General features: G+C 66.2%; 34 protein-coding genes, 1 tRNA gene and 2 pseudogenes. 11 read left to right on the top strand and 26 right to left on the bottom strand.

Going from position 1 to position 55,479, the window contains the following annotated elements; all coding sequences use genetic code 11:
• Nucleotides 1-185: 185 nt before the first annotated feature.
• Nucleotides 186-1,436 (bottom strand): UDP-N-acetylglucosamine 1-carboxyvinyltransferase, encoded by a 1,251-nt coding sequence (gene murA, locus CG716_RS27375; protein ID WP_094484290.1) that lies wholly within the window; start codon nucleotides 1,434-1,436, stop codon nucleotides 186-188.
• 61 nt (nucleotides 1,437-1,497) lie between these two features.
• Here murA and CG716_RS27380 point away from each other — a divergent pair, with 61 nt between their 5' ends.
• Nucleotides 1,498-2,091 (top strand): cob(I)yrinic acid a,c-diamide adenosyltransferase, encoded by a 594-nt coding sequence (locus CG716_RS27380; RefSeq protein ID WP_094484291.1) that lies wholly within the window; start codon nucleotides 1,498-1,500, stop codon nucleotides 2,089-2,091.
• Between the two features lies 1 nt (nucleotide 2,092).
• Here CG716_RS27380 and CG716_RS27385 read toward each other — a convergent pair whose 3' ends face one another.
• From CG716_RS27385 to fadD1, 16 genes are all read right to left on the bottom strand, one after another.
• On the bottom strand, nucleotides 2,093-2,536 hold the full coding sequence (locus tag CG716_RS27385) for a DUF2550 domain-containing protein (RefSeq protein WP_094484292.1): 444 nt from the start codon (nucleotides 2,534-2,536) through the stop codon (nucleotides 2,093-2,095).
• 17 nt (nucleotides 2,537-2,553) lie between these two features.
• Nucleotides 2,554-2,919: a F0F1 ATP synthase subunit epsilon gene (locus CG716_RS27390; protein WP_094484293.1), complete on the bottom strand. Its 366-nt coding sequence runs from the start codon at nucleotides 2,917-2,919 to the stop codon at nucleotides 2,554-2,556.
• 68 nt (nucleotides 2,920-2,987) lie between these two features.
• Nucleotides 2,988-4,415 carry a F0F1 ATP synthase subunit beta gene (atpD, locus tag CG716_RS27395; RefSeq protein ID WP_094484294.1) on the bottom strand — a complete coding sequence of 476 codons (1,428 nt, stop codon included), beginning with the start codon at nucleotides 4,413-4,415 and terminating at the stop codon, nucleotides 2,988-2,990.
• A 49-nt stretch (nucleotides 4,416-4,464) separates the two neighbouring features.
• Complete coding sequence (locus CG716_RS27400; RefSeq protein ID WP_094484295.1) at nucleotides 4,465-5,388, bottom strand: F0F1 ATP synthase subunit gamma; 924 nt, start codon at nucleotides 5,386-5,388, stop codon at nucleotides 4,465-4,467.
• Nucleotides 5,389-5,395: 7 nt separating this feature from the next.
• Complete coding sequence (atpA, locus tag CG716_RS27405; protein WP_094484296.1) at nucleotides 5,396-7,045, bottom strand: F0F1 ATP synthase subunit alpha; 1,650 nt, start codon at nucleotides 7,043-7,045, stop codon at nucleotides 5,396-5,398.
• 58 nt (nucleotides 7,046-7,103) lie between these two features.
• The gene (locus CG716_RS27410) at nucleotides 7,104-8,435 is read right to left on the bottom strand and encodes a F0F1 ATP synthase subunit B/delta (protein ID WP_094484297.1); all 1,332 of its coding nucleotides are present in this window, start codon (nucleotides 8,433-8,435) and stop codon (nucleotides 7,104-7,106) included.
• Nucleotides 8,436-8,438: 3 nt separating this feature from the next.
• Entirely contained in the window at nucleotides 8,439-8,951 is a 513-nt protein-coding gene (locus CG716_RS27415; RefSeq protein ID WP_094484298.1) for a F0F1 ATP synthase subunit B, read from the bottom strand.
• 5 nt (nucleotides 8,952-8,956) lie between these two features.
• On the bottom strand, nucleotides 8,957-9,208 hold the full coding sequence (locus tag CG716_RS27420; protein WP_005148260.1) for a F0F1 ATP synthase subunit C: 252 nt from the start codon (nucleotides 9,206-9,208) through the stop codon (nucleotides 8,957-8,959).
• A gap of 70 nt (nucleotides 9,209-9,278) precedes the next feature.
• On the bottom strand, nucleotides 9,279-10,034 hold the full coding sequence (atpB, locus tag CG716_RS27425; protein ID WP_094484299.1) for a F0F1 ATP synthase subunit A: 756 nt from the start codon (nucleotides 10,032-10,034) through the stop codon (nucleotides 9,279-9,281).
• Nucleotides 10,035-10,041: 7 nt separating this feature from the next.
• Complete coding sequence (locus CG716_RS27430) at nucleotides 10,042-10,527, bottom strand: hypothetical protein (protein ID WP_094484300.1); 486 nt, start codon at nucleotides 10,525-10,527, stop codon at nucleotides 10,042-10,044.
• Between the two features lie 249 nt (nucleotides 10,528-10,776).
• Complete coding sequence (locus CG716_RS27435) at nucleotides 10,777-12,018, bottom strand: glycosyltransferase family 4 protein (RefSeq protein ID WP_234818068.1); 1,242 nt, start codon at nucleotides 12,016-12,018, stop codon at nucleotides 10,777-10,779.
• A 33-nt stretch (nucleotides 12,019-12,051) separates the two neighbouring features.
• Complete coding sequence (locus tag CG716_RS27440) at nucleotides 12,052-12,705, bottom strand: L-threonylcarbamoyladenylate synthase (protein ID WP_094484317.1); 654 nt, start codon at nucleotides 12,703-12,705, stop codon at nucleotides 12,052-12,054.
• Nucleotides 12,702-13,550, bottom strand: coding sequence for a peptide chain release factor N(5)-glutamine methyltransferase (gene prmC / locus CG716_RS27445; protein ID WP_094484301.1), 849 nt, complete (start codon nucleotides 13,548-13,550; stop codon nucleotides 12,702-12,704). Before prmC ends, CG716_RS27440 begins: the two co-directional genes overlap by 4 nt.
• A gap of 16 nt (nucleotides 13,551-13,566) precedes the next feature.
• Entirely contained in the window at nucleotides 13,567-14,634 is a 1,068-nt protein-coding gene (prfA, locus tag CG716_RS27450; protein ID WP_207760797.1) for a peptide chain release factor 1, read from the bottom strand.
• 86 nt (nucleotides 14,635-14,720) lie between these two features.
• Nucleotides 14,721-14,981: a 50S ribosomal protein L31 gene (gene rpmE, locus CG716_RS27455; protein WP_094484303.1), complete on the bottom strand. Its 261-nt coding sequence runs from the start codon at nucleotides 14,979-14,981 to the stop codon at nucleotides 14,721-14,723.
• 148 nt (nucleotides 14,982-15,129) lie between these two features.
• On the bottom strand, nucleotides 15,130-16,716 hold the full coding sequence (fadD1, locus tag CG716_RS27460; RefSeq protein ID WP_094484304.1) for a fatty-acid--CoA ligase FadD1: 1,587 nt from the start codon (nucleotides 16,714-16,716) through the stop codon (nucleotides 15,130-15,132).
• A 165-nt stretch (nucleotides 16,717-16,881) separates the two neighbouring features.
• Between fadD1 and CG716_RS27465 the strand changes: the two genes are divergently transcribed.
• Both CG716_RS27465 and CG716_RS27470 read left to right on the top strand, forming a co-directional pair.
• Nucleotides 16,882-17,526, top strand: a complete 645-nt coding sequence (locus CG716_RS27465) for a TetR/AcrR family transcriptional regulator (RefSeq protein ID WP_094484305.1) — start codon at nucleotides 16,882-16,884, stop codon at nucleotides 17,524-17,526.
• Nucleotides 17,527-17,609: 83 nt separating this feature from the next.
• Nucleotides 17,610-18,401 carry an RsiV family protein gene (locus CG716_RS27470; RefSeq protein WP_165774327.1) on the top strand — a complete coding sequence of 264 codons (792 nt, stop codon included), beginning with the start codon at nucleotides 17,610-17,612 and terminating at the stop codon, nucleotides 18,399-18,401.
• Here CG716_RS27470 and rho read toward each other — a convergent pair.
• From rho to argS, 7 genes and pseudogenes are all read right to left on the bottom strand, one after another.
• A pseudogene (gene rho / locus CG716_RS27475) lies at nucleotides 18,402-19,730 on the bottom strand (transcription termination factor Rho); the annotation flags it as partial.
• Between the two features lie 416 nt (nucleotides 19,731-20,146).
• Nucleotides 20,147-20,414 (bottom strand): annotated as a pseudogene (locus CG716_RS31405) (Rho termination factor N-terminal domain-containing protein); the annotation flags it as partial.
• 278 nt (nucleotides 20,415-20,692) lie between these two features.
• Nucleotides 20,693-21,637 (bottom strand): homoserine kinase, encoded by a 945-nt coding sequence (gene thrB / locus CG716_RS27480; protein WP_094484306.1) that lies wholly within the window; start codon nucleotides 21,635-21,637, stop codon nucleotides 20,693-20,695.
• Nucleotides 21,638-21,651: 14 nt separating this feature from the next.
• Nucleotides 21,652-22,737 carry a threonine synthase gene (gene thrC, locus CG716_RS27485; RefSeq protein WP_094484307.1) on the bottom strand — a complete coding sequence of 362 codons (1,086 nt, stop codon included), beginning with the start codon at nucleotides 22,735-22,737 and terminating at the stop codon, nucleotides 21,652-21,654.
• A complete protein-coding gene (locus tag CG716_RS27490) occupies nucleotides 22,734-24,047 on the bottom strand; it encodes a homoserine dehydrogenase (protein ID WP_094484308.1) in 1,314 nt (437 codons plus the stop codon). The genes thrC and CG716_RS27490 overlap by 4 nt, the downstream gene beginning before the upstream one ends.
• Nucleotides 24,048-24,054: 7 nt before the next feature.
• Nucleotides 24,055-25,473, bottom strand: a complete 1,419-nt coding sequence (lysA, locus tag CG716_RS27495; protein WP_094484309.1) for a diaminopimelate decarboxylase — start codon at nucleotides 25,471-25,473, stop codon at nucleotides 24,055-24,057.
• Nucleotides 25,470-27,122: an arginine--tRNA ligase gene (gene argS / locus CG716_RS27500; protein WP_094484310.1), complete on the bottom strand. Its 1,653-nt coding sequence runs from the start codon at nucleotides 27,120-27,122 to the stop codon at nucleotides 25,470-25,472. The genes lysA and argS overlap by 4 nt, the downstream gene beginning before the upstream one ends.
• A 172-nt stretch (nucleotides 27,123-27,294) precedes the next feature.
• Between argS and CG716_RS27505 the strand changes: the two genes are divergently transcribed.
• The 4 genes from CG716_RS27505 (at nucleotide 27,295) to CG716_RS31190 (ending at nucleotide 32,366) form a co-directional block, all read left to right on the top strand.
• Nucleotides 27,295-27,367 (top strand) — tRNA-Arg (locus CG716_RS27505).
• 438 nt (nucleotides 27,368-27,805) lie between these two features.
• A complete protein-coding gene (locus tag CG716_RS27510; protein ID WP_133067033.1) occupies nucleotides 27,806-29,239 on the top strand; it encodes a hypothetical protein in 1,434 nt (477 codons plus the stop codon).
• 404 nt (nucleotides 29,240-29,643) lie between these two features.
• Nucleotides 29,644-30,738, top strand: a complete 1,095-nt coding sequence (locus CG716_RS27515; RefSeq protein WP_133067034.1) for a hypothetical protein — start codon at nucleotides 29,644-29,646, stop codon at nucleotides 30,736-30,738.
• A 683-nt stretch (nucleotides 30,739-31,421) separates the two neighbouring features.
• Complete coding sequence (locus tag CG716_RS31190) at nucleotides 31,422-32,366, top strand: PGRS repeat-containing protein (RefSeq protein WP_165774328.1); 945 nt, start codon at nucleotides 31,422-31,424, stop codon at nucleotides 32,364-32,366.
• Between the two features lie 12 nt (nucleotides 32,367-32,378).
• Here the strand turns inward: CG716_RS31190 and CG716_RS27525 are convergent, their stop codons facing one another.
• Nucleotides 32,379-34,139 (bottom strand): AMP-binding protein, encoded by a 1,761-nt coding sequence (locus CG716_RS27525; RefSeq protein ID WP_094484319.1) that lies wholly within the window; start codon nucleotides 34,137-34,139, stop codon nucleotides 32,379-32,381.
• A 275-nt stretch (nucleotides 34,140-34,414) separates the two neighbouring features.
• On the opposite strand from CG716_RS27525, the gene pks2 reads away from it, so the two are divergent.
• The 4 genes from pks2 to CG716_RS27545 all read left to right on the top strand — a co-directional run bounded on the left by pks2 (nucleotide 34,415) and on the right by CG716_RS27545 (nucleotide 43,378).
• A complete protein-coding gene (pks2, locus tag CG716_RS27530; RefSeq protein ID WP_234818069.1) occupies nucleotides 34,415-40,702 on the top strand; it encodes a sulfolipid-1 biosynthesis phthioceranic/hydroxyphthioceranic acid synthase in 6,288 nt (2,095 codons plus the stop codon).
• 71 nt (nucleotides 40,703-40,773) lie between these two features.
• Nucleotides 40,774-41,448: a methyltransferase family protein gene (locus CG716_RS27535; RefSeq protein ID WP_094484314.1), complete on the top strand. Its 675-nt coding sequence runs from the start codon at nucleotides 40,774-40,776 to the stop codon at nucleotides 41,446-41,448.
• Between the two features lie 55 nt (nucleotides 41,449-41,503).
• On the top strand, nucleotides 41,504-42,454 hold the full coding sequence (locus tag CG716_RS27540) for a metal-dependent hydrolase (protein ID WP_165774329.1): 951 nt from the start codon (nucleotides 41,504-41,506) through the stop codon (nucleotides 42,452-42,454).
• Nucleotides 42,455-42,652: 198 nt separating this feature from the next.
• On the top strand, nucleotides 42,653-43,378 hold the full coding sequence (locus CG716_RS27545) for a dienelactone hydrolase family protein (RefSeq protein WP_094484315.1): 726 nt from the start codon (nucleotides 42,653-42,655) through the stop codon (nucleotides 43,376-43,378).
• Between the two features lie 3 nt (nucleotides 43,379-43,381).
• On the opposite strand, the gene CG716_RS27550 is transcribed toward CG716_RS27545, so the two are convergent.
• Nucleotides 43,382-55,479: non-ribosomal peptide synthetase (locus CG716_RS27550; RefSeq protein WP_094484321.1), on the bottom strand; the 12,098-nt coding region annotated here is incomplete at its 5' end.

Genomic DNA, 55,479 nt, shown 5'->3' on the forward strand with positions numbered 1-55,479 from the left:
TCAGAATGCAGCAAAAAACAACAACAAACTTAAAAACCACCAAACACACTATTGAGTTCTCAAACAACACACCCGGCTGACACCCGCCAGCAGGCAACCCTGCCAGCTTACTAGTCTTTCTTGGCGGCGTCAACTCCCGCTGCCTTCCCGTCTCCGGGTCCGGCGCGGTTGGCCGACCGCCTACATTACACGCGTTCTATCTCAGCTCCAAGTCGCACCAGATTCTCCACGAAAAGCGGGTAGCCCCGGTCGATGTGGAAGACGTCGTGCACTTCGGTCTCGCCGTCGGCAACCAGCCCTGCCAGCACCAACCCGGCACCGGCCCGGATATCCGAGCACCACACCGGCGCACTGGACAGCTGCGGCAGCCCGCGCACCACGGCGTGGTGACCGTCAGTCCTGGCGTCGGCCCCGAGTCGGATCATCTCCTCGACGAATCGAAATCTCGCCTCGAACACGTTCTCGGTGATCATCGACGTCCCGTCGGCGATGGACGCCAGCGCGATCGCCATCGGCTGCAAATCGGTCGGAAAACCCGGGAACGGCAGCGTCGCCACATTGCCGGCCTTCGGCCGCTCGTACTGAACTACCCGAAACCCGTTGTCGTGCTGGGTGACGGTGGCACCGGCGTCGTGCAGCTTGTGCAGTACCAGTTGCAGGTGAGACGGGTCAACGCCGGTGACCGAGATATCGCCGCGGGTCATCGCGGCCGCAATCCCCCACGTCGCCGCAACGATCCGGTCCCCGATCACCCGGTGCTCGGTCGGATGCAGCCGCGGAACGCCGGTGATCGTCAGCGTCGACGTGCCGGCACCCTCGATCTGGGCACCCATCTGGTTGAGCATCTCGCAGAGGTCGACGACGTCAGGCTCCCGCGCCGAGTTGTGGATCGTGGTGACGCCCTCGGCCAGGACGGCCGCCATCAGGATGTTCTCGGTCGCTCCCACCGACGGGAACTCCAGCTGGATCTCGGCACCGCGCAGTTTCTCGGCAGTGGCGACCACACAGCCATGCTCGATATTGCAGTCCGCGCCGAGCTGCCGCAGGCCGGCCTGATGCATGTCCAGCGGACGCGAACCGATCGCATCGCCGCCAGGTAGCGCCACCCGGGCGCGTTTACAGCGCCCGACCAGAGGGCCCAGCACGCAGACCGAAGCACGGAACTGACGCACTGCCGCGAAGTCGGCCTCGTATTTGGGCTCCTCGGGCGACGTGATCCGCACAGTCGGGCCATCGAGCTCGACGTTGGCGCCGAGACCGCGCAGGACCTCGGCCATCAGCGGCACATCGAGAATGTCGGGGCAGTTCGTGATCGTCGTGGTGCCCTCGGCCAGAAGGCTGGCAGCCATCAGCTTCAACACGCTGTTCTTGGCGCCGCCCACAGCGACTTCGCCTGACAAGCGATTGCCGCCGGTCACCACGAAACGCTCGCCCACGGCCGTTAGTTTAGTGGAGCCAGCGCCCGGTACCCGCACACTCGGCCGGTACCGTTCTTCCATGGCCGTGCATCTGACCCGCATATATACCCGTACCGGCGATGACGGCACCTCGGGACTGAGTGATTTCTCACGGGTCGAGAAGAACGACCCCCGCCTGATCGCCTATGCCGACTGCGACGAAGCCAACGCCGCCATCGGTGTGGCCGTGGCCCTCGGCGATCCCAGCGACGACCTGCGCAAAGTCCTACTGCAGATCCAAAACGACCTGTTCGACGCCGGTGCGGACCTCTCCACCCCGGTCGCCGAGAACCCGGAATATCCGCCGCTGCGGATCACCGCGCCCTACGTCGAACGGCTCGAGGCATGGTGCGACCACTACAACGACGGCCTGCCGGCCCTGAACTCGTTCATCCTGCCCGGCGGCACTGCCCTGTCTGCCCTGCTGCACGTTGCGCGAACCGTGACACGGCGCGCCGAGCGCTCGGCGTGGGTCGCGGTGAAGGCCTACCCCGATACCGTCAGCGCGCTGCCGGCCCGCTACCTCAACCGGCTGTCGGACCTGTTGTTCATCCTGTCCCGGGTGGCCAATCCGGAGGGTGATGTGCTGTGGCAGCCCGGCGGGGCGAAAGCCGACCGGCCCGAAAAGAAATAGCTCACGCCGTGCGACGGCGCGCCCGAGGCGACGGACTGGACTCGACCCAGGACAGGAACGCCGTCAGCGCCCCGCGGTCCAGCGCGATCTCGTAGCCACGCCACCGGTCGATCGTGGTGTCGTGCAACTCGAGCACGACGATCGCGTCGCTCATGATGTCGAATTCATCCCCGCGAGGACTCCGTCGGGAAATGATCTCCAGCCCACGCCGGCTCAGGCGGCGATCCGGCCACCACCGTAGGCTCGAAAGCCGGTAATACCTGGCTTCGTCACCGCGGTAACGGATCACCCCGTGCCGCCAGCCATGGCCACCGACCGCGGGGATGTCACGCAGGATCGCGGCGGTACCGCCCTGGCGCAGCTTCCACAGCCGGTACGTCAGGGCAACGACGACGAGCAACAGCACACCGACGAGCGCGGCCATGAAGATCATTGGCGCGCTCATCAGTCGCTGGCCCGCGGCTAGTCGAGCTGGCCTAGGGCGCGCAGACGCGCCCTACCGCGAGCGGCGGTCTGTGGATCGTCGGAAGCCGCGTCAGACTTGGCCGACTCCGCGTCGATCTCGGACTCGAACTCGGCAGACTCCGCGAGGATCGTCACGCTCTCCTCCGTCACCGACAGGTATCCGCCATCGACGGCGATGCGAAGGTCGTCCTCACCCTCGCGCTCAACGCGCACCATCGCGTCGTCCACCAGCTGTGCGACGAGCGGGATGTGACGCGGCAGAATGCCGATCTCGCCCGACGTGGTGCGAGTGAAGACGAAAGTCGCCTTGCCCGACCAGATCTTGCGCTCGACGGCGACGATATCGACGTCCAATTCGGCCATCTCACACCACCTTTCGCTTTAGTTGAATGCTCTTCCCGCACGCGCTCATCGCACGACGACCATGATGTCTACAGCTTGGCGCCGAGGCTTTCGGCTTTCTTCGCCAGGTCGTCCAGGCCGCCGATCAGGAAGAAAGCCTGCTCGGGCAGGTGGTCGAATTCGCCCTTGGCCAGCTTGTCGAAGGCCTCGACGGTCTCCTTGAGCGGCACGGTCGACCCCGGCTGGCCGGTGAACTGCTCGGCCGCCATCATGTTCTGGCTCAGGAAGCGCTCGATCTTACGAGCGCGGTACACCAGAACCTTGTCCTCTTCGGAGAGCTCGTCGATACCGAGGATCGCGATGATGTCTTGAAGGTCCTTGTAGCGCTGCAGGATCCGGATGACTTCCTGTGCGACGCGGTAGTGCTCGTCGCCAACCACGCTCGGGTGCAGGATCGTCGAGCTCGACGCCAGCGGATCCACCGCCGGGAAGATGCCCTTGGAGAACACCGCACGCGAGAGCTCGGTGGTGGCATCGAGGTGCGCGAACGTCGTGGCCGGCGCCGGGTCGGTGTAGTCGTCGGCGGGCACGTACACGGCCTGCATCGAGGTGATCGAGCGACCACGGGTCGAGGTGATGCGCTCCTGCAGCTCACCCATTTCGTCGGCCAGCGTCGGCTGGTAACCCACGGCCGAGGGCATACGACCCAGCAGGGTCGACACCTCGGAGCCGGCCTGAGTGAACCGGAAGATGTTGTCGATGAACAGCAGCACGTCCTGGCCCTGCTCGTCGCGGAAGAATTCCGCCATGGTCAGCGCCGAGAGCGCCACCCGCATACGCGTGCCCGGCGGTTCGTCCATCTGGCCGAACACCAGCGCGGTGTCCTTGAGCACGTTGGCGTCCGCGAGCTCGACCCACAGGTCGTTGCCCTCGCGGGTGCGCTCACCCACGCCTGCGAACACCGACGTACCACCGAAGTTGCGGGCGATGCGGTTGATCATCTCCTGGATGAGGACCGTCTTGCCCACGCCGGCACCGCCGAACAGGGCGATCTTGCCGCCACGCACGTAGGGGGTCAGCAGGTCGACGACCTTCAGACCCGTCTCGAGCATTTCCGTACGGGGCTCGAGATCGGCGAAGGCCGGCGGCTTGCGGTGGATCGACCAGTGCTCGAAGTCCTTGCCGTAGCCCGGCTCGTCGAGGCAGTCACCAAGGGCATTGAAGACGTGGCCCTTCACGCCGTCGCCGACCGGTACCGAGATCGAGGCGCCGGTGTCGCTGACCTCGACACCGCGGACCAGGCCGTCGGTGGGCTGCATGGAGATGCAGCGGACCAGGCTGTCACCCAGGTGCTGGGCAACCTCCAGGGTCAGGGTCTTGGCAAGCGGACCGTAGGCGATGTCGGCGTGCAGCGCGTTGAACAGTTCGGGGACCGAGCCACGCGGGAACTCGACGTCCACCACGGGTCCCGTGATGCGGACGACCCGGCCGGCGGTCTTCTCTGCGGTAGCAGTCATTTCCTCTTCGCTTCTCTAGCTCTCGATGGGGCCTATGTAATTGATTGGGCTAGCGCGCGTCGGCCAGCGCGTTGGCGCCACCGACGATTTCGCTGATTTCCTGGGTGATCTGCGCCTGACGTTCGCGGTTCGCCGCCAACGTGAGCGCCTTGATCAGATCGTCGGCGTTGTCGGTCGCCGACTTCATGGCACGACGACGAGACGCCGACTCCGAGGCCGCCGCCTCCAGCAGCGCCGCATACACGCGAGTCGCGATGTAGCGCGGCAGCAGTGAATCGAACAGCTCTTCGGCATTGGGCTCGAACGAGAACAGCGTGTGCGGGCCGGCTTCCGCTTCGCCGACGTACTCGACGACCATCGGTGCGATCCGCAGCGCGGCAGCTGTCTGCGAGAGCATCGACTTGAACTCCGTCGACACGATGTGCAATTCGTCGACGCCCAGGATGCCGTCAGCACCGGCGTCATCGCCCTCGTCGTCGACACCGGACATGAACGCCGTCACCAAGCTGTCGGCGATGGCCTTCGCGTGGTCGTAGGTGGGCCGCTCGGAGAAGCCGGTCCACGACTCGGTGACGTCGCGCTGGCGGAAGCTGTAGTAACCCAACGCCTTCCGCCCGACCACGTAGAGCACCGGATCCTTGCCCTCGTCCCGCAGCAACGAGAACAGCTCCTCGGCCCTGCGCAGCACGTTTGCGTTGTAGCCGCCGCACAGACCGCGATCCGACGACACCACCAGCACACCGGCTCGCCTGGGGTTCTCCCGCGCGACCAGCAGCGGGTGATCCAGCGCGCTGGCGCCGGCGAGTTCGGTGAGCATGCTGGTGATCTCGGCGGCATAGGGCCGGGCCGCGTTGACCCGGGCCTGCGCCTTGGCGATCCGCGACGTGGCGATCAGCTCCTGGGCCTTCGTGATCTTCTTGATCGACGAAGCGGATTTGATACGTCCGCGTAGCTCGCGAAGTGTGGCTGCCATTGGTTACCTAGCTCTTCTTCGGAGCCGGCTTACGGACCTTGACGGATTCCTTCTCCAGGTCCTCGGGGTCCAGTGCCTCGGTCTCCTCGTCGCCGACGACCACCGAGCTGCCGTCAGTGGCGGCAAAGCCCTTCTTGAAGTCGTTGATGACCGAAACCAGGTTCTCCTCGGCCTCCTCGGAGAGCTTCTTGGACTCCTTGATGCCGGTGAGGATGTCGCCGTGGCTGGCCTTCACGTGCTCCAGGAACTCCGACTCGAAGCGCGAAACATCCTCGGCGGGAACCGAATCCAGGTGACCCTGGGTACCGAGGAAGATCGCGACGACCTGATCCTCGACCGCCATCGGGCTGTACTGGGCCTGCTTGAGCAGCTCGACCAGCCGCACACCGCGGTCCAGCTGGGCCTTCGATGCGGCGTCCAGGTCCGAGGCGAAGGCTGCGAAGGCCTCCAACTCGCGGTACTGCGACAGGTCCAGACGCAGCGAACCCGCCACCTCTTTCATTGCCTTGATCTGTGCGGCGCCGCCGACGCGCGACACCGACACACCGACGTTCACGGCCGGGCGCACACCCTGGTTGAACAGGTCGGACTCCAGGAAGCACTGGCCGTCGGTGATCGAGATGACGTTGGTCGGGATGAACGCCGAGATGTCGTTGGCCTTGGTCTCGATGATCGGCAGCCCGGTCATCGAACCACCACCGAGCTCTTCGGAAAGCTTGCCGCAACGCTCCAGCAGACGGGAGTGCAGGTAGAACACGTCGCCGGGGAAGGCCTCGCGACCCGGCGGGCGGCGCAGCAACAGCGAGATCGCGCGGTAGGCGTCGGCCTGCTTGGACAGATCGTCGAACACGATCAGGACATGCTTGCCGTTGTACATCCAGTGCTGGCCGATGGCCGAACCGGTATAGGGCGCAAGCCATTTGAAGCCGGCGGCGTCGGAAGCCGGGGCGGCGACGATGGTGGTGTACTCCATCGCGCCACCCTCTTCGAGCGCCCGCTTCACCGAGGCGATCGTGGTGCCCTTCTGGCCGATCGCGACATAGACACAACGGACCTGCTGGTTGGGATCACCGGTCTCCCAGGCTTCCCGCTGGTTGAGGATGGTGTCGACGCAGACGGCGGTCTTGCCCGTCTTGCGGTCGCCGATGATCAGCTGGCGCTGGCCGCGACCGATCGGGGTCATCGCGTCGATGGCCTTGATACCCGTCTGCAGTGGCTCACTGACAGCTTGGCGCTGCACCACCGACGGTGCCTGCAGTTCGAGGACGCGGCGGGTCTCGGCCTCGATGTCGCCCTGACCGTCGATCGGCCGGCCCAGCGGGTTGACGACACGGCCCAGGAAGGCGTCGCCGACCGGCACCGAGAGCACCTCGTTGGTGCGCTTGACCTGCTGGCCCTCTTCGATCTTCTCGAACTCGCCCAAGATGACCGCGCCCACGCTGTGCTCGTCGAGGTTGAGCGCGACGCCGAGCACGCCACCGGGGAACTCCAGCAGTTCCTGGGTCATCACCGAGGGCAGACCCTCGACGTGGGCGATGCCGTCGCCGGCGTCGAGGACGGTGCCGATTTCCTCGCGCCCGGAATCCGCCTCGAAGCTCGAGACGTACTCCTGGACGGCGCCCTGGATGTCGTCAGCCGAGATTGTCAACTCTGCCATGGCTTTTCGTCTTCCTGCCTTTGTTTGGGTCTTGGGGTTCGTTAGGCGTTTCGGCCGGTTAGTCGGGTAGTTGAGTCACGGCTGCGTCCAGCCGTGAGGACAACGTCCCGTCGATCACCTCGTCGCCGACAGCGACCGAAAGGCCGCCCAGCACTGTGGGATCGATGTTCAGCTGCACCGAAACGGGGTGGTGGTAAATCCGGGTCAGCACCTCGGTCAGGCGGGTGCGCTGCGCAGTGCTGAGTTCGGCGGCCGCATCCACATGGGCGACGATCTCACCGCGGCGGGCGACCGCAAGCTGGGCCAGTGCCAGCACCGCCTCGTCGGCGCGCTCGCCGCGGAGCAGGCCGACCGTCTGCAACAGCAGGGCGGACGCGGTCGCGTTCGCGCCGCTGCCGTCGCTGATGAGCTTGCGCAGCAACGCGACCCGGCCGTCGGCGGGTGTGGTGTAGTCGCCCAGCAAGGTGCTCAGCCGGGGCTGCTCGTCGAGGATGCGGGTGAAGCGGAAGAGCTGCTCCTCGACTTCGTCGGCCTGATTGTCCAGCTCGGCGCGAACCAGCAGGGCCAGCCGGGCGACGTGCTCGATGACGTCGACCAAGTCTTCGGTGTGCGACCAGCGCACCGAAACCGCGGTCTCGAGCACCTCCAAAGCGCTGGCTCCGACCTTGTCGCTCAGCAGCCGGTGCACGAGTCGCTTCTTGGCCTCTGTCTCACCAGACGACTCGGCCAGATGGCGGGCCAGGATCGGTTCGCCGATCAACAGCCCGGCCACCGACGCAAGGTCATCGGACAGGGTGGACAGGGCGTCGCCGGACAACCCCGATGACACCGCGTCGAACTTCTCCACCACCGCGGCCTGCGCCTCACGGCTGGCCGAGCGCAGAACCGACCCCGTCTCGGGAGAGAAGGCCGCCGGCGCCATCGATTCCAGTTCGTCGAGGAACCGGTCGACGGTGGCCGACTGCGCCTGCGCGTCGGCGACGTGTGCACGCACCAACTCGCCGGCGCGCTGCACCGACTCGCTGCCGAGGTCCTGGCGCAGCTGGCGGATCAGCTGGGCGCGCAGCAACTGAACCTGTTGCGCACCTTGAACTTTGATCCGCTCCACCTCGACGTCGGCCTGCGCGCGGAGCTGCTCGACGATGCGCTCGGCATCGATACGGGCCTCTCCGACGATGTGCTTGGCCTCGGCCTTGGCTTCGTCGACCCGCGCTGCGTGGTGCTTGTCGGCGTCGGCCAGGCGCTTGGTGGCCTTGGCGCTGTCGGCGATCTGCGTGCGGATCGCGTCTTGCTGGCTGGTCATCATGCGCTTGACCGGCGGCACTACGTACCGCCAGATGATCGCCACGATCACCACGAAGCCGATGAGCTGTCCGATGAAGGTTGACATGTCCTACCGTCCCGGCGCCGTAGTCGCCGACTCGCTGGAGACCTCGACACCAAGAACACGACTGGCCAGCGTCGCAGACAGCGCGTCAACCGACGACCTCAGATCGGCCGCGATGGCATCACCCTGCAGCTTCAGCTCGTTGGCCGCCTGCTGCAGCGTCGCGGCTGCTTCCTCGCTGGCGCGACCCTTGTGCTCGTCGAGGATCTTGCGACCCTCCGCCCGGGCCTCGTCGCGGATACCGGAAGCCTCACCGCGGGCCGCGGCCATCTCCTTGCGATAATCGGAGTCGGCAGCGGCCTCGAACTCGTTGGCCTTGCGGTTGTCCTCGGTGGTCTTGGCGACCATCTTCTCGCGCTCACCAAGCACCTTCTGGATCGGCGGCACGACAAACTTGCCGATCACGCCCAGCACGATCAAGAAGATGGCCAGTACGAAGAAGAAAGTGCCGTTGGGGACGAGGAAGTTCTGAGTGCCACCTTCCTCGGCCGCCAACAGGGTGACGCTGTGCTCCCCCATGCGTACTAGGAGGCGCCAGGCGTGGCGAACACGAACAGGGCCATGAACGCCAGGTTGATGAAGTACGCCGCCTCCACCAGACCAACGGTGATGAAGAACGGAGTGAACAGCCGGCCCTGGGCTTCAGGCTGCCGGGCGATGCCGGAAATCAGGGCGTTACCGGCGATGCCGTCACCGATGCCGGCGCCGATGGCACCGCCGCCCAGGATGAGGCCGCCGCCGATCAGGGCGCCAGCGACGATGGTGGGGTCTGCCATTCCTTATCCTCCTTGATTGCTGGTAGGACTCCTACCAGGCTGTGGGTGGTTCGGGGGTCGAACACGTCTTTTAGTGGTGCTCCTCATCCAGTTCCATGGACTGGCTGAAGTAGAGAATCGTCAACAGCGAGAAGATGAACGCCTGGATCAGGCCGACGAACAAGTCGAATGTCTTCCAGATCGCGTTGGGCGCCCACATGATGTACGGCGGGAACAGCGCGATCAGCGCGACCATGATGCCACCGGCAAAGATGTTGCCGAAAAGTCGGAGCGACAGCGAGATCGGCTTGGCGATCTCCTCGACCAGGTTGATCGGGGCGAGGAATGCCACGTGGCCTTTCAGCACCTTCACCGGGTGGCCGAGGATGCCGCGCCGCCAGATGCCGGCCGCGTGGTAGCAGAGGAACACGAACAGGGCCAGCGCCAGCACGAAGTTGATGTCGGCGGCAGGCGGCTTCAGCAGCTCGTGGGTACCGCCGTCGGCAGTGCCGTACTGCACCGGCAGCACCGAGATCCAGTTGGCGATCAGGATGAAGATGAACAAAGCCACCGCCAGCGGCAGCACGAACGGGGCGATCTTCATGCCGATCGCCGATTCGATCTGTCCGCGCATCTGGGTGGTGAGGGTCTCCCAGAGCAACTGGACACCGCTGGGCACGCCGGTCGAGGTGACCTTGGCCCGCAACACGAACGCCAGCGCAATGACGATCACCGCGGCGATCGCCGTCGCCATGATGGTGTCGACATTGACCGTGAGCCCCAGCCATTTGGCGGTCTCGTGGTGGCCGACCTCGATGGCGGCCTCGGCGAGGATTCGTTCACTCATCGAATGTTCAATCCTTCGGTGCTTCGTCTGCGGAGCCAGCAGCCCCGGGAGGTGTCGTGATGCCAGCCGCGTCGTCTTCGTCGCCGGTACGAATCTTCTTCCATACCGGTAACGCCGTGCTCAAAACCAGCAGAACTTGGAACAGCGCCAAGCCGAAAAGCACGCCCAGGCCGAGCGGGCGGAAGAGTATCGCGATGGTCAGCCCGATCGCCGTGATCACCAGCAGGCGGGTGGCGGAGTTGAGCGCCATCTTGCGCTTGAGCGGATGGTCACCGGCGGTGATCGACTCCACCGACCGCTGCACCAGCACCGCATTGAGCAAACCGAGCGCCAAGCCGATACCGAAGAACACGCCAAACATGAGGTACGGGCCGGCTGTCGCAGCCGCAATCACCGCCAACGCTGTCAGCGCGGCACAGATGGCAAGCAGCCGAACGGGCCGGAAGGCAACGGACGGAAACACCAACGGCGCATCTTGCGCTGGCGTCGTCACAGGTTCACCTCAATCTTGCGTTCTCGAGAGCCGGTCGAGCGATTTCTGCGTGCTGGTCCGCCGAGCGTATCGGAGGGCGACAGGCGCGCTGGAATCACCCAAGGGGCAGCTCCCTTTGTCGGTCGTAAATCGGCGCCGATCGGTCGTGACTCCGATGGGCCGGGCCGGCAACCCGCGAGGTTTCAATCTGTGTCTCGGCTGGGTTCTGCCAGCACCGTACCACATGGTAGACGGCAGAAAACACGTCTACTACTTACTGTCGTAAAGTCCCTCGTAATCGTCGTCGCGACGACGCAACAGCGGGATCAAAGTGACCACTACCGCGACGACGATCGCGGCCAGCATGACCGCTCCGGTGTAGCGCGGATCGAAGAAGATGGTGGCCGCCGCGCCGAACGCGATGATGCCCACCCACAGGTAGATCAGCAATACGGCGCGGCGATGGGAATGCCCGATCTGCAGCAGGCGGTGATGCAGGTGCATCTTGTCCGGGCTCAGCGGACTCCGGCCGGCGCGGGTGCGCCGCACGATCGCCAGCAGCGTGTCCAGCGCCGGCACCAACATCACCGCGACCACCAGCAGGAACGGCGAGAGCAGCGCGAAGACATCGCGTGCCCCGTACGCACTCTGTGAGATCGGGCCCGCCGCGGTGGTCGAGGCAGCCGCGAGCATCAGGCCCACGAGCATCGAGCCGGAGTCACCCATGAAGATCTTGGCGCGATAGAAGTTGTGCGGCAGAAACCCCAGACAGGCACCCGCCAACACCACCGAGATCACCGCCGGCGGATAGAACAGCACGTCGCCTCCGTGATCGCGCAGCAGGCCGACCGAGAAAATGCAGATGGCCAGCGCGGTGATCAGCCCAAGTCCTGCGGCCAGCCCGTCGAGGCCGTCGACGAAATTCATCGCGTTGACTATCGACACCGTCAGCGCCAGGGTCAGCAAGATCGAGGACACCTGGTCCAACACGATGGTGCCGACGCCGCCGATCGGGATGTACAGCACGCTCCACGCAACGCCCATGGTGACCAGCACGCTCGCCGCGGTGATCTGACCGGCGAACTTTGTCAGCGCATCCAGGCCCCAGCGATCGTCGATCAGTCCGATCCCCATGATCAGCCCGCCTGCGACCACCACGGCGGGCATGCCCGATGAGTAGATGAAGCCACGGGTCAGCGCCGGCAGCTGGGACGCCAGGAACACAGCGACGACGACCCCGAGGTACATCGCCAGCCCACCCATCCGCGGGGTCGGCTTGATGTGCACATCCCGTTCGCGGGGGTAGGCCACCGCACCCACCCGGGTGGCCAACACGCGAACCCATCCGGTGGCGAAGTAGGTGATGATCGCGGCGGTCAGACCGACAAGGGCCAACTCTCGCAACGGAACACCGGCGCCGCGGTCAGCCAGCGCGAGCGTTGTGGTTCCAGAGGGCAGGAGCGAAGCGACTCGGGGATCAGCGAGTGCGAGGAATTCGGATGTGCTGACCATCGCAAAAACCGTACTGCACCAATCTGTGGTCGATCAGGCGGTCAGGGATGCGACATCGGTGCCGAGGACTTCGGCGATCGCCGCGGCGCTGATCGGCCCTTCACGCAGCAGTCGCGGGGTGGATCCGGTCAGGTCGACAATCGTCGAGGCGGCCTGCGCCTGAGACGGCCCGGCATCCAGATACACCTGGACCAGATCGGCGAGCTGGCGCTGCGCCTCCACGGACGTCGTGGCCGCGGGGCGACCGGACAGGTTGGCACTGGACACCGCCATCGGCCCGACCTCACGCAGCAGTTCGATCGCCACCGGGTGCAGCGGCATCCGCAGCATCACGGTCCCGCGCGCGTCTCCGAGGTCCCATTGCAGCGACGGCGCTTGTTGCACAACAAGGCTCAGCGCGCCCGGCCAGAACGCGCGGATCAGTTCACGGGCGCTGTGCGGCACCGAGTAGACCAGGCCTTCGATTGTGTGCCAGGAGCCGACCAGCACACCGACCGGCATGTCGCGGCCGCGACCCTTGGCGGCCAGCAGCGCCGCGACGGCCTCGCTGTCGAAGGCGTCGGCACCGATGCCGTAGACAGTGTCGGTGGGCATCACGACCAGCCGGCCGCTCTTGATCGCGGCGGCGGCCGAGGTGATGGCCTCGGCACGCTGGCTGGCGTCGGTGCAGTCGAACACCTGGGTCACGCTGCCTCCTTCGTCCGGCATGCCGTCACGAACCGCGGGCGGCCCGCCAGATCGCGACGTGGGGTGATGTCAGTAAAAAGCTTTGTGTTTTCGATGGTTTCGACAGTCTTGCGCGACGTGGTGTCGTCGTGTTCAACCGCGAACAGGCCGCCGGGTGTGAGCCAGCCACCCGCCAGCCGGGCGATCGGCGTGATGACAGCCATACCGTCGGCGCCACCGAACAGGGCGTGCGCCGGGTCATGGTCGGCCACTTCGGGTTCCAAGTCTGCCCCGGCAGGGATATACGGCGGGTTCGATACCACGAGGTCGACGCTACCGGTCAGCTCGGCCAGCAGCCCGGGGACGGTGACGTCGGCCTGTACCAGTTCGACTGTCGTCGCTTCGGCGTTGCTGCGCGCATAGTCCAGCGCGGTGGCATCGTCGTCGACCGCGATCACCCGCGCGCGCGGCCAGTGCGCGGCCAGGGCGATGGCCAGTGCGCCGGATCCGGTGCACAGGTCCACGATCACAGGGCGCTCGGGCAGGCGTTGGGCCAGCGCCCATTCCAGCAGGGCCTCGGTCTCCGGGCGCGGAATGAACACCCCGGGCCCGACCCGGAGCTCCAGCGGGCCGAATGCCGCCGAACCGGTGAGGTGTTGCAGCGGAATACGCCGCGACCGGGCACCGATCAGCTCGTCGTAGCGGCGGAAGAAGTCGGCATCGGGTTCGTCGATTACGGCCAGACGGCCACGGTTGACACCGGCCAGGTGCGCGGCCAGCAGTTCGGCGTCGGTGCTCGCGGAGTCGATGCCGGCTTCGGCGAGGGCGACGGTGGCCACCTCGATGGCCTGCCGCAGTTTCGTCATGGCTCGGTTCCGCGACTCACGCCTGCTGCAGCCGGGTCTGCTTGTCCGCCTCGGCCAGCGCGTCCAGCAGCGGGTCGAGCTCACCGTCGAGCACCTGGTCGAGGTTGTGCGCCTTGAAGTTGATCCGGTGATCAGCGATCCGGTTCTCCGGGAAGTTGTAGGTGCGGATCCGCTCGCTGCGGTCGACGGTCCGGATCTGGCTGGCCCGGTCGGCAGAAGCATCGGCCTGGGCCTGCTCCTCGGCCAGCGCCTGCAAGCGCGCCGCGAGCACGACCATCGCGCGGGCCTTGTTCTGCAGCTGGGAGCGCTCGTTCTGACATGTCACGACGATGCCGGTGGGAAGGTGCGTGATGCGGACCGCTGAGTCGGTGGTGTTGACGCCTTGGCCACCCTTGCCCGACGACCGGTAGACGTCGATGCGCAAGTCGGACTCGTCGATCTGGACCTGCTCGACGTCTTCAGGCTCGGGGTAGACGAGCACGCCGGCGGCCGAAGTATGTACGCGCCCTTGGGATTCGGTGACCGGAACCCGCTGGACCCGGTGCACTCCGCCCTCGAACTTCAGCCGCGACCACACGCCGTCGGCCGAATCGCCCTTGCTGCGGATGGACAGTGTGGCGTCCTTGTAGCCGCCGAGGTCGGACGTGGTCTCGTCGAGCATGGTGACCGTCCAGCCGCGCCGCTCGGCGTAACGCAGGTACATCCGCGCCAGATCGGCGGCGAACAATGCCGACTCCTCGCCGCCCTCACCGGATTTGACCTCGAGGACGATGTCGTCGGCGTCATGCGGATCGCGCGGGGCCAGCAGATCGGTGAGGTGCGCGTCGAGTTCGGCGACCTTGGTTTCCAGCTCGGGCACCTCAGCGGCGAAGGATGCGTCCTCGGCGGCCAATTCACGGGCCGCTTCAAGGTCTCCACGCGCGGTCTCGAGCCGGCGATAGGTCGTCACGATCGGGGCCAACTGGGCGAAGCGGCGGCCCACCCGGCGGGCGTTGCCGGCGTCGTTGTGCAGCGCCGGATCGGATAGCTGACGTTCGAGGTCGGCATGTTCGGTCAGCACGGCGTCAACAGTTGCGTGCGTCACGATGCTCTCCTCCTCTCAGCTGGGTCCAAACGCAAACCGACGCCCGGCCTGCGCGCATGGCAGCAGAGCGGGCGTCGGTGAAGCAGCTACTTGTCGGCAGCCTCGCCGGTCTTCTGTTCTCCCGTCGCTGCGCTCGCCCCGGTCCGCTTGCCGTAGCGCTTCTCGAAGCGGGCCACGCGGCCGCCGCTGTCGAGAATCTTCTGCTTGCCGGTGTAGAACGGGTGGCACTGCGAGCACACCTCGACGACGATGTGGCCGCCGTCCTTGGTGCTACGAGTGGTGAACGAGCTGCCACAGCCGCAAACCACGTTGGTCTCGCCGTAAGCGGGATGGATCCCTGTTTTCATGGTGTCCTCTGCATTCGTTGGTCGCCGGGTCGCCCGAGCTGTTTTCCCTGGTAATCGAGCGTGAACCGGTACCTGAGGTGGTCGACGATCCAGTATGCCAGGTTGACCGCCACCTGCCCAAACGCGTCGCCGCCCCCGGCTATTCCGCTCAGCCGACGTTGTAGCTCTTCGCGCGCGCCGCGCGCGTCCAGACCCGGCCGTTTTCCGCGCCGTTTTCCGGGTGGATGCCGCGCTCGATGAGCTCCCGCTTGAGCACCTTGTTGGTGGCGGTGGCCGGCAGCTCGTCGGCGATCCAGACATATCGCGGCCAGGCCTTCGGCGACAGGTCGGACTGCCCGGCCAGGAACTCGGCGAGCTCGGAGGGGGTGAGGTCGGCGCCGTCGGCGAGCACGATCGCGGCCATCACCTGATCGCCGACGTGCTCGTCGGGCACCGGGTACACCGCGACCTGGCTGACCTGGGGCAATCGCAGGATGATGCGTTCGATGGGTGCGGCGGCCATGTTCTCGCCGTCCACCCGCATCCAGTCCGCGGTACGCCCGGCCAGGTAGATCCAGCCGTCGGCGTCGCGGTAGCCAAGGTCACCCGACCAGTACATGCCATGCCGCAGTCGCTCGTCGGTGGCTCCCGCGTCGTTGTAGTAGCCGCCGAACATGCCACCGCCGGTGGTGTTGACGATCTCCCCGACCGCCTCGTCCGGGTTGGCCAACGCGCCGCTATCATCGAAAACCGCTGTGGCACATTCCTTCTGGGTGTCCGGATCGAAGATGGCCACACCGGGAAAACCCCGGCCGACCGAACCGGGCGGGCAGTCGTCCTCGCGGGTGATGACGACCGCCCCCTCGGTGGAGCCGAAGCCGTCCCACACCGTGCAGCCGAAACGGCGGCTGAACTCGTCGATATCGCGGTCGGTGGCCTCGTTGCCGAAGGCGACGCGCAACGGATTGTCATGATCGTCAGGCTGCTCCGGCGTCGCCAGCACGTAAGCCAGCGGCTTGCCGACATAGTTCATGTAGGTGGCCCCGTAATGGCGCAGATCGGCCAGCAGGCCCGATGCCGAGAACGACGCGGGCGCCATTGCCGCGCCCGCGTTGAGTGCCACCGCCCAGCCCGCCATCAGCGCATTGGAGTGGAACAGCGGCATCGAGAGGTAGCAGACGTCGGCGGCGGTGATCGCGAACCGCTCAGCCAGTGCGACACCGGCGAACGGCACCATCATGTGGGCGACCTGGACAGCCTTGGGTTCGCCGCTGGTTCCGGAGGTAAAAATCAACATGAATGTGTCGGTCGCGGCGACCTCGCGGTGCGGCGTCAGCTCCCCCGCGCCGGCCAGCAGAGCCGACCACTCGGCGGAATCGACGTCGAACACCCGCACGCCCGGCAGCTCCAGGCCGTCGAGCAACTCGTGATGCGCCGAATCGGTGAGCAGGATTTGGCAGTCGGCCTTGACGATGTCGCGGGCCAGAGCGGCGCCGCGACGGGTGTTGTTGACCCCGCACAGCACGTACCCGCCGAGTCCTGCCGCGGCCATCGCGGTGAGCATCGCGGGGGTGTTGCCCAGCAGCGTTCCCACGTGCAGCGGCCGGTCGGCGTCGGCGAGCGCGATCAGCGCCGCCGCCTGCCGGGACGCCTCGTCGAGATGTTCACGCCAGGTCCACACCTGATCGCCGAACCGCACCGCCGGGGTGGATTCGTCGAGGCGCTCACGTAGCAGCTGTTGGACGGTCTCGGCCACGGGTCTCCCGTCTCCCATCTTTGGCATCACCCCGCGTTCTCGCGGTGCCTTACGTCACAATAGAAGCGCAATAGTAAACAGAATGACAAATCTGTCTACCGACGCCGAAGACCCGCCGGGCGTCCTGGTTTGGAAGGATGTCCGCAACGGGACCGTCGCGTCGACATGAGGAGGACAACCGAGGTGACTGCCAGCGCCGATGCCGACAGCCGGCAAGGGGCTAAATCGGTCCAGGAACGACTGGTCGATGCTGCCGAGGCGTGTCTGCGGGCCAAGGGGATCCGGGCGACGACGGTGTCGGAGGTGGCCGAGGCGGCGGGAGTGTCGCGCGGGTGGCTCTACCGGCACTATCCCGACAAAGCATCGCTGCTGGGCGCGGCGATCGTGCGGCTGAACAACGCGTTCTGGGCCGAATCGCATCAGGTGCTGGACGCGATCGACGCCTTCGAAGAACAGTTGACGGTCGGGGTGCGACTGGGCCGCAGCGCCTACGACTCCCCCGGCGCGCTCGTGATGCAGCTGCGCCGCGACGAACCCGAAGAGTTCGCGGCCTGCGCCGGAGCCGGCGTGCAGGGCCTGGTCCCCGACCTCGGCCGGTTCTGGCAGCCCTACCTGGAAGCGGCGCGCGACCGCGGCGAGATCCATGCCGACACCGAGCTCGCCGAGGCGGCCGAATGGGTGGCCCGAGTGCAGATCAGCCTGGGCACCGTTCCCGGCGAGACGCTCGATCCCGACGATTACGACGCGGTACTGCGCTACATGCGGCGATATGTACTGCCCGGCCTCAGCGTGGCACCCGCAACCCAGTAGTTGTCAAACGCGAAAACCGTTGAGCGACAAACGCTGCGATGATCTATTCACGGCGCCGGCCAGCCGCCTGACACAATAGGCCCATGGGCACACGCAGCCGCTGGGGGGCGGTATTGGCCGCAGCTTTGGCGATCGGGCTCACCGCATGCGGTGGATCGACAAGCACACCGGCGACGACGGGCAGCGCAAAGGACGCAACGACATCGGCTAACGCGGGCGCAGCGGCCGCTCCCACCAGCGGCGCCTCCAACAAGCAGACCTACTCCGTCACCCGCTCGACCGCCGGGGATGCCACCACGGACGGCAAGGGCCGCTGGACGCTGGTCGTGGACACCATCACCGGCGGTGATCCACGAGTCGCGAGCGCGTTCAACAGCGCGGTGCACGCGTCGGCGGCCGGTCAGCTCGGACCGGTCAAAGGCGACGCCGACCCGGACGGGACGTGGACCTTCGAGACCCAGCCGCAGATCTACTTCGGCGGCGCCTCGGTATCGGAGCTGATTTCCGGGCTTTATGTGCACGTACCGTCGGCACATCCGACCAGCTCCATCAGCACGGTGGTGATCGACTCACGGACAGCCAAGCCCATCACGCTGGCCGACCTGTTCACCGATAAGCAGGCCGGCTTGAATCGGCTGTCGGACCAGACGAAGGCGCTGCTACCCGCGGTGAGCGGCGTCGGCCCGACGCCGATGCCGGACGAGCCCGGTAATGCGCCGACGGAGGCGAACTTCGCCAACTGGATCCCCACCCCCGAGGGGCTGGAACTCCACTTCGCCGACTACCAGTTCTTCCACGGGACGCCGACGATCACAGTGCCGTGGTCGGCACTGGACGGCCTGCTGGCGCCGGGGATGGACGCCCTGCGGACCTAGCTAGTCGAAATCCCCGCCGCCGTTGCCGCCGTTGCCGCCGGGTGCCGTCTTGGACACCTGGACCAGGAACTCGTAGTTGTTCTTGGTCTTGCGCAGCTGACTCATCAGCAAGTCGATCGCCTGGTGGCTGTCGAGGCCCGAGAGCACCCGGCGCAGCTTGTGCACGACCGCGAACTCGTCGGGGCTGAGCAGCAGCTCGTCCTTGCGGGTACCCGACGGGTTGACGTCGACCGCGGGGAACACCCGGCGCTCGGCGATCTTGCGGTCCAGCTTGAGCTCGGCGTTGCCGGTGCCCTTGAACTCCTCGAAGATCACGGTGTCACCGGTCGAACCGGTCTCGACCATGGCCGTCGCGATGATGGTCAGCGAGCCGCCGTGCTCGATGTTGCGGGCCGCGCCGAGGAACCGCTTGGGCGGGTACAGCGCGGTCGAGTCCACACCACCGGACAGGATGCGCCCGGACGCCGGGGAGGCGTTGTTGTAGGCACGGCCCAGGCGGGTGATCGAGTCGAGCAGCACAACGACGTCTTTGCCCTGCTCCACGAGGCGCTTGGCGCGCTCGATGGCCAGCTCGGCGGCCTGCGTGTGATCTGACGGCGGGCGGTCGAAGGTGGAGGCGATGACCTCGCCCTTGACCGAGCGCTGCATGTCGGTGACCTCTTCAGGTCGCTCGTCGACCAGGACCACCATCAGGTGACACTCGGGATTGTTGCGGGTGATCGCGTTCGCGATGTCCTGCATGATCGTGGTCTTACCGGCCTTGGGCGGCGACACGATCAGGGCGCGCTGGCCCTTGCCGATCGGCATGATCAGGTCGATCACGCGAGTGGTCAGCCGATCGGAGGTGGTCTCCAGGCGCAGCCGCTGATTCGGGTACAGCGGCGTCATCTTGGTGAAGTCCGGCCGATTCTTGGCCGCCTCGACCGGGCCGCCGTTGACGCTGTCGAGGCGAACCAGCGGGTTGAACTTCTGGCGCTGGTTGTTCTGCTCGCCCTCCTTGGGCACGCGGACCGCGCCGGTGACGGCGTCGCCGCGGCGCAGGCCGTTCTTGCGGACCATGTTCATCGAGACGTAGACGTCGTTGGGCCCGGCAAGGTAGCCCGACGTGCGCACGAACGCGTAGTTGTCGAGCACGTCGAGGATGCCGGCGACCGGCTGAACGACGTCGTCCTCGCGAAGTTCGGCGTCGTTGACGCCGCCCTCGCCGCCGGTACGCTCGCCACGACGGCGACGGTCCCGGAACCGGCGGCCGCGACGGCCCTGGCGGCTGTCGTCGTCATCGTCGTCGCGGTTCTGGTTGTCGTCGCGGTTCTGGTCATCGCGGTTCTGCTGGTTGCCGCGGTTCTGGTTGTCGTCGCGGCCCTGCTGGTTGCCACGGTTCTGCTGGTTGCCACGGTTCTGCTGGTTGCCGCGGTTCTGCTGGTTGCCGGACTGCTGGTTGCCGGACTGCCCCTGCCCGCCTTGCTCTGCGGAGTCACGGTTGTCCTGGCGGTTCTGATTCTGGTTGTCCCGCTTTTCGCCCTGCTCGGAGTGGTTGTCCTGCGATTTCTGCTGCTCGGCGTTATCAGCGGCGTCGGCGGCGGCGGCGCCGGCTTGGCGGGTGGCCGTCCGGCGCTCACGGCGCCGCGGCTCGCCACCGTTGGATTAGATGTTGCTCTTGTTCTCGCGGGGCTCACTTGCCTGCTCGGCAGGCTGCTGGACGGGCTGCTCGGCGGGCGCCTGGCCGGCATCGGCCGGACGCTGGTCTGCGCCGTTGCCGCCGTTCTGGTGCTCCTTGATCGCGGCGATCAGATCGCCCTTGCGCATCCCGGAGGTTCCCTTGACACCAACTCGGTTGGCCAGGGCACGAAGCTCGGGCAGGACCATCGTCGACAGAGAGCCAGCCGGGCCGGCGTCCCCACTGGCAGCGGCCGCCGGCCGAGAATCAGGCGCCGAGGGGATTTCTGCGGTCACGGCGGGCGCGTCCGTCTGCGAGGCGCGCTCTCCAGCCGTGATCAGGTCCGTATCGGTCACGGATTTCCTTTCTTTCCCTCGCCGTTTCGTAGGGGCAAGGGGTTCTGGCATTCAGCCGATTCGCTGAATGCGAAGTCTCACCATCGTCTGTGCGTCAACGGTGATCGCCGGGATTCGCGGCAACATGGCGAACCGTCAGTCCACGAGTTGAACACAAGAGAAATTGGTGGTCGTCCTAGTGTCGGCGCAGGAACCGTCGCTGCGATTGCCGGGACGGGACCGAGAATAGCCCCCTTAACCGCTGGAAAGCAAGAATCCCTTACCGGCGTGTGCGCAACTCAACGTCTGACCGCGACACCTGAACTCCAGCGAACTGCCTCGCCGACGCCCATCTCGCTGACGGTGAATCCTACGGCGGTGCCGAACTCGATGGCCTCGGCCGGCAATTCCGCGCTGGTGGAAATCGCCAAAACTGCCGGACCAGCACCCGACAACACCGCCGCTACCCCGCAACGTCGCAGCACCTGCACGTATTCCGCCGAAGCCGGCATGGCCGGGGCGCGCTGAGGCTGATGCAAAACATCGTCGGTGGCCGGCATCAGCAAGTCGGGCCGCTCCGTGAGCGCGACAACCAGCAACGCTGCGCGGCTCAGGTTGAACCGGGCGGCCTCGTGCGTGACGTGGTCGGGCAACAGCACCCGCGTCTCGGCGGTCGACGACCGCACCTGCGGGATTCCCGGGAACAGATGAATGTCGGGATGCAGGCGCAAGGCCGCCGCGGAGTACGTCGGCGGCATTGCCTTGGCGTCGACCCACGACACCACTGCACCGCCGAGAACCGCCGCGGACGCGTTGTCGGGGTGCCCCTCGAACTCCGACGCCAGCTGAATCAGCTGCGCTTCGGTAAGCGGCTCCCGATCCGCTTGCGCCAGAAGACCATTCGCCGCCGCAAGACCGCCCACGACCGCCGCGGCAGAGGAGCCCAGACCCCGCGAGTGCGGGATCGCGTTACGGCAGCGCACGACCAACCCGGGGACGTCCGCGCCGCCGGCCGCCAGCCCGCGATGCAGTGCCCGAACCACCAGATGCTCGGGGGTCAGCGGTACCTGACCGGCCCCCTCCCCCTCGACCTCGACGATCAGCCCGGCGTCAGTGGTCTCGACGAGGATCTCGTCGTACAGGGCCAGCGCCAGGCCCAGGCAATCGAAGCCGGGGCCGAGGTTGGCGCTGGACGCCGCGACGGTGGCGCTGGCACTCAGTCCGGTGGGCAGATTCAGGGTCACCGACGATCCGTCTCTCAGACCAGGCCCAGCTCAGCGACCACGGCACCGGGGTCGACAGCGACAGGTTTGACCGTCGGCATATCGCGAAGTGCGGTGTCGGGATCCTTGAGGCCATTACCGGTGACGGTGCAGACCACGGTCGAGCCGCGCTTGACCCAGCCGTCTTCGACCGATTTGAGCAAACCGGCGATGCTGGCGGCCGACGCCGGCTCGACGAACACCCCCTCGGCCTCGGCAACCAGGTGATATGCCGCCAGGATCTCCTCGTCGGTGGCCGCCAGGAAGCGGCCTCCCGAATCGTGCTGCGCGGCGACGGCACCGTCCCACGAGGCCGGCGAGCCGATGCGGATCGCGGTGGCGATGGTCTCGGGGTTGCTCACCGGCTTGCCGGATACCAGCGGTGCGGCCCCGGCGGCCTGCGTACCCAGCATCCGGGGCAGCTTGTCGGTCAGCCCGTCGCGGTGGTACTCGGTGTAGCCCTTCCAGTACGCGGTGATGTTGCCAGCGTTGCCGACCGGCAGGGAATGCACGTCCGGCGCCGTCCCCAGGGCATCGACGATTTCGAACGCAGCGGTCTTCTGACCCTCGATGCGTACCGGGTTGACGCTGTTCACCAGCGCGATCGTCGGGTAGTCGGCGGTGAGCTTGCGGGCCAGCTCCAAGCAGTCGTCGAAATTGCCGTCGATCTGAATGATCTTGGCGCCGTGCATGACTGCCTGGGCCAGCTTCCCCATCGCGATCTTGCCCTGCGGGATCAGCACCGCACAAGTGATGCCGGCCCTGGCGGCGTAGGCCGCCGCCGAAGCCGACGTGTTGCCGGTCGAGGCGCACAGCACCGCCTTCTGCCCGCGCGCGACGGCGTCGGTGACGGCCATCGTCATGCCGCGATCTTTGAAGGATCCGGTGGGGTTGAGGCCTTCGACCTTCAAATACACTGTGCAACCAGTCTTTTCAGACAGTCGCGGCGCGCTGAGCAGCGGAGTGCCACCCTCGAGGAGGGTGATCGGCGTCCAATCCGGTGCCACCGGGAGCCGGTCGCGGTAGGCCGCGATCAGTCCGGGCCACGGGGTGTGCACGGCAGACGATTTCGTGGAGCTCATTCGCTGGTTCCCTCCAGACGCAGCACGCTGTTCACTTCTTGGACGGCGTCGAGATCGGCCAGGGCCGCGACGGTCTCGGACAGTGCGGCATCGGTCGCCAGGTGGGTCACCACCACGATCCGCGCACCACTGCCGTCACTGATGCCTTCCTGGCGAACCTCGGCGATGCTGACCCCGCGGTTGGCGAATTCGGCCGCCACCGAAGACAACACGCCAGGACGGTCGTTGACCGTCATGCTGACGTAGTACCGGGTCGTGATGGAGCCCATCGGGGCGATCGGCAACTGGGCATATTTCGATTCCCGCGGCCCGCGACCACCCTGTACCCGGTTGCGCGCGGCCATCACCAGATCACCCATGACCGCCGATGCCGTCGGTGCGCCACCCGCACCCTGGCCGTAGAACATCAACCGGCCGGCCGCTTCCGCCTCGACGACGACCGCGTTGAAGGCTCCGTTGACCGTGGCCAGCGGATGGCTCAGCGGCACCAGCGCGGGGTACACGCGCGCCGAAACCCGTTGCTGGCCATCACTTCCAGTGACACGCTCGCAGATCGACAGCAGCTTGATGGTGCAACCCAGCGCCTTGGCCGACTCGAAGTCCTCCGGCGTGATCCTGGTGATGCCCTCGCGGTAGACGTCGTCGGCGGTGACCCGGGTATGGAAGGCGATGGAGGCCAGGATGGCGGCCTTGGCCGCGGCGTCATAGCCCTCGACGTCAGCGGTGGGATCCGCCTCGGCGTAGCCGAGGGCACTGGCGTCGGCCAGTGCGGAGTCGTAATCGGCTCCAGTGGAAGACATTTCAGACAGGATGTAGTTCGTGGTGCCGTTGACGATGCCCGCCACCCGCAGCACGGTGTCGCCGGCCAGCGACTGGGTGAGCGGCCGGATCACCGGGATGGCACCAGCGACCGCTGCTTCGAAATACAGGTCGACATGGGCACGTTCGGCGGCTTGGGCCAACTCGCCGGTGGACTGGGCCAGCAGTGCCTTGTTGGCGGTCACCACCGACTTTCCACCCTCGAGCGCCGTCAGGATCGCCTTGCGGGCGGGCTCGACGGGGCCCATCAACTCGACGACGAGGTCGACGTCGGCACGGGAAACCAGTTCCTCGACGTTGTCGGTGAGCATCTCCACCGGTAGACCTCGGTCGCCGGCGACGCGCCGCACCGCCACACCGCGCAACTCCAGCGGCGCACCGATGCGTGCCGCCAGGTCAGGCGCGCTCTCCTGGATGATCCGGGCAACCTCACTGCCGACATTGCCCAGACCCAATACCGCGACCCCAATGGCCTTCTCGGGTGTACTCATTGTGCTGTTACCTCACTTCCAGACTCAGCAGGTCGTCGATGGTCTCCCGGCGCAGGATCAGGCGAGCCCGCCCGTCGCGCACGGCCACCACAGCGGGACGGCCGATCAGGTTGTATCGACTTGACATCGAATAGCAGTAGGCGCCGGTCGCGGCCACCGCTACCAGATCACCAGGCTGGACGTCGCCGGGCATCCAAGCGTCGCGGACGATGATGTCGCCACTCTCGCAATGCTTTCCGACCACCCGCACCAATATCGGCGCGGCGTCGGTGACTCGGGAGACCAGCCGGACGTCATATTCGGAGCCGTAGAGCGCCGGGCGGATGTTGTCGCTCATGCCGCCGTCGACGCTGACGTAGCGCCGGGTCTTGTCCGACCCGATCACCACGTCTTTGACCGTGCCGACCTCGTAGAGCGTGACAGTCCCCGGCCCTGCGATCGCCCGACCGGGCTCGACGACCAGCCGCGGCGCGGGCAGGCCCACAGCCGCCGACTCGCTCTTCACGATCGCCTCGAGCTTGGCTGCGAGATCCTCGATAGGCGGCGGATCATCCTGCGGCAGATAGGAAATGCCTAGTCCCCCACCAAGATCCACGGTGGCGATCTGAGCAGTCTTATCCACCCCGAACTCGGCCACCACGTCCCGCAGCAGACCGATCACCCGGTGCGCGGCCAATTCGAAGCCCGCGACGTCGAAGATCTGCGACCCGATGTGGCTGTGCAGACCGACCAGACGCAGGTGATCGGTGGCGAAGACCCGACGCACTCCGACCATGGCGGCACCGCTGGCCAGCGACAGCCCGAATTTCTGGTCTTCGTGGGCGGTCGCGATGAACTCGTGGGTGTGCGCCTCCACGCCTACGGTGACCCGAAGCAGCACGTCCTGCACCACACCGGCTTCGCCCGCAACGACGTCGAGACGCTCGATCTCGGCCATCGAGTCCAGGACGATGTGACCTACGCCGGCCTTGACCGCGGTCGTCAGTTCATCGACCGATTTGTTGTTGCCGTGGAACGCGATTCGCTCGGCCGGAAATTCGGCATGCAACGCGACCGCAAGCTCGCCGCCGGTGGCGACGTCAAGCGAGAGACCCTCTTGCTCTACCCAGCGCGCAATCTCACTGCACAGGAAGGCCTTTCCTGCATAGTGCACGTTGTGGCCGCCGCCGAATGCCGCAGCGATCTCGCGACAACGGGCACGGAAGTCGTCCTCATCGATCACGAACAGCGGCGTGCCGTACTCGGCGGCCAGGTCCGTCACGGTCACGCCGGCAATCGCCACTTCGCCATCGGTGCCGCGAATAAGGTTGCGCGGCCACACATTCGGTGCGAGCGTCAGCACCTCAGCAGCAGTATGCGGCCGTGCTGGGGCGCCGCCGTGGTGCATCTCCTCGGCGTGGCGTGGGCCTGCGGGGTGAGCGTTCACATCCGCTCCGGTGCCGAAACTCCGAGGATGCCAAGACCGTTGGCGATCACCTGACGAGTCGCCGCGCACAACGCCAGCCGGGCCTGATGAAGGCTGCCCGGTGTCTCATCACCCATCGGCAACACCCGGCAGGAGTCGTAGAACCGGTGGTAGTCGCCGGCCAGATCCTCGAGATAACGGCACACCCGGTGCGGCTCGCGCAGCGAGGCACCGGCTTTGAGCACACGGGCAAACTCGCCGAGGTTGCGGATCAGCGCGCCCTCTTTGTCGTGGGTGAGCAGTTCCAGATGCGCGGTGTCAGGCGCCAGGCCGAGATCGGCGGCGTTGCGAGCCAGCGCCGAGAGCCGAGCATGCGCGTATTGCACGTAATAGACCGGATTATCGTTCGACGCCGAGGACCACAACTGCAGGTCGATGTCGATCGGGGTGTCCACCGAGGAGCGGGTCAGCGCGTAGCGGGCGGCGTCCACGCCGATGGCCTCGACCAGGTCGTCGAGGGTGATCACAGTGCCGGCCCGCTTACTCATCCGCACGGGCTGGCCGTCGCGCACGAGGTTGACCATCTGACCGATCAGCACCTCGACGGTGTCGGGGTCGTCTCCGAGGGCCGCGGCCGCGGCCTTGAGCCGGGCGATGTAGCCGTGGTGGTCGGCCCCGAGCATGTAGATGCAGAGGTTGAAGCCGCGTTCACGCTTGTCCAGGTAGTAGGCGAGGTCGCCGGCGATGTAGGCGGGCTGGCCGTCACTCTTGATGACGACGCGGTCTTTGTCATCGCCGAATTCCGTTGTGCGCAACCAGGTTGCGCCGTCCTTCTCGTAGATGTTGCCGGTCTGCCGCAGCTTGGCGATGGCCTGGTCGACCCGCCCGCTGGTGTGCATCGAGTCTTCGTGGGTGTACACGTCGAAATCGGTGCCGAACTCGTGCAGCGACTTCTTGATGTGGGTGAACATCAAGTCGACGCCGATGGAGCGGAAGATCTCCTTCTGATCGTCACCGCTCAGACTCAGCGCGTCGGGGGCCTTGGCCAGCACCTGGTCGGCGATGTCCTTGATGTAGTCGCCCGCGTAACCGTCCTCCGGCGCCGGCTGGCCGGTGGCCGCCGCGATCAGCGAGTTGGTGAATCGGTCGATCTGGGCGCCATGGTCGTTGAAGTAGTACTCGCGCACCACGATGGCACCCTGAGTGCTCAACAGCCGGCCCAGGGCGTCACCGACAGCGGCCCAGCGGGTGCCGCCGATGTGGATGGGTCCGGTCGGGTTGGCCGAGACGAACTCCAGGTTGATGTTCTGGCCGTCAAGCAGTTGCGAGGTGCCGTAAGCCGCCCCTGCACCCAGGATGTTCTGCACGATGACGCCCTGCGCCGAGGCTTCGATGCGCAGGTTGACAAAGCCGGGGCCGGCCACCTCTGCGGCAGCGATACCATCGGCGGCGGTCAGCGCGGCGGCAAGCCAGCCGGCCAGCTCGCGGGGGTTGGCGCCGACCTTTTTGCCCAGCTGAAGAGCCAGGTTGGTCGCGTAATCGCCGTGCTCAGGGTTGCGCGGGCGCTCGACAGTCACCGTCGCGGGCAGAGCGGCGGGATCCAGGTCATGCTCGGTGAGCACCGCGGCAGCGGTGGCCCTGAGCAGCTCGGCGAGGTCGGCGGGTGTCACGAGGGTCCATCCTATGGTCTGGCGTGGTCAGCGCCCGAATCCGCATACCCCGGCGGGCAGGAGCGCAGCGGCCCGGGAATCATGCCGGCATATCGGGGGCTCGGCCGCAGGCACTGAGCAGTCGTTCTGATGCGTTAGGCTGTCTGAGCCCAACGGCGCAGCTGTCATCTGCGCCCCCGTAGCTCAGGGGATAGAGCGTCTGCCTCCGGAGCAGAAGGCCGCAGGTTCGAATCCTGCCGGGGGCACCCACGTTCTCGCACCGGCATCGAGATTGGACGTCGGGGAAGACAAACCCGATGGACTTCCTCCCTGACGCCCGCCTGGCCGCAGACGACGACGATCGTCGCAACCCCGCCGGATGCCACCACACAGCTACGGACCCCGTCGATTCCCGGCGGCGTCACTGGTCTCCTCGTCGGAAACGGGACACAACCATTCGTCACGATCGAACCGCTTGAGCCGTACGCGTGAAGCTCACGCCACGCAGTGACATAGCGTGCTGCCCCCACATCCCACCGGGGAGGCAACGACTTTGGTGGTCTAGCGACTACTGTTCTGCTGATTGGCCGACGAGGTACCGCTACCTATGAGCCGCGGCAAATATCTGTTAGAAGACTGTCAGCAGTGGGTGGCGTCCGGTAGGTTCCAATCCAGCAAAGACACTTACAGCAACGGAGATGTCGGTGGGTCGGGTTCGAGACGGACGCAACGCGGCGCTTGGCGCCTTGGTTGCGAGCGCACTCGCGGCCGGGGCATTCACTCCGACACCAACCGCCAATGCGTCGTGCATCTCAGCATTCGGCTTGAACAACGGCAACGGCTGCACAAGCAACCTGACCACGCTCGCGATCGCGATCGGCGACGGCGCAGTGGCGAATGCCGGCAATGCACTGTTCGGCGGTGCTATTGCGATCGGCGACCACGCCAACGCCATCACCAACATCGCGGCATTCATGTTGGCCGGGGCGTTCGGCGCCAACGCGACGGCGGCGACCATGGGGGCGGCGCTCGGACTCAACTTGCAATTCGGCGCCGGTACCGCGTCCACGCTCGGCGGCATCCTCAACTTTGTCCTCGGTATCTCAGACGGCATCACGGCCAATACCACGGGTGCCATCGGCCTCGGCAACGTCGCGATTCAGCTCGGGGCGGGCACGACGTCGACGATCGGCGGCTTCAACACCGCGATCGGCCTTCCCAACGGTGGCAGCGGGACTCAAGAAACCGGCGCCGCCGGATTGTTCAATCTTTCCTTGCAGATCGGCGCGGGCACGGTCACGACCGTCGGACTCCTCAATCTCGCCTTCAGCATGTTGCAGAACGGCGGGGGCCTACAAAGCACTGCTGCGGGCGGCATCGGCGCATGGGCCCTCAACTTTTTGGGCGACGCCGGCTCGGTATTTGCCGAAGGTTTCTTCACCACTGCGGCGAACATTCTCGGCACGAACACCGTCGCGGTGGAGGGCCTCTTGAGCGCGGCCGTCAACTTCATCGGAAACGGCAACGTGGTACAGATGTTGTCGCAGACCGGCTTCCCGGTGGTGCTGGGCCTGGTGATGAACTCGTTCGGCATCGACAACACCCTCAAGGCCCTGAACGGCCCGTTGTCGTTCGTGGTGTCGTTCAACCAGGAGCTCCAGACGCTCCTCCTCAAGGGCCCCGGCATCAACATCAACAACTTCCACCTTCCGAAGTTCTCCTTGTCGGCCGGAGCCGGCAGTTCGAGTAAAAGCGGGGGAAGCTCCTCGACCAGTGGGTCCGGCGGCTCGATGGAGGGCCTCGGGCACAGCGCACGACAAGGGACGTCCTTGAGCGCGACGACCACCGCAGCCGCAGCCAGCGCCGAGAAAACTACGACTACGACCGCGGATGCCACGCCGACCGCGTCAGGCGGCACGGCCACGTCGGGCGACAGCACCACCACGAACGTCAGGGCGGCCGCCGGTCGTCACCGCGCTCCCGACACCGCCAGCAGCAGCACCGATAGCGGTACGACAGCCACCGCAGCCGGAGGCCGTCACCGGAAGCCCGACTCGGCAAGCGCCTCCAGCGACAGCGGCACGAACTCCAGCTCCGCGCACGGCGGCGGCGTCGGCGGAAAACACCGCAAGCAGTAGCTCGATACGGGTCCGCATCGCGCAACGCGGCCCAGCCGAATTTGGCAAAGCACAGTGCTGAAGACTCAAACGTTGCCACCACACTCACTGCAGGTGATGGGACAGTGGGCCGAGGCTGATCAGCCGATTAGGCAACGAGTACTCGGCGTCAACACCCGGGAGTGCTGGACCCTGCGCCTCCCGGACCGTCACCTAACGTAATGAGCTGCGGACATATGGCTTTCGCGGGCCAGCCCACCCTCTCGGATGTGCACGTCCGCCGTAGACAATTCATCGGCACCCAGGAGAGAATCTGTCCAATCACTGGGAACGCTGAGTGATTATCGGCGAGAAAAGCTGTAAGCTCCATCCGCGTCAGGTACGGTCCTATCCAGCAAAGTTGCCTCAAGGTTGCAGGGTTGTAGATGAGTCAGGTTCGCGCAAGAGGTGGCGTGCTGCTTGGCGCCTTGGTTTCGGGCGCCCTCGCGGTGAGCACTCTCGGCGAAGCCCCTCCCGCACACGCAAGCTGCGTATCCATTTTCGGTATCGGCAATGGCGGCGGTTGCACCAGTAACCTGACCAGCTTCGCGATCGGGATCGGCGCCGGTGCAACCGCGAATGCTGGCAATGGGTTTTTGAGCGGCGCCATTTCGCTGGGCAGTAACGCTGTCTCTGCGACCACATTCAGCGTGATGAGCTTCGCGGTGGCGGTCGGCGATAACGCCAGAGCATCGGTACTGCCCGGCCTTCTGAACCTCGCCTGGCAGGCGGGGGCCGGCAGCTCGGCTGCAATGGGTGCCCTGAATTTTGCGATCGGCATCCTGAACGGCACGGGCGCTCAATCGACAGGCGCGGCCGGAGTCGGCAATATCGCGTTGCAACTCGGGCCGGGAATCATGACGAATATCGGCAGCCTCAATCTCACCATTGCCGGCGCGTCCGGCGGTGCCGGGACCAAGACCACCAATGCCGGCGGCTTCGGCAACTTGGCGGTCAACTTCGGCGACGCGGGCACCGTGTGGGTGGAGGGCTTCTTGAGCTCCGTCACGAATATTCTGGGCGACAGCGTCGTCAAGGCGCAGGGCATCTTGACCGCCGCGGGAAACCTTTTGGGCAACGGCAACCTGGTTACTTCGGTGGGCCCCTTTCCGAACACCACACTGAGCCTGGCGTTCAACTTCTTCGGGGACAACAACACGGTGACGGCCGGGTGGGGTCCGTTCGCAATCGCGGGGTCAATCGCCGAGAGCCTCAAGACCATCGTCCAATCGTTGCCCGGCATCAGAATCAATGGCATCACTGGCGCTGGGGCTGCGTCGGTCGCAAGCACTAAGAAAACCTCGGCTGCGGCGGCGTCCAGCACAACCAGTACCGACACCACCACGACGGCATCGGCAGCCGACACCACCGCTGCGTCCTCCAAGCGCGGTCTCGGCCACAAGCCGACCGCCGGCGCGGCCAAGTCCGCCGCCAGCGGCAGTAAGTCCGGTTCCGGCGTCGCCGGCAAGAAGGCCCGCTAAGACCTACGTCGGCTCACGTCGACGCCGTCCGATTCACCGGCCGGATTTCCGCGTGAACCGACGTCAACAGGCATAACCGCGTATTCGCCGTCGGTCGAAAAGCCGGGCAATCGGGAGTTTGCCCAGACTTGGCATCAGGCATTGCTACCATGACACCCTGAGGGCACTAGCAAACTTGGGAGCACACCATGGCTGCACGGCATCGCGGGTCGAACCGTGCGACGTCCAAGGCACGCAGAACCACTGCCCGCCACAGCACACAGCAGCGGCACAGCAAACTCTCATCATGGCTGGGCACAGGGGCTCTTAGCGTCGCTGTTTGCGCTTCGCTGACCGGCGCCACGGGGGTCGCCCAGGCCGACTCCGGAAGCGGCGATTCCTCCCCATCGAGCCACAGCAGCACCGGCCCCAAAGTGGGAAGCACCGGCCGGTCCGCAACTCCGAAACAGCCCACCAGCAGCTCCAAGCCGGTCCTCACCGGCGGATCCACCTCAACGAAACAGGCGCCGTCCGCGGCGGCTAAAACTGTTCAGGACTCGGCGTCCGCGGCCGCCACAGAGTCGGCCTCCGCGACACAGTCTGGCGCCGCGCAGTCGGCCAGGACCTCGACAGGCGCAATCGCCGCAGCGAGCACACTGGCGGCCGATTCCCCCACTCCGCCGCCAAACCTCACCCTGTCGGACGTGATCGCAACGGTCGTTGCGTACGCCAAATCGGCAGGGGACGGCAGCAACGTCCTGATCAGTCTCCAGGAGATCGTCACGGCCGTGGCGACCAACCAGTGGCAGGGCCGCGCGATCATCGGCAACGGCGCGAACGGGACAGCGGCAAGCCCTGATGGACAAGCCGGCGGCTGGTTACTCGGCAGCGGCGGCACGGGATATTCCTGGACCTCCGTAACGTGCACCGACTCTGCGGGATGTGCCGGCGGAAACGGCGGCAGCGCCGGGTTGATCGGCAACGGCGGCAACGGCGGTAACGGTGCGAACGGTGGGGCTGGCGGCGATGGCGGCTCGGCGATCCTGGTCGGATCCGGCGGAAACGGCGGTCTCGGCGGGTCCAACTCGGCCGACGGCGGGACTGGCGGCAACGGCGGCAACGGCGGGTCGGCTGGCCTGATCGGCGGCAACGGCGGCAACGGCGGCAAGGGCGGCGACGGGTCGACCGGCGGAGACGGCGGCACTGGCGGCTCGGTCATCAGCTTCGGATTCGGCTACTTCTTGGGTGCGTATTTCCCAGGAAGCATCGTCGCCGGACGAGGCGGAGACGGCGGCACTGGCACGAACGGCGCGGGCGGCAACGGCGGTGCAGGCGGCGCGGCCGCACTCAGCAGTGACCCCACGTGGAGCTATCTGGTCACCCTCGCGGGCGCGATCACCGGATTGACCGCTCCCGGCACGGCGACCGGCGGCAACGGCGGCAACGGCGGCGGCGGCACCACCAACGGTGGACAGGGTGGCGACGGGGGTTTCGCGTACAACTACGGATCCGGTGCCGCGATCGGCGGCAACGGCGGTAACGGCGGTAACGGGACGACTGCCGGCGGTGCCGCCGGCACCGGTGGGACCGCCTCGGCGACTACCGGCACGGCCACCGACGGCTCAAACGGCAGCAACGGGACGCCCTAGAGGCGAGGGCGCTCAAACGTCCAGGCGGGCGAACTGCTTCGCCTGGTACATGGCCACCGAGCTTTGTCGCCTGAGCTTGCCGCTGGTGGTGACCGGAATCGACCCCGGTCCCACCGGAACGACGTCCGCCGCCGCGATGCCGTGCACATTCGAGATCGCCGTGGTGACGTCCCGCTTGATGTCCTCAACCTTTTGCCGGGCTTCCTCGTCGGAATCGCCGCGCTTTCGGATTTCCATCACCACCACGAGCTTCTCCACGCTGTCGTCCGGAACCGCGATCGCCACGCACCGGCCGCCAGTCACGTCCGTGACCGTAGCCTCGATGTCGTCGGGGGCATGGTTGCGGCCATAGATGATCAACAGATCCTTGATCCGGCCGACCACGAACAGCTCTCCCTCGGAGAAGAAGCCGACGTCGCCGGTCTTCAGCCAGGGGCCCTCGGGCGTGCCCGCCGATGGCGCCACAATCGTGCCGCCAAAGGTGCGTGCGGTCGCCTCGGGGTTTTCCCAGTAGCCGGAGCTGACGTTGTCGCCGTAAGCCCAGATCTCGCCGGTCTGCCCCTCGGGAACTTCGGTGGAAGTCTCCGGGTCGACGATCCGCAAGACCGGGGAACGCGGGCTGATGGGACCGTCGTAGCTGATCAGCGGCGTGCCGTCCGCGCTGTCGACGCGCTTGGCCTGGCCGGCCGCCAGCGCCTCGGTGTCGAAGTGGACGACCCTGATCGGGTCTTCCGGCTTGGGGGTCGACATGTAGAGGGTGGCCTCCGCCATGCCGTAGGACGGCTGGATCACGTTCTCGTTGAGGTTGAAGCGGGCGAACCGGTCGGTGAAGCGCTTGATCGTGGCGGGCTGAACCCGCTCGGCGCCGCTTTGGATGGTGTGCACGCCGCCGAGATCAAGGCCTGCCATGTCCTCGTCGGAGGTCTTCCGCGTCGCCAGGTCGAAGGCAAAGTTCGGTGCCGCGGTGAATGGGCACGGATGGGTCGCCAGCAACTGCATCCAGCGGGCTGGCCGCACCAAGAACGAGGTCGGGCTGGTGAGCACCGCACTCGTGCCCAACACGATCGGTGAGCACACCCCCAGGATCAGTCCCAGGTCGTGGAAGAACGGCAGCCACGACACGAACGTGAGGTCCGGCGGGGTGACCCCCGCATGCCGCGAGTAGTCCGTGGTGATCTGCTGCAGATTGGTCAAGAGATTTGTGTACGAGATCTTCACGCCGGCCGGCGACCGGGTCGAGCCGGAGGTGTATTGCAGGTACGCGGTGTCGTGGTAGTTGTCGCTCTCGTACATGACACCGCCCCGCGTCGGAGCGTCCAGATCCAGCAAATCGACCTCAATGATGGCCGGCGGTGCTTGCCCGGGCTGCGGGACGATGCTCCGGCTCACCTCAGCCACGACAGGAGACGTGGTCAGAACGGCGACCGGCAATGCGTCGCGCAGCACCGATTCGACCCGCTCGTCGGTGACGCCTCCCATCGGGACCGACAGCGGGACCGGGATCACCCCTGCGTGCAGAGAGCCGAGGAAAGCAACGATGTATTCCAGTCCCTGGGGAGCGATGATCATCACGCGGTCGCCAGGTGACGCGCAGTGGCTGAGCTCACGGGCCAGGTTGGCCGCACGCCGATACAGCTGGGGCCACGTCAGACTGGTCGGGACGCCGGCCCAGTCCTGGTCGTAGTCGATAAAGGTGTAGGCCGTGTCGTCCGGCTGCAGGCTGGCGCGTTCGCGCAACAGAGCCGGAATCGAGGCCTCAATCGCCTGTGTCACGGCAAGCAAGCTATCAGTCGGCACCGCCGCTGTACCTTCGAACCCAGAAGTTGAGTGACGCTTCCGTCAACACCTGCACTTAGCTGCGAATCAAGCAAACTTGACCCGTAACGCTGCGTCTGCGTCAATAATTGCCTTGCCTGGGTCGGGGGAACCAGAGCGGGCCAAGGCGACGAACTCATCGCTGAGTCGTTGCTGTGAGGAGAGGGATGGTTTCTTTCGGTGCGATCGATGATCGGGCAAGCGACTCGGGCACGGCGAAACCCCCGGCGACTATGAGCACCAAGTCGACCACTGCGGTCGCTGTCATCGGTATGGCATGCCGGCTCCCCGGCGGAATCGACTCTCCCGAGCAGCTGTGGCAGGCGCTGCTGCGTGGCGACGACTTCGTCACCGAGGTGCCGCGCGAACGTTGGGACAACGACGAGTACTACGACCCCGAGCCCGGCGTGCCGGGACGGACGGTATCGAAGTGGGGAGCCTTTCTCGACGACGTCGCTGGCTTCGATGCCGAGTTCTTCGGCATCAACCCGCGCGAGGCCGCCGCGGTCGATCCTCAACACCGGCTGCTGCTCGAGACCTCCTGGGAGGCCATGGAGCACGCGGGGCTCACTCCGGAAGCGCTGAAAGACTCACTTACCGGCGTCTTCACCGGGCTGTCGCATTACGACTACCAACTGATCTCAGCGGACTCCGACGCCATGGAGGGCCCGTACGGCTTCTCGGGCAACACCTTCAGCATGGCGTCGGGACGCATCGCCTACACCCTGGGCCTCCATGGTCCTGCGCTGGCAGTCGACACCGCATGTTCGTCCGGGCTGCTCGCGGTGCACATGGGCTGCCGCAGCCTGATCGATGGCGAAAGCGATCTCGCACTCGCCGGCGGCGCCTACGTGATGCTGGACCCGCGTAAGTACGTCGCGGGAACCGCGGCAGGTCATCTCTCCCCCACTGGGCGCTGTCATGCCTTCGACGTCGCGGCCGACGGCTACGTGGCCGGCGAGGCGTGCGCGATGGTGCTCCTCAAACGGCTGCCCGATGCCTTGCGGGACCGTGACCGGATCCTCGCGGTCATCCGCGGCACGGCCGCCAACCAAGACGGCCGCACGGTGAACATCTCCACGCCGTCTGTCACCGCCCAGACCGCGGTGTACCGGGCGGCCCTGGCTGCCGCGGACGTCGATGCGGCCAGTATCGGCATGGTCGAGGCACACGGCCCGGGAACACCGGTGGGCGATCCGGTCGAATACGCCAGCCTGACTGAGATATACGGCGTCGACGGGCCGTGTGCCCTCGGCTCGGTGAAAACCAACTTCGGCCATTCCCAGTCGGCCTCGGGTGCCATCGGCCTGGTCAAGACGATCCTCGCGCTGCGGCACGGTGCCGTCCCCCGCAACCTGCACTTCACCCGCCTGCCCGATGATTTGGCCCGGATCACCACGAATCTCTTTGTGCCCCAAGAGACCACCGCATGGCCGACGAGCGGCGAGCAACCCCGCCGCGCGGCGGTGTCGGCGTATGGCGTGTCGGGGACCAACGTCCACGCCATCCTGGAGCAGGCTCCCACCGTGCAGGAGTCGCCGACCACCAACGCAGACGCCGGCGACGCACCGACCGCGCCCCTGGTGTTCCCGCTGTCGTCGTCCTCGCCAGAGGAGTTGCGGCGCACCGCAGGCCGGCTGGCCGACTGGGTGAACGAACACGACGACGTGACATTGCCCGACATCGGCTACACGTTGGCGCGACGACGTGCGCACCGACCGGTACGCACCGCCATCCATGGCCGCAACCGGGCGGAATTGACCGAGTCGCTACGTGCTGTCGCCGACGGCGATTACCCCTATCGCACGGCGGTCGGTCACGATGACCGCGGGCCGGTGTGGGTGTTCTCCGGCCAGGGCTCGCAGTGGGCTGGGATGGGTGCTCAGCTGCTCACGACCGAACCGGTGTTCGGCGCAACCGTCGCGCGCATCGAGCCGCTCATCGCCCAGGAGTCCGGGTTCTCGGTGACCGAGGCGCTCGGCGCCCTAGAGGTGGTCTCCGGCAACGACCGGCTGCAGCCAGCCATATTCACGATGCAGATTGCGCTGGCGGAAACGATGAAGGCCTACGGCGTGCGTCCAGGCGCTGTCATCGGACATTCGATGGGTGAGGTCGCTGCGGCGGTGGTAGCGGGCGCGCTGTCACTCGAGGACGGGGTGCGGGTGATCTGCCGGCGCTCGCGGCTGATGACCACCATCGCCGGCTCGGGGATCATGGCCTCGGTGGATCTGCCTGCCAAGCAGGTGCTTTCGGAACTGACGCTCGGCGGCATCAAGGACGTCGTTGTCGCGGTGGTCGCCTCGCCGCAGTCCACGGTGATCAGCGGTGCGGCAGAGACCGTCCGCGAACTGATGGCAACCTGGGAACAGCGCGATCAGATGGTCCGTCAGGTCCTCATCGACGTTGCGCCGCACTCTCCCCTCGTCGATCCGATCCTCGACGAACTGACGCAGGTGCTTGCCGACGTCAAACCGCTGAGCCCGACGGTTCCCTTCTACTCGGCGACCGGGTTCGACCCGCGCGAGGAACCGTTGTGCAACAACAAGTATTGGGTGCGCAACCTGCGCACCACGGTGCGGTTCGCCGCGGCGGTGCGGGCCGCGCTCGAGGACGGCTACCGGGTCTTCGCCGAACTGGCGCCGCACCCGATGCTCATGCAGGCGGTGGAGCAGACGGCCGCCAGTCTGGACATGTCGCTGGTCACCTTGGCCGCGATGCGCCACGCGCAGGATCAGCCGCACGGGCTGGAGTCCTTCGTCGCGGATCTGCACAGCGGGGGCGCCGCGATCGATTTCTCCGTGCAGTATCCGGTTGGGCGGCTGGTGGATACTCCGCTGCCGACGTGGACACGCCGTCGATTGTGGCTGGATCGCACAGGTCGAGAGTCCCCGTCCCACGGCGCCTTCACCGTGTCGGTGCATCCCATGCTCGGTCCGCACGTCCGCCTGCAGGAGGAGCCGGAGCGCCACGTGTGGCAGGCCCAGGTCAGTACCGCAGCCCAGCCGTGGCTGGCCGATCACACAATCCGCAACGTCGCGGCGCTCCCCGGTGCAGCCTATTGCGAGATGGCATTGGCGGCCGCCGGAGCCGTATTGGGCAGCTCCGCCGAAGTCCGCGACATCCGCTTCGAACAAGCGCTTCTACTCGACGAGCACACCTCGGTCGGCGCCACGGCGTCGTTGTCGTCCCCGGGCGTCGTCGAGTTCGTCGTGGAGTCGGACCAGGGCGGCACAAAAGTGCGACAGGCCAGCGCGATCCTGCAGACCGCCGGCGACGACCAACCGGCGGACTACGACATCGCGGCGCTTCGTGCCGCGTATCCGCATCGCGCGGACGGGGACGAGGTGCGCTCGGGTCTCGAGCGGCACGGTGTGCAATACGGTCCGGCGTTCAGCGGTCTGACTGCCGTCCACACCGGCGAGGACGCGGCCGGTGCGGTGCTGGCCGAAGTCGCGCTGCCCCGGGAGATCCGGATTCAGCAAGGTGCGTACGGCGTGCATCCTGCGCTGCTGGACGCCTGCTTCCAGGCGGTCGGCGCAAGTCCGCGCGTTCGGGCGCTGAGCGAGGGGGTGCTGGGATTGCCGCTGGGCGCGGGTCGGCTGCGCGCCTATGGCTCGACCCGCAGCGCCCAGTATTGCTATGCGCGGGTCACTCAGGCGGATGCCTCCGGCATCGAGGCCGACATCGACGTGCTCGACGATCACGGCGCAGTGCTGCTAAGGGTGCACGGGCTGCGATGCGGCACTGGAGAATCCGAGGAGGCACAGCAGGATCGGATCTTGCGCGAGCGGCTGTTGACCGTCGAATGGCAGCAGCGCCAGCTACCGGTACCAACTCATTCCGACGCGAGAACCTGGCTGCTGATCAGCACCACCTCCACCGCAGACCTGATCGGCACCACGCTGGCGGATGCCCTGAAAACCCAAGGGGCCCAATGCAGCACAATGTGCTGGCCGCCGAATGCCGACCACGCCGCCACTGCCGAGCAGCTGGCCGGACACCTGCGCTCCGGCGACGCCGCCGGCGTGGTGATCCTCACCGGGCAGAAGACCACAGACAACGATGACCAGTCCCCGTTGGCGGGCCGTGAGTACGTCCAGCACCTGACTCGCATCGCCCGCGAATTAGCTGGGACGTCAGGCCAGCTGCCGCATCTGTTCGTGGTCACTCGCTCCGCCCAAACCGTACTGACAGGCGATGTGGCCAACCTGGAACAGGGTGGGCTGCGCGGCCTGGTGCGGGTGATCGGCACCGAACATCCGCATCTGAGCACCACCCAGATCGACATCGACGACGACACCGACGCCGAGCAGCTGGCGCGGCACCTGCTCAGTGGCTCCGGGGAGGACGAGACGGCCTGGCGTGGCGGGTCGTGGTACACGGCGCGGATGACGTCCAGCCCCCTGCACCCCGACGAGCGGCAGACCGTCTTCGCCCACAACGACTCCGACGGGATGCGTCTGCAGATCCGCACACCCGGCGATCTCCAGACGCTGGAACTGGTTGCGTGCGAACGTGTTACGCCGGGCCCAGGACAGATCGAGGTCGCCGTCGGCGTATCCAGTATCAACTTCGCCGACGTACTGGTGGCGATGGGCCTGTTCCCGGCCATCGACGGTGCGTTACCGGAGCTGGGGATGGATTTCGCCGGTGTGGTCACCGCGGTCGGACCTGACGTCACCGATCATCGGGTCGGAGACCGGGTGGGCGGGTTCTCGGCGAACGGCTGTTGGGGCACCTTCGTCACCTGCGACGCCAGGCTGGCCGCCACGGTTCCGGACGTTCTCACCGATCATCAAGCCGTAGCGGTGGCCACCGCTACGGCGACCGCCTGGTACGGGCTGCACGATCAGGCCGGTATCGGCGCGGGTGACAAGGTGTTGATCCACTCGGCGACCGGCGGCGTCGGCCAGGCCGCCATCGGTGTCGCGCGTGCCGCAGGTGCCGAGATCTTCGCCACCGCTGGCAGCGAAGAGCGCCGGCAGATGTTGCGCGACATGGGCATCAAGCATGTCTATGACTCCCGTAGCATCGAGTTCGCCGAGCAGATCCGCCGTGACACCGATGGCTACGGCGTAGACATCGTGTTGAACTCACTGACCGGTGCGGCCCAACGCGCCGGATTCGAACTGTTGGCCATCGGCGGACGTTTCGTCGAGATCGGCAAGCGCGATGTCTACGGCAATACCCGCCTCGGGCTGTTCCCGTTCCGGCGTAACCTGACGTTCTACTACGTCGACCTCGCGCTCATGTCACTGAGCCATCCTCAGCGGATTGGGGACTTGCTGCGCACGGTGTATCAGCTTGTGGCGGACGGTGACCTGCCTCCGGCCAAGCACACCGACTACCCACTGACCGATGCCGCCACCGCAATCCGGGTGATGAGCGCAGCCCAGCACACCGGCAAGCTCCTGCTCGATGTCCCTCGCACGGGCGCCAGTAGCGTCGTGGTGCCGCCGGAGCAGGCCAAGGCATTCCGCCGCGACGGCGCCTATCTCGTCACCGGCGGTCTGGGTGGTCTGGGCTTGTTCCTGGCCGAGAAGATGGCCATCGCCGGCTGTGGACGCATCGTGCTGACGTCTCGCTCGCAGCCGACGCTCAAGGCACTGGAAACGGTCGAACTGATCCGCGCGATGGGCGCCGAAGTCGTGGTGCACTGCGGCGACATCGCCGACCCCGCCACCGCGCAGCGGATGGTGGAGGCCGCGACGGCCACCGGCCTGCCGGTGCGAGGCGTGCTCCACGCCGCAGCGGTGATCGAGGACGCGACACTGGCCAACATCACCGACGAGATCATCGAGCACGACTGGGCGCCAAAGGTTTACGGTGCATGGAACCTGCACAATGCGACCGCCGATCAGCCCGTGGACTGGTTCTGCTCGTTTTCCTCGGCGGCCGCATTGGTGGGATCGCCGGGGCAGGGGGCCTACGCCGCGGCTAACAGCTGGCTGGACTCCTTCACCAGGTGGCGGCGAGCCCGCGGACTTCCGGGCACCGCGATCGCCTGGGGCGCCTGGGGGCAGATCGGGCGGGGGACGGAGCTCGCCGAGAGTGTCGGTGCCGCTATCACTCCCGACGAAGGCGCGTACGCACTCGACGTGTTACTTCGCTACGACCGCGCCTACACCGGGTACGCGCCGATCATCGGCTCCCCCTGGCTGACCACCTTCGCCCAGCGGAGCCCGTTTGCCGAGGCCTTCCGGTCGAACGTGCAGAGCCCCACCGGCGCAAGCAAATTGCGCGCAGAGCTCAGCGAACTGCCCAGACAGGACTGGCCCGCGCGGTTGCGGCACCTGATCTCCGATCAGATCAGCCTCATCCTGCGTCGCAACGTCGAGCCCGACCGGCCTCTCGCTGAGTACGGAGTCGACTCGCTTGGAGCGCTCGAGCTGCGTACCCGCCTGGAAGCCGAAACGGGCATCCGACTGAACGGGAATGAACTGGCAGTCGGCACGGTCCGCGGCCTGGCCGAGCTGCTGTGCGAGAAGCTGGCACCAACTAACAGTGAAGCGACGGCGTAGGCGGCACCACGACGCCGCCACCGCGGCAGCGTCAACGGCACGCCCTACGGGACAGAGAATTTGGGAGGAACGTGAACGCCGTTCTCAAAGTGGCCGCGTTGGGTCTCGCGCAGTTGGTCGCGATCGGACTGCTGGTGTTCGTGCCGGCAGGCACCATCGATTATTGGCAGGCCTGGGTCTTTCTGGCGGTGTTCGGCCTCGCGGCGTGGATCCCCAGTATTTATCTGCAGGTGACGAATCCCGTGGCGCTGCAACGACGGATGCGCAGCGGCCCGGTCGCAGAGGGCCGTAGGGTGCAGAAGGTCGTCATGCTTGGCCTTTACGGGTCGCTGGTGGCGATCTGCGTGGTCAGCGGGTTTGACCATCGGTTCGGCTGGTCGTCGGTACCGGCGGCGCTGTGCCTCATCGGTGACGTTGTGGTTGCCGTCGGTCTTGGCGTGGTGGTGATGGTGACCATTCAGAACAGATACGCGTCGACAACGGTGCAGGTACAGAGTGATCAGCACGTCGTCAGCACCGGACTCTATGGGCTGGTGCGGCATCCGATGTATACCGGAAACGTTTTGATGCTGGTCGGGCTCCCCCTCGCGCTGGGCTCCTATTGGGCGCTCATCTTCGTCATGCCGGGCGTGGCCGTACTCGCGGCGCGGATTCAGGACGAGGAGAAGCTGCTCGGCGACGAACTAGACGGATATCGCGAGTACACGCAGAAGGTGCGTTCGCGGCTGATTCCGCAAGTGTGGTGATGGCGCTGATGATTCGGCTCGATCGACAGGCTCAAGAAAGCAAGGAGCAGTTCAGGTGACGGATCTGCAAGTGCGGAAGATGCGCTTTGGCTTCGCCGACTACCCGGTTCCATTCTGCTGGAACCCTTCTGATCCGGCGTTCTCCTGCGCCGCAAACGTGCTGTCGTTCCTGTTCCTCGCCATCGAGAAGATGATCAGCACGACGGTCCACGAGGCTATGCCGCTGATCACCGACCCGCAGGTCGCTGAGGAGGCCCTGGCGTTCGTCCGCCAAGAGGGCCAGCACAGCATGGCCCACCGTCAGCACGCGAAGGGGCTGATCAACGCATATCCGGTGATGGAGGAAATCCTCGACGAATTGATGGCGGTCTATGACGATCTGGCCGCCACCACGTCGGTGAAGTATCGGTTGGCCTACATCGCCGACCTCGAGGCAACCTTCACACCGACGTTCACCATGATGCTGAACAACGCAGACACCTTGTTCGCGCCCGGTGACGACCGCGTGGCCTCGCTGTTTCTGTGGCACTTCGTAGAAGAGATCGAGCACCGCAGCTCGGCATTGATCATCTACGACGCCGTGGTCGGCGAACCGTGGTACCGCATGCGGATGGCCCCCTCGATATTTGGGCACGCCGGCAACGCGATGGTGACCGTCACCAACCGCTTCAACTCCCACATCCCGCTCGATGAGCGCAAGGTCGACGCGACGTCGATGTTCGGCCCGAACGTCAAACTAGCACTGAAGCAACGGTTTCCCTCACTGAGGAAGTTCAGGCGATTCGATGTGCCTGACTACGGTCCGACGCAAAGGTTCTATCCGCACATACCGCTGCGAGTGCAGGCCGTCGCCGCGATGGGGGTCATAGCCAGTCAGTTTCCAGGGCATAACCCCGCACGACACAAACTGCCTGCACTGGCCGCTGAGTGGCTTGCTCGCTACGACGCGGGTTACGACGTCACCAAGTGGTACAGCGCGGCAAACACGCAAACCTCAGAGGGCTAGCGCGAAGACGACCGCACCCCTGACCGAAAACCGATTGGCAGGCGACGGTGCCGGTGCTATTTTCGTGGAGCCGTGCGACAAGACCAGGAGGTGGTATCCGTGAACGTATCGACGTGGGTGCTCCTCTTCGGAGTCACGGTCGGACGATAGGTCGTCCGGGAGCGCCGTTTTCAGCGCGCACTCCCGAAAGGCACGACCATGCACTTCACTTCCGAACAGCGTCTCGACGACGGCAGCCTCGAACGCGAGTTCATCCTCGACAGCATCCCCGGCATCCTCTGGACGCCGCCGACACCTTCGCCGGCACCGCTGATCCTGCTCGGCCACCCCGGCGGACTGCACACCATGTACCCGCGATTGGTCGGGCGAGCGAGGCGGTCTGCGGCGAGCGGCTTCGCGGCGGCCACCATTGAGCTTCCCGGCAGTGGTGACCGCCCCCGATCAGCCGACGCCGAGCAGGCCCGCGCCGATCTGCACCGGGCATTGGCAGCCGGCCAGCCGGTCGACGAGATCGTCGACCGGCTGGTCATTCCCCTGGTCGACAAGGCAGTCCCGGAATGGCGGTCGACCCTGGATACCTTGCTGTCGTTGCCCGACGTGAGCGGCCCGGTCGGTTACTCGGGCGGCTTGATCGCCATCGGTATCCGGCTGGCGGTGGTCGAGCCCCGCATCGCCGCCGCCGGACTCTTCGCCGGGAGCTTCGTGCCGCGATCGATGTTCGACGAAGCCCGCCGGGTCACGATTCCGCTGCACGTCCTGCTGCAGTGGGACGACGAAAACAATGACCGACAGCTGGCGCTCGACCTGTTCGAAACCTTTGGTGCCCAGGCAAAGACGCTGCACGCCAACATGGGTGGACATGCCGGCGTGCCGGATTTCGCCGGGGACGAGGTAAACCGGTTCTTTACCCGGCACCTGCGGTGAGAGTCAGGACATCTGCTCGCTCAACTGTCGCACTGTCGGCACGTCGAACAGAGTCAGCAGCGATACCTCGACACCGAGCTCGGCCTTGATCGCGGCAACTGTCCGCATCGCCGATAGCGAATCGCCACCGAGATCGAAGAACGAGTCGTCCGCGCCGACGCGTTCCAACCCGAGCACCCGGCCGATAATGTCGCACAGCGCCTGTTCGATATCGGTGGCCGGCGGCGTGTAACCGCCCGCGGTGTCGCGGCGTTCAGCCGGCTGTCTTCGACTGTCCCAGGGCTCCAGCGCGGCCAGCTCTGAGACGGTCGCCATCGTCGTCAACGCCTGATCGAGTTGCCTGATAAACCGCTGAATACTGTTGTCGTCAAATACATCAGTGCGGTATTGGATTCGAAGATCCAGCTCGTTCCCCGGCACCGCTTGGACTGTCAGCGGGTAGTGGTAGTAGTCGCGGCTGTCGACGTCGGTGACGCTCAAGCCGTCCGCACCTGATAGCAAGGACGTGTCGGTGGGATAGTTCTCGAACACGAAGACGGTGTCGAACAGTCGTTCCCGGCCGGCGATCCGGTGAATTTCGTTGAGCCCCAGATGCTCGTGCTCGAGTGTGCGGTAGCGGGCCTGCTGCAACTCATCGAGCAGTTCGGCCACACCCGCGTCGGGCGAGATGTTCACCCGAAGCGGCACCGTGTTGATCAACAGGCCCACCATCGAATCCGCACCCGCCACCTCGGCCGGCCGGCCCGCGACCACGACACCGAAGGTGATCTCACGCTGGCCGGTCATTGCCGCCAACAACTGTGTCCAGGCCGCCTGCAGCACGGTACTGACAGTGGTCTGATGTGAGCGCGCCAGGTCGTTCAGTGCCTGCGTGGTCTCTTCGGAGACCCGCAGTGAGAGGACGTCTCTGGGTCCGGACCTGATGCCCGCTGGTCCGATCAGGGTCGCAGTATCCAGGCCCGCCAACGCTTCTCGCCAGGCTGATCGCGCGGCGTCGATGTCGCGATCGGCCAGCCAGTCGATGAATCGGCGGTACGGCACGGCGGCGGGCAATCGCTGACCGTAGTAGCCGGCGAAAACCTCTTGCAGCAGCACGCCGAGCGACCAGCCGTCGAGCAGGATGTGGTGATTGGTCAACACCAGCCGGTGCTGATCCGGGGCAATGCGGATCAGCACCGCCCGGAAGGCGCTCTGCTCAGCCAGATCACACACCGCGGCCCGCTCGGCCACACACAGCCGTTCGATCTGTTCGTCGCGGTCCTCGGCGCGGGTGAGGTCGACGTACTGCCATGGCACCACTGGATCGGCCGGGATGACCTGGACCGGCTCCCCATCGGCAGGGCCGCAGAACCGTGCCACCAGGTTGGGATGCCGTTGCACCGCCGCCTGGACGGCCTCGTGCAGCCGGTACGGGTCGAGCCGCCCGCTGAGGGCGACGCCCATTTGCACCCCGTACACGTCATCACCAGAACTGTGAGCGACGTTGGCGTGGAACAACAATCCGTGCTGCAGCGGCGTCAGCGGCAGGATATCGGCGACATCGTGGGCTTGGCACAGTTCGTCGATCTGCTCTTGCGTCAGGCGGGCGGGCGCGATATCCGACGGCGTCAGTCCCCCACCGCCGCCGTGCACGTGCGCGCAGATTCCGGCGAGAGCGTCGAACCACAGCCCGGACAGTCGCGCGACCTGTGCGTGGTCCAGCGCCGAGAGCGCCCAGGTCCAGCCCGCCCGCAGGCGCGGCCCGTCGGCCGTTTCCACAGTGCCGGCATTGAGTTCGACGGTGTGCATCAAAGGCATGGGGACCGCCGCCGCGGGGCCGGTCACCTTCCAGCCGTCTTCGCGGATCTCCCAGAAGTCACCGGATACCTGGCCACTGCCGGCGCCCATCCGGCCCAGATAGTTGAAACCGATTGTGGGATCGGCACCGTCGAGGTGGACATCTGTGTTGAGGTAACGCAACAGGCCGTAGGTCAACCCGTCCGGCAAGGCCCGAAGCTGCTCCTTGGCGTCCTTGATGATGGCACCCAGCACCGGGTCGCCGGTCAGCACCTGTCCCCAGTCGAGCCCGCCGACCGCAAGCGATACCGGATACTTGGTGGTGAACCAGCCCACCGTTCGTGACAGGTCGACAGCGTCGATATCGGAGGCCACTTCTTCCTGGCGGCCGTGCCCTTCGGCGTCGATGACGACGGGTGAGTCTGCCGTGCCGAGGAATTCGCCCAGCGCCAACCCGAACGCGATCAACAGGATGTCGTTGATTCCGGCGTGGAACGCGGAGGGCACTTCGCCGAGCAGCATCCGGGTGGTCTCGGTGTCCAGCTCGACTGACAAGCTGCCGGCGTTGGCGTAGGTATCGATCCCAGGTTGGACAGCAGGCAGTGGCGCGGGTACAGCCGTGATGGCCCGCCACCGCTCGGCCTGGCTGACCACCTCCGGGTGGTACGCGTGCTCGGCCAGGATCGACGCCCAGCGGTTGAACGATGTCCGCGGCGCGGGCAGCGACACGGGCTGTCCGCCGTGCAGCTGTGCCCAGGCGAGGTTGAAGTCCTCCAACAAGATTCGCCAGGAGACACCGTCGACGGCCAGATGATGGACGATCATCAGCAACTGACCGGTGGGGACGGCCCACAGCGCGCTGACCATCGAACCGGTCTCCGGGTTCAGCCTCGCCCGGGCCTTGGCCACCGCCTCTTCCGACAACACGTCGACCGTGTGGAGGCACATGCGCGCGTCCACCGATTCGGGCTCGGGCACGGTCAGTGACCACCGGCCGTCTTCTCCGGCCGACACGCGTAGCCGCAACATCGCGTGCCGATCGAGTATGGCTTGCAGAACCACCAGCACGTCGTCTTCTGTCACGCCGACCGGACCCTGGATCAGCACAGTCTGGTTGAACTGATCGACCGGACCGGGCACGTCATGCAGCCACCGCATGATGGGCGTCGCGAGCAACGGACCGACGCCGTCGTCGAGCACATCGGAGTCGGTGCCGGCGAGCGTGGCGACCCGGGCCAGCCCGGCCACCGTCTGTTCGACGAAGATGTCGCGCGGGCGGCAGAGCACGCCTGCGGCACGTGCCCGCGCGACCACCTGCATCGACAGGATGCTGTCGCCGCCCAGCTCGAAGAAGGATTCGTCGACGCCGACCCGCTCGAGTCCGAGGACTTGGGCGTAGATGGCCGCCAGGGTTTCCTCCATCTCGCCTTCTGGCGCTCGGTAGGAGTCGACGTCCTGGTAGTCCGGCGCAGGCAAGGACTTGGTGTCGAGTTTTCCGTTGACCGTCAGCGGCAGCGCGGCGATGGCCACCACAGCCGACGGCACCATGTACGACGGCAGCCGGTCACCCAGCACGGTGCGAGCGCTCGCCACATCCACGTCGCCAGTGACATAGCCGACGAGGCGTTTGTCGCCGGGGCGGTCTTCGCGGGCGATCACCACCGCCTGCTGGACGCCATCCAATTCGCTCAGTGCGGCCTGGATTTCGCCGAGTTCGATCCGATAACCGCGGATCTTCACCTGCTCGTCAGAGCGGCCCATGTAGCGCAGCTCGCCGTCAGCGCCCCAATACATCAGGTCACCAGTGCGATACATCCGCGCTCCGGGCTCCCCGAACGGGCACGCCACGAACCGGGTCGACGACAGGCCGGCCCGGCCGATGTAGCCGTCGGCCACACCACCGCCGGCCACATACAACTCGCCGACCACCCCCGGCGGAACCGGCCGCAACAACGTATCCAGCACGAAAAAGCCCAGATGACCCAACGGCACCCCGATCGGACTGACCGCACTATCCACATCGGCGGCATGGATCTCGCGGAACGAGGCGTGCACCGTCGTTTCCGTGATGCCGTACATGTTGATCAGGCGGGGCGCAAGCGGATGATTCTCCATCCACGAGCGCATCCGTTGCGGTTCAAGCGCTTCCCCGCCGAACACCACCGCCTCCAATGCCAGCCGAGCACCGAGCTCGGGCTGGGCCGCGTCAGCGGACTGCAACGCATAGAACGCGGACGGGGTCTGGCTCAGCACAGTGACCCGCTCGGAGACCAGCAACGCGAGCAGATCCTCCGGCGAACGCACCACCCCATCAGGCACCACGACAACGCGGCCACCATAAAGCAGCGCACCCCAGATCTCCCACACCGAGAAATCGAACGCCAGGGAATGACACTGCGACCACGCGTGTCCCGCCAAGCCCATATCCGCGTCAAGAGTCTGCAGCAGCCGAATCACGTTGTGGTGCGGGATTTCCACACCCTTGGGTGTTCCCGTGGTGCCCGACGTGTAGATGACGTACGCGGCGTCATCGGCACGCGGCACCGGCAGCACGTGGCTGGTGTCGACTCCAGCGTCGGTCAGCTCTTTCGTGTCGATGATCGAAAGATCATGCCCATCAAGCTGTTCGACCAGCGCGGCGGTGGTGACGGCAGCGACCGGCTTGGAGTCGCCGAGCACAAACTGCCTGCGGGCCTCGGGCACCGACGGGTCGATCGGCACATACGTAGCACCGGTCTTCACCACCGCCACCATCGCCACGATCGCCTCGGCCGACCGCGGCAGCAGCAGCGCAACCCGCTCACCCGGCCCCGCCCCACGACCAACCAACACACGCGCGGCACGCTCAGCCGCCACATCCAACTCGCGGTACGTCATCGATACACCCTCGAACGACACCGCCACCGCATCCGGCGTCCGCACAACCTGCGCGGCGAACGTCGACGCGATCGATTCGGGGCTGGCGGCCGGCTGGAGCAGCGCCGCGCGGTTGCCGACCTCATCGAGGCGGGTGTGCTCAGCGGAGTCCAGGACATCCACTGCCGACAAAGGCTGAGCCGGATCGGCAGTCATCTCCACCAGAACCCGCTGCAGTCGATCGACGAGTGCCCGGATGCTGGCCACATCGAAGACGTCAGTGCGGAATTCGACGCCGCCACCAATACCGGCAGGCTCGCCGGCCGCGTTCCACCGTTCGGCAAGGTTGAACGTGAGGTCCATGCGGGCTGTCTGGGTGTCCACCGCCAGCGGCTCGACCTGCAGATCACCCAGCGACAATCCCGCGGCGTCGCCCGCCTGCCAGCCAAAGTTCTGCCAGGCCAACACGACCTGCACCAGCGGGTGATGCGCCATGCTCCGGGTCGGCTTGAGGCGCTCCACCAACACTTCGAACGGCACGTTCTGATGCTCGTAGGCGGCCAGACTGCGTCGGCGGACCTGTGCCAGCAGATCGGCGAACGTCGGGTTGCCGGTCAGGTCAACCCGCAACACCAGGGTGTTGACGAAGAAGCCCACCAACTCGTCGAGCGCGGCGTCGCCTCGCCCGGCGATGGGGAATCCCACCCCGACGTCGTTACTGGCGCTCAGGTTCGACAGCAATACCGCCAAGGCGGTCTGCACCACCATGAAGCTGGTTGCGTTGTTTTCCCTGGCGATTCGGGTGATCTGCTCCTGCAGGTCGGCAGGCCAGTCAATGTCCAAGCGAGAACCGCGATAGTCCGCGACCGCCGGGTAGGGGCGATCGGTCGGCAGCTGCAGGTGTTCCGGCATGCCGGCCAGGGCGTCTTCCCAGTAGGCCAGCTCGCCGGTAATCCGGCTCTCGCTGTCGGCAAGGTCGCCGAGCTGATTGCGCTGCCACAGTGTGTAATCCACATACTGCACCGCCAGGTCGGCCCAACCTGGGGCCTCGCCGGCAGACCGGCTGGCGTAGGCCACACCCAGATCGCCCACCAGTGGGGCCACCGACCAGCCGTCGGCTGCGATGTGGTGCACCACTGCGACCAACACATGCTCGTCGTCCGCGACGCGGAAAAGCCTTGCTTGCATGGGGATTTCGGTGGCCAATTCGAATGTGTAGCGCACTGCGGCATCGATGGCCGCCTGCAGTTGGCCGTCCGACCAACCGGTGGCATCGACGACGGTCCAGCCGAAGTCGGCCGGCCCGGCGGCCACCACCAGTTGATGAGGAACGCCGCCGTCCTCGGGAAACAGCGTGCGCAGGCTTTCCTGACGGTCCACCACATCGGCCAGCGCAGCACCCAGCGCATCGGTATCGAGCTGTCCACGCAGCCGCAACGCCACCGGCAGGTTGTAGATCGGAGACGGCCCCTGCAACTGGTCGATGAACCACAACCGGTTCTGCGCGAACGACAGCGGAACGACGTCGGGGCGCTCCTGGGCCACCAATGGCTCGGACCCGCCGTCGCCACCATCGATACGCGGCGCCAGCTGGGCGATCGTCGGTGCCTCGAAGAGCACGCGCACCGGGATCCCGGCATCCAGGCTGCTGTTGATCCCGGCGATCAGGCGCATGGCAGACAGCGAATCGCCACCGAGGTCGAAGAACGAGTCGTCGACGCCGACGCGTTCCACACCGAGCACCTGGGCGAAGATGCCGGCCAGGATCTCTTCGGTCAGCGTGGACGGCGCCCGATAGCGGTCGGTGCCTTGGTAATCCGGCGCCGGCAGGGCGCGACGGTCGAGCTTGCCGCTGACCGTCAGGGGCAGCGCCGCCAGAGCCATCACCGCGGCCGGAACCATGTACGCCGGAAGGCGTTCGGCGAGCACGGTGCGCGCTTTGGCCGGGTCGGCCGTTCCGGTGATGTAGCCGACGAGGCGCTGGTCGCCGGGGCGGTCCTCGCGGGCGATCACCACAGCCGCCTCGACGCCGTCGACTTCGCTCAGCGCGGCCTGGATTTCGCCGAGTTCGATGCGATAACCGCGGATCTTGACCTGCTCGTCGGCACGCCCGAGGTATTGCAGCTGCCCGTCGGCGCGCCACTGCACCAAGTCGCCCGTGCGGTACATGCGCTCACCGGGTGCCCCGAACGGTGACGCGACGAACCGCGACCCGGTAAGACCGGTGCGGCCGACATACCCGACGCCCACGCCGCGGCCCGCAACGTACAACTCGCCGACCACGCCTTGCGGCACCGGCTGCAGTCGCTCGTCGAGGACGAACAGCGCCGACGTCGCCACCGGGCCGCCGATCGGCGCAACGCCCAGATCCACCGATCCCGCGGTGAGCGGCACGCTCATGGATGCGTAAATCGTTGCCTCAGTGGGGCCGTAGGCGTTGATCACCACCCGACCTGGTGCCCACACGTCGACCACCTCGGCCGCGCAGGCCTCACCGCCAAGTAGCAGCGAGACCGACTCCAGTCCCTCCGGGTTAAGCGCATTCACGGCCGACGGGGTTTGAGTCAGCACGTTGACGTGTTCGGCGACCAGCAGGTCGTGGAAGTCGCTCGGCGAACGGACCACCGCATCGGGCACGACCACCAGCCGTCCGCCGGCCAACAGCGCGGCCCAGATCTCCCACACCGAGAAGTCGAATGCGTAGGAGTGACATTGCGTCCACACCTGCTCGGCGGGCAGCCCGACCGGCGGGGAGTCCGCCAGGTGGGCCAGGTTACGGTGGCTGATCGCAACACCTTTGGGTGTGCCGGTGGTGCCGGAGGTGTAGATCAGGTACGCGATATTGTCCGGGTCCGGGGCCGGCAGCGCGGTGTTGGGCAACGTCACGCCGGCGGTATCGAAGTCGGCGATGTCGAGGACCGACACGTCGTGTCCATCCAGCCGGGACCGCAGCGCCGCCGTGGTGACGACGACGGTCGGTGCGGCATCGGCCAACATGAACGCGATGCGAGAATCCGGCAACGCAGGGTCGATCGCCAAGTAGGAGGCCCCGGTTTTCAGGGCCGCGAGCATGGCCACGACGGCCTGCGCGGAGCGTTCCAGCAGCAGTGCCACGCACGCGCCCGCACGCACACCAGAATCAGAGAGCCAGTGCGCCAACCGGTTTGCGGACTCGTCAAGTTCGAAGTAGGTGATCGACCGGTCGCCATCGCTGAGCGCGATAACTTCGGGTGCGCGGGCTACCCGCGCGGCCAGCAGTTCAGGCACCGATACAGCGGCGTGCGCCCGCTGAGCCAGTAATGCCCGGTTGCCGACCTTGTCGAGATGGGCGCGTTCGGCTGGGTCTAGGACATCGATCGACGACAACCGCTGTGCCGGGTTGGCAGTCATCGCCACCAGCACCCGTTCCAGCCGCTGCACCAGCGTCTCGATGCTGGCTGCGTCGAACACGTCGGTGCGGAACTCGACCATGCCACCGATCCCGGTGGGCTCACCTGCCTGGGTCCAGCGTTCGGTCAACGAGAATGCGAGATCCACACGTGCGGTGTGGGTGTCGAGCGGAAGCTGGGTGACTTGCAGGTCGCCCAACGCCATTGCGATCTCTTCGCTGGTCTCCCCTGGCAGGTTTTGCCAGGCCAGCATGACTTGGACCAGCGGATGATGATTCAGCGATCGGGTGGGCTTGAGCCGGTCGACGACGACTTCGAAGGGCACGTCTTGGTTCTCGTAGGCAGCCAGACTCCGTGTCCGCACCTGAGCCAGCAGCTCGGCGATGGTGGGGTCACCACCGGTATCGACCCGCAACACCAGTGTGTTGACGAAGAATCCCACCAACGCGTCGAGCGCGGGGTCGCGGCGCCCACCGATCGGGAATCCCACTGCCACATCGGAACTCGAGCTGAGCTTGCCAAGCAGCAGCGCCAGCGCTGCCTGAACCAGCATGAAGCTGGTCGCGTTGTGCTCCCTGGCCACCGCAGCGATCCGCTCCTGCAGCTCGATCGACCACTGCCACCCGATGGTCGCGCCGCGCTGATCCGCCACCGGCGGATACGGCCGGTCGGTCGGCAGCTGCAGCCGTTCGGGCATGCCCGCCAAGGCGTCTTCCCAATACGCCAGCTGCGCGGCGATCAGGCTGTTCCCGTCGTCCAGATCACCGAATTGCGCCCGCTGCCAGAGGGTGTAGTCGACGTACTGGACCGGCAGGTCGGCCCACACAGGCTCCAGGCCTGCGGACCGGCAGACGTAGGCCACGCCCAGGTCGTGTACCAGTGGCCCGATCGACAGGCCGTCGGCAGCGATGTGGTGCGCCACTGACACGACGACATGCTCGTTGTCGCTGACGCGGAACAGCCGCGCCTGCATGGGAATTTCGGAGTCTAGATGGAATGAGTGCAGCGCCACTTCGGCGACCGCCTCGTCCAGCTGGGCTTGCGTCCAGCCGGCCGCATCGATGACATCCCAACCGAAGTCAGCCTGCACGGCGGGCACCACGAGCTGCTGGGGGATCCCATCGGGCGCCGCGAACGTCGTGCGCAGGCTCTCATGGCGGCCCACCACATCGGCGAGCGCCGCACCGAGTGCCACCGTGTTCAGGTGGCCCTGCAACCGCAAGCCGACCGCCATGTTGTATGTCGGTGAGGGCCCCTGCAATTGGTCCAGGAACCACAGCCGGTTCTGCGAGAACGACAGGGGGATCACTGCCGGCCGTTCCATGGGTGCCAGCGGCTTCAATCGATCGTCGTCTCCACCGATGCGCGGCGCCAATTGGGCGATCGAAGGTGCCTCGAACAATGTCCGCACCGAAAGGCGGGTGTTCAGACCGGCGTTGACCGCCGCGATCAGGCGCATCGCCGACAGTGAATCTCCACCGAGCTCGAAGAACGAATCGTCGACGCCGACACGATTGAGACCCAGCGTCCTGGCATAGATGCCAACCAGGATCTCCTCGACGGCGCTCGCCGGGGCGCGGTAGGCGTCGGTGTCCGCAAATTCGGGTGCCGGCAATCCTTTTCGGTCGAGTTTGCCATTGACCGTTAACGGCAGTGTCTCGATCACCATGATCGCGGCGGGAACCATGTACTCGGGTAGCCGCTCGGCCAACGCCGCGCGCGCCGTTGCGGGATCCACCGATCCGGTGACGTAGCCCACCAGGCGCTTCTCGCCGGGGCGGTCCTCGCGGGCGATCACAACCGCCTGCTGAACCCCGGGCACTTCGGCCAGGACGGCACGCACTTCACCGAGTTCGATGCGGTACCCGCGGATCTTCACCTGCTCGTCGGCGCGGCCCACGTAGCGCAGCTCGCCATCAGCGCCCCACCACACCAGGTCCCCGGTGCGATACATGCGGTCCCCCGGCGCCCCGAACGGGCAGGCGACGAAACGCGACGACGACAGTCCCGGCCGTCGCCAATAGCCCAGACCTGCTTGCGGTCCCGCCACATAGAGATCGCCGACGACGCCGGCCGGCACCGGGCGCAGCCACTGATCCAGAACAAAGAACGCCAGGTCCGCCAGCGGGCCGCCGACCGGGCTGACATCGGAGTCGCCGGCAATGTCGGTTTGCACGATCTCCCGGAACGACGCGTGCACCGTGGTCTCAGTGGTGCCATAGAGATTGAACAGGCGCGGAGAACCGGGGTGGCCGTCCAGCCAGGTCCGAAGACGTTGTGGTTCAAGCGCTTCACCGGCGAAGATCACCGCGTGCAGCTTCAGCTGTCGTCCGATGGCGGGTTGCAGCGCGTCAGCGGTCTGCAGCGCGTAGAACGCCGACGGCGTCTGGGACAGGACGGTGACCTCTTCGGCGGCCAGCAGAGCGTGGAATTCCTCCGGCGTGCGGGCCACCGATTCGGGCACTATCAGCAGCCGGCCGCCGTACAACAGCGCGCCCCACATCTCGCAGACCGACACATCGAAGGCCAGTGAATGCCACAGCGACCAAACTTGCTCCACCATATCGATCTCGGTGTTCATGGCGTCCAGCAACCGGGTCACGTTCTGGTGCGTAATCGCGACACCCTTGGGGATACCCGTGGTACCCGAGGTGTAGATCAGATAGGCGACGTCATCCGGCGCCGGAACGGCCAGTCCGGTACTGGGCTGGTCGCCGACAGCAGGATCGTTGACATCGACGACCCGTAGATTTCGACCCGCCAGCCGATCAGCCAACTCCGCATTCGTGATCGCGGCCACGGGCGCGGCATCGTCGAGCACCAGCTGCATCCGCGCTGACGGCGCGGCGGGGTCGATCGGCACATAGGCCGCCCCGGTCTTGAGCACCGCCAGAATCGACACGATCGCTTCCGCCGACCGGGGCAACAACAGCGCTATGCGCTGCCCGGGACCAATTCCCTTGTCCACCAATAAGTGCGCGAGCCGATTGGTGGCTTCGTCGAGTTCGCGGTAGGTCCACGAGCGCTCACCCCAGGTGAGCGCGAAAGCCTCCGGAACACGCGCCACCTGCGCGGCGAACAACGAAGGTATCGACGAGGAGGCGGACGGCGGCTGCATTAGCGCGGCCCGGTTGCTCCACTGGTCGAGGTGGGTGAGCTCAGCGTCGCCCAGCACATCGATCGACGACAGTGGGCGCTGCGGATCGGCGATCATGGCCGCCACGACACGTTTGAGCCGTTCGATCAGCGTTTCGACGTCGGCGGTGTCGAACACCTCGGTGTCATACTCGACCCGGAAAGTCAGTTCATCGCCCGGCAGGGCCTGTACGGCGATCGGGTAGTGGTTGTACTCGCGGTGCGCGAAGTTCGTAACGGCAAGGCCGTCGCTACCCGAGAGCTTGGCGGCATCAATCGGATAGTTCTCGTAAACGAAGAACGTGTCGAACAGGTGCTCCTGACCCGTCACACGGTGAATCTCGTTGAGCGCCAGGTGCTGATGTTCAAGCGTTTGGGCGTGATCGTTCCGCAGTTGCTCCAGCAGTCCGGCGGTGGTGGTCGTCGCGTCAATGCGCACCCGCACCGGCACCGTATTGATCAGCAGACCCACCATCGAGTCGGCGCCCAGCACCTCATCCGGGCGACCCGACACCGTCGTACCGAACGCGACATCACGCTGACCCGTCAGCGACATCAACACCCGCGCATAAGCACCCTGCAACACCGAGCTGACCGTCGTATGAGACGACCGCGCCAGTGCGCCGAGCGCCCAAGTCGCCTGCCCGGACATCGTGGACGTCACGACATCGCGTCGCCCCAGGCTCGCCCGGCCCGCAGCACCGACCAACGTCGGCGTATCGAACCCGGCCAGAACCTGCCGCCAGGCCGTACGCGCAGCCTCGACATCACGACCAGCCAGCCAACTGACGAAACGCCGATACGGCGCAGCCGGGCGCAAGCGCTGCCCGTAATAGCTGGCGAACACCTCGCCCAGCAGAATCGGTAGCGACCACCCGTCCAACACAATGTGGTGGTTGGTCAGCACGAACCGGTACTGGTCGGCCCCCGTGCGAATCAACGCCG

Source organism: Mycolicibacterium sphagni (genome assembly GCF_002250655.1).
GTDB lineage: Bacteria > Actinomycetota > Actinomycetes > Mycobacteriales > Mycobacteriaceae > Mycobacterium > Mycobacterium sphagni.

What these genes read in the sequence shown, in the direction of transcription:
- CG716_RS27380 (WP_094484291.1), top strand. Translation starts at nt 1,498, where the DNA reads ATGGCCGTGCATCTGACCCGCATATATACCCGTACCGGCGATGACGGC.
- CG716_RS27385 (WP_094484292.1), bottom strand. Translation starts at nt 2,536, where the DNA reads ATGAGCGCGCCAATGATCTTCATGGCCGCGCTCGTCGGTGTGCTGTTG.
- CG716_RS27390 (WP_094484293.1), bottom strand. Translation starts at nt 2,919, where the DNA reads ATGGCCGAATTGGACGTCGATATCGTCGCCGTCGAGCGCAAGATCTGG.
- atpD (WP_094484294.1), bottom strand. Translation starts at nt 4,415, where the DNA reads ATGACTGCTACCGCAGAGAAGACCGCCGGCCGGGTCGTCCGCATCACG.
- CG716_RS27400 (WP_094484295.1), bottom strand. Translation starts at nt 5,388, where the DNA reads ATGGCAGCCACACTTCGCGAGCTACGCGGACGTATCAAATCCGCTTCG.
- atpA (WP_094484296.1), bottom strand. Translation starts at nt 7,045, where the DNA reads ATGGCAGAGTTGACAATCTCGGCTGACGACATCCAGGGCGCCGTCCAG.
- CG716_RS27410 (WP_094484297.1), bottom strand. Translation starts at nt 8,435, where the DNA reads ATGTCAACCTTCATCGGACAGCTCATCGGCTTCGTGGTGATCGTGGCG.
- CG716_RS27415 (WP_094484298.1), bottom strand. Translation starts at nt 8,951, where the DNA reads ATGGGGGAGCACAGCGTCACCCTGTTGGCGGCCGAGGAAGGTGGCACT.
- CG716_RS27420 (WP_005148260.1), bottom strand. Translation starts at nt 9,208, where the DNA reads ATGGCAGACCCCACCATCGTCGCTGGCGCCCTGATCGGCGGCGGCCTC.
- atpB (WP_094484299.1), bottom strand. Translation starts at nt 10,034, where the DNA reads ATGAGTGAACGAATCCTCGCCGAGGCCGCCATCGAGGTCGGCCACCAC.
- CG716_RS27435 (WP_234818068.1), bottom strand. Translation starts at nt 12,018, where the DNA reads ATGGTCAGCACATCCGAATTCCTCGCACTCGCTGATCCCCGAGTCGCT.
- prmC (WP_094484301.1), bottom strand. Translation starts at nt 13,550, where the DNA reads ATGACGAAACTGCGGCAGGCCATCGAGGTGGCCACCGTCGCCCTCGCC.
- rpmE (WP_094484303.1), bottom strand. Translation starts at nt 14,981, where the DNA reads ATGAAAACAGGGATCCATCCCGCTTACGGCGAGACCAACGTGGTTTGC.
- CG716_RS27465 (WP_094484305.1), top strand. Translation starts at nt 16,882, where the DNA reads ATGAGGAGGACAACCGAGGTGACTGCCAGCGCCGATGCCGACAGCCGG.
- CG716_RS27470 (WP_165774327.1), top strand. Translation starts at nt 17,610, where the DNA reads ATGGGCACACGCAGCCGCTGGGGGGCGGTATTGGCCGCAGCTTTGGCG.
- thrC (WP_094484307.1), bottom strand. Translation starts at nt 22,737, where the DNA reads ATGAGCTCCACGAAATCGTCTGCCGTGCACACCCCGTGGCCCGGACTG.
- CG716_RS27490 (WP_094484308.1), bottom strand. Translation starts at nt 24,047, where the DNA reads ATGAGTACACCCGAGAAGGCCATTGGGGTCGCGGTATTGGGTCTGGGC.
- CG716_RS27515 (WP_133067034.1), top strand. Translation starts at nt 29,644, where the DNA reads ATGAGTCAGGTTCGCGCAAGAGGTGGCGTGCTGCTTGGCGCCTTGGTT.
- pks2 (WP_234818069.1), top strand. Translation starts at nt 34,415, where the DNA reads ATGAGCACCAAGTCGACCACTGCGGTCGCTGTCATCGGTATGGCATGC.
- CG716_RS27545 (WP_094484315.1), top strand. Translation starts at nt 42,653, where the DNA reads ATGCACTTCACTTCCGAACAGCGTCTCGACGACGGCAGCCTCGAACGC.